Origin of the sequence: Azohydromonas aeria, from assembly GCF_009760915.1 — a bacterium.
GTDB lineage: Bacteria > Pseudomonadota > Gammaproteobacteria > Burkholderiales > Burkholderiaceae_C > Azohydromonas > Azohydromonas aeria.
Map to the genome: position 1 here is coordinate 1 of NZ_VIDQ01000031.1, position 56062 is coordinate 56062.

Here is a 56062-nt window from a genome sequence, read left to right on the forward strand (position 1 = left end):
CGTGTTGCCGCCGCCCAGGTAGCCCTTCTCCAGCACGGCGATGCGGCCGACCTTGTGGTTCTTGGCGAGGTAGTAGGCCGTGGCCAGGCCGTGGCCGCCGCCGCCGATGATCACCACGTCATAGCTGGACTGCAGCGGGTTGCGCTTCCAAGCCGGTTCCCACGTCTTGTGGTGCTTCAGGCCGTGCTTGAGAAGGCTCCACCACGAGTAGGACTGGCCTTGCATTTGATGACTCCTGGAGAGGTCCGAATGGGAGTCATTCTTCGGGGGCGGGGCCCGTGGCGATTGTTGACGAGCGACTTGTACTTGTCGGGTTGCGACAAGGGCGGCGTGTCGCTTTCAGGCAAGAAGGCAGGTCTTGCCGATGGCGCTCGTTAAGGGCCGCGAAGGGTGGCGGCGTCGTGGGAAGGCGCGAGCATTGCGGGGATGGCGCCGCACGCGATGCGACGCGCGTCAAGGCGTGGACACCTCATGTTGATTGCTTCCGCCGGTGAAACAACGGACGGCCGGCCGCAGCCGGTAGGACGCCCGCTTGCGGGCCGAACCACGCCACGGCGGCAAATAATTCAGCCCACAAGTGGGCCGCCTGCCAACGCGCTTGGCGATTTTCCCTTGGTCCTGGAATGAATCCGGAATCAAACCGCCGAAATCAGCAGCGAAGCGATGACCCGGGCCTCCGCGTTCATCTGCGCCTGGAATTTCCCGTAATTCGAGAAGTGAAGATGCAGATAAACCGATCTGCCGTTTCGGAAATGCAGTACCGGAAGGGTACCCGCGGGTTTGGGCCGCAAAGTCAACCACGGAAACCGGCCGCTGGCCTGCATGAGGCGAACCACGCCCGCAGAGAGGAAGGTGTGCCGCGCCTGGCCGTCCAGAATGGCCCGGTTGATCCGCTCCAGATGGGCCGGGTTCAGATCATCGACGGTCAACTGGCTCCGGCCCACGGTCGGCACGTGCAGCAGTTCGATGAACGAAACCCTGTGGGCTTGCTCCGGGCCGAACCCGATGCGCGAAAAATTCTGGTGGTAGCGTCTGCCGTCACCGCCATACCCCGGCAGCAGGAACGGGTGGTGCACGCCATGCTGGCGCCAGAACGCCACGCCGTCGCGGTGATACTCGACCACGCTGTCAAAAATCGGGCTCCGCTCGATGTCGGGTGCGTAGTTGGCGTCCAGCCCGACGAACAGAAAATCGGCTGCTTCCGGTGCGGCACCCTGGAAGGGATGGTGCGAGAACAGGGTTTGGAGCTGGGGGCTGGGGTGGGAAACATACATATACTCAAATTCAATCCGGCAGACTTGCTGCAATCCAGGCTCGCTTTTCCTTGGCTGCGACCGTATACCTTTCAAAACAAGAAGGGCGTGATGTAAATCACGCCCTTGGGCCACGCCGCTGCGGCGTCCGGGGATTTTCTCCGTCTGATCAGCCGGCCTCGGCAGCCTCCAGCCCCGCCAGCGCCTCCTCCGCTTCGGCCACGACCTTCCCCCGCCGCAAGGAGCTCGCCGGATACCCGAACACCTCCTTGAAGCGCCGCGAAAAGCTCGCGCAGTCCCCGAACCCGCATTCCAGCGCGATCTGCGACAGCTGCAGCCGCGTGTGCTGCGTGAGCCAGTGCGCATGCCGCAGCCGCAGCCGCACCGAGAACTCGTGCGGCCCCATGCCGATGGCCGCCCGGAAGCGCCGCTCCAGGTGGCGCAGGCTCATGTTGACGCTGCGCGCCACCTCCGGCAGTGGCACCGGGCTGGAGAGGCTCTGCTCCATCAGCCAGATCGCCTGGCGCACGCGCGGGTCGTCGGTGCGCTCCGCGAAGCTGGGCTGCGGCTGGGGCGTGCGCGCCGGCAGCGCGCCCTCCTCCAGCAGGATGCGCAGCGCCTTGGACGCCGCCGCCCGGCCGCAATGCCGCTCGATCAGCCACGCCGCCAGGTGCACGACGCTGGTGCCGCCGGCGCAGGTCAGCCGGTCGCGGTCCACCACGAACATCTCGTGCGACTCGGCCTGCAGCCCGGGAAAGTCGCGCACGAAATCCTGGTGGTGGAACCAGCTGACGCACACGCGCCGGTCCTGCAGCAGCCCGGCGCGCGCCAGTACGAAGGAGCCCGTGCACAAGCCCACCAGCGGCACCGCGCGCGAGGCCGCCAGCCGCAGGAACTCCACGGTGGCGCGCGACGGCCGGCGCGTGCCCTGCAGCAGCCCGCCCACGACCACGACGTAGTCGAACTCCGCCGGGTCGCCGAAGCGCGCCGTGGGCATCAGCTCCACGCCGTTGCTGGCCGCCACCGGCCGCAGCTCCTCGGCCAGCACGCGCCAGCGGCAGTGGATCGGCCGGCTGCGGTCGCCCTCGTCGGCCGCCAGCCGCAGCGCGTCCACGAAGCCGGAGAAGGCCACCATGGTGAAGCCGGGCATGAGCACGAAGCCCACGCTCAAGGCCGACCGTGCGGCCGTGCCGGGCGCGGAGGCCGCACTGGACGCGGCGCCGGCGCCCGCAGCCTCAGCACTCGACGATGTTGACCGCCAGTCCTCCACGGGCCGTTTCCTTGTACTTGGTGAGCATGTCGGCACCGGTCTCGCGCATGGTCTTGATGACCTTGTCGAGGCTGACGTGGTGCGTGCCGTCGCCGCGCAGCGCCATGCGCGCGGCGTTGATGGCCTTGACCGAGGCAATCGCGTTGCGCTCGATGCACGGGATCTGCACCAGCCCGCCGACCGGGTCGCAGGTCAGCCCCAGGTGGTGCTCCATGCCGATCTCCGCGGCGTTCTCGACCTGCGCAGGCGTGCCGCCCATCACCGCGCACAGCGCGCCGGCGGCCATCGAGCAGGCCACGCCGACCTCGCCCTGGCAGCCGACTTCCGCCCCGGAGATGCTGGCGTTTTCCTTGTAGAGGATGCCGATGGCGCCGGCCGTGAGCAGGAAGTCCACCACGCCGGCGTCGCTGGCGCCGGGCACGAAGCGCGCGTAGTAGTGCAGCACCGCCGGCACGATGCCGGCCGCGCCGTTGGTCGGCGCCGTGACCACGCGGCCGCCCGCCGCGTTCTCCTCGTTGACCGCCAGCGCGTAGAGGTTGACCCAGTCCATGACCAGCAGCGGATCGCCCACAGCGGCCTCGGCGCGCGCCAGCAGGTGCTGGTGCAGCGCCCGCGCGCGGCGCCTGACCTTGAAGCCGCCGGGCAGGATGCCCTCGGTGGCGCAGCCGCGCGTGACGCAGGCCTGCATCACGGACCAGATGCGCAGCAGCCCGGCGTCGATCTCCGCGTCGCTGCGCCAGTGGCGCTCGTTGCGGCGCACCAGCTCGGCGATGCTGCAGCGCAGGTCGCGCGTAAGCATCAGCACGTCCGCGCCGGTGCGGAAGGGATAAGGCAACGCCGGCGCGTCGGGGCGCAGCACGGGCGCGAGGCTGCCGTCCCCGGCCGCTTCCTGGCCCACCACGAAACCGCCGCCCACCGAGTAGTACTCGCGCCGGTCCAGCTCCACGCCGGCGGCGTTGAAGGCGGTGCACTGCATGGCGTTGGCGTGGAAGGGCAGCGTCTTGCGGCGGTGGAACAGCAGGTCGCGCCGCTCGTCGAAGGCCACCTCGTGGCGGCCGTCCAGGCACAGCCGGCCGCTGGTGCGCACCTGCTCCAGCAGCGCCGGCACGGCATCGACGTCCACCGTGTCGGGCTCGTGCCCCTGCAGCCCCAGCAGCACGGCCTTGTCGCTCCCGTGGCCGCGGCCGGTGGCGCCCAGCGAGCCGAAGAGCTGCACCTCCACGCGCGCGCAGCGCTCCAGCACGCCCAGGGTGTCCAGCCGCTGCACGAACAGCCGGGCCGCCTTCATGGGCCCGACGGTGTGCGAGCTCGACGGCCCGATGCCGATCTTGAACAGGTCGAAGACGCTGATGCTCATCGGGACACCTTCGCGCCGACGGCACTGCGGCAGGCCACGGCGGGCGCGTGGCGCCACCGTTGCGGGGAATCAGAGGTCATGGGCCACCTTGGTGAGAACGGGAGGACCGGGCCGCGGCGGCACCGGTCCTTCGGCTCTCCACTGTCGGCAACGCGGGCCGGCGCGACTTGTCCGGTTTCGACATGCGCTTGCCTGTCCGCGCCCGCGGGCCCTGGGCCAGGCATCTTGCGCCGCGCCGGCCGGCCGGCCAGTCCACGGCAAGGGTCGTGGGTGCGGTGTCAACGGCCGACACGGCAGCTCACCTCATCACCTTCACCCTACAACAACATACGCGATTCATCGAAACACCTCACGTCGCCACATCGCGGCACGCTGCGCCAACGGCAACGCTGGAAGCGCCCTTCTTCCTCTCTAAAACGTACCCTTGACCACGCTTGACCAGAGCCGTGCCACCAAGAGAACGCAAGCGGGGACGCCGCAGAGGCCGGCATCGTTCCACGGTGCCTCGCGTATGTTGTCGCGGAACTCTTCCGCGCGAAGCGCGGCGGCGGCCTCGATGACGCCGGGCGTCAGCCTGGCTCCGCGGCGCAGTTCCTGCCCTGGGACAGCATGCGCTCGGCGGCATACAGCAGCTCCGCGCGAGGCGTGTCGCGGCTGCCGCACAAGCCGATGCCCAAGCCCACCTGCATGCCCAGCACGGCGCAGGTCTGCGTGAACACGCTGCGGATGCGCGCGGCGGTCCGCGACGGGTCCGGCTCGCGCGGGCGAGTCAGCACCAGGGCGAAGCTGTCGCCCTCCAGCCGCGCCGCCACGTCCTCCACGCGCGCCACCGCGCCCAGCGTGGACGCCAGCGCCTGCAGCACCCGGTCACCCGCTTCCCGCCCGTGCACGTCCCGGAGGGCGGCGATGCCGTCCACTTCCAGCACCAGCACGGCCAGCTCCTCGCCATGGCGCTCGGCGCGCGCAAGCTCTTGCTGGTAGCGGGCCAGGAAGGCGCCGCGGTTGAGCAGCCCGGTCAACGCGTCCGTGGTGACGGCCTCGCGCAGCAGGGCCATGGCGCGGGCGTCCTGCGCATGCCGCGCCTCGGCCTCGGTCACGCGCGCCACCAGGCTCAGCTGCGACGCCATGGCCTGCCCGATCAGCTCCACCATCCGCAGCACGCCGGCGCCGACGGGCCGGCGGTGGCGGCTGGCGCCGCACAGCGAGCCCACGAGGCGGCCCTGCAGCGTCACGGGCACGGCGAAGAAGGTCTGCATCTCCAGCTGCGCCGCGCCCAGGCTGCCGGGAAAGTCGGCGGCCACGTCGGCGCTGCATGGCTTGCCGCTGAGGAAGGCCAGGCGGCACATCGAGTCCTGCCATGGCACGCGCGCGCCTTCGGCCACTTCGAGCTCGGCGGTGTTGAGCGCGAAGACGACGTCCTGCTGCTGGCCGTCCAGGTCGATGAGCGTGAGAAAGGTCGTCTCCGCGCCGGTGAGCTCCTGCATCAATTGCAGCAGCGGCCGGACGACGCGGTCGGCCCGGGGGTCGAGTTGCGTGACCTGGTGCGTATTCATGCTCGGCCCGATTGTCCCAGGCCGGCACTTGATCCACGTCATGAACGCTTCGCGATGGCGTGTAGGGAAATCTTGATTTCCGCCGTGGTACCGGCCGTTCCGTGAGATTCGTGGCAGTCCCGGGCCTCACGCGGGCAGCAGGCCGGCGAGCGGGTGGTCGTGGCCTGGCATGGCCACCGGCGTGCGGCGCTGGGCCTGGTGCAGCGAGCGCCTCACCGCGTCCAGCGCTTGCGCGGCATCGACCTGCTCGACGTTGACCAGCACGCCCAGGCTGAGCGTGACCGTGCCCGCGGCACGGCACGGCGTGGCCGACGTCGCCAGCAGCAGCTTGCGCGCCACGACCGCCGCGCCAGCCGGGAGCGTGTCCGGCAGCAGCACCATGAACTCATCGCCATCGTGGCGGCTGACGTGGTCGGTGCAGCGGCAGGCGTTGGCCAGCCGCGCCGCCACGGCCTGCACCACCGCGTCGCCCTCGGCCGGGCCGAGCGTGTCGTGCAGGTGCCGGAAGCGGTCGATGCTGGCCAGGATCAGCGAAAAGGTCGCGCCGGTGCGGCGGTGGCGCAGGATCTCGGCCTGCAGCCGCTCCTCGGCACTGCGCCGGTTGGGCAGCCCAGTGAGGCTGTCCCGGGTTTCCAGCGCCTCGATGCGCACCTGCGCCTGCGCCAGCGCCGCCGTCTGCAGCGCCAGCCGCTGCTGCAGCAGGGCATGTGCGTCGAACCGGGCATGCGCCGCGCGCTGCAGCGCCTCGTCGATCTCGCGCAACCCCGGCGCGGCCTGCGCGGGCACCACGCGCTGCGGCAGGTCGCCCTGCTCCACGCGCCGGACCTGCTCGGCCAGGGCGTGCAGCAGCCGCCCCGTGCGCCGGGACGCGGCCCGGGCCCATGCGGCCAGCGCCAGCACCGCCAGCAGCGCCACACCCGAGATGACGAGGCTGCCGCTCATGCGATGGCCTGCGCCAGGGCATCGGTGCGCACCCGCGCCAGCCAGCCGCAGGCGGCCAGGGCCCGCAGCGTCGGGTGCGCGAGGTCGTCAGCATGCACCACCAGCCGCGTGTCCGGCGCGCAGCGCCGCACGGTGATGAGCATCTGGTCCGGCTGCTGCATGGCGCGCTCGCCGTCCACGACCACCATCTCGTAGTGGCCGCTGCACAGGTCGAAGGCGGCCTGCGACAGCTCGGCGCGCACTTCCCAGCGCAGGTCCGGACGGTGCCTCTCCAGCAAGGGCAGCACCTGCGCGACCGAGGCCGGGCCGGCGACCAGCATGGCGGGAAACGAGGACGGGGACGAGGGCATGGCGGCAGCTTTCGCAGGCGGCTTGGAACCGTGCCGCCCATGGCTGCGCAGTGTGGAGTTGCACCGTGTCGCGGTCTGTCCGGCCGTCACCCGACGCTTGTAGGGGGCGTCTTGCGCGGTGCTGTGGGGAAATCTTGATCCCCGGGGCCCGCGGGGCCGATCCGTGAAATCGTTGGCAGGCGCGCCGCTCCCGATCCCGCTCCTGCTGCCGTGCCGGCGCTCCCCTACTCGTCGGCGTGGACGTCGAGCAGCCCGGTGCGCACGGCCAGACGCACCAGCGCCGTCACGTCGCCCACGCCCAGCTTGGCCATGAGGCGGCTGCGGTAGGTGTCCACCGTCTTGGACGACAGGTTGAGCTCGATGCCGATCTCGACACTGGTGCGGCCCCGCACCACCAGGCGCATGACCTTGAGCTCGCGCGGCGAGAGCTGGGACAGCGGGTCGTCACCCTTGGGCACCTCCATGGCCTGCAGCATGAGCTCGCCCACGCCCGGGCCGACGTGGCGCTGCCCGCGGGCCACGGCGCGCACCGCCTGCAGCAGCTCCGTGGCCGGCGAGCCCTTGAGCACGTAGCCCATGGCGCCCAGCTGCAGCGCCTCGGTGGCGTTGTGCGGCAGCGAGGACATGGTCAGCACCAGCGTGCGCACGCTTGAGCGCGCCTGTTTGAGTTGCTTGAGCAACTCCATGCCCGACTGTCCCTGCAGGTTCAGGTCCAGCAGCAGCACGTCGGGCCGCAGCTGCGCGATCTCGCGCAGCGCCTGCTGCGGGTCGTCGCTCTCGCCCACGACCTCGAAACCGGCGGTTTCCAGCAGAGCGCGCACGCCGTCGCGCAGGATGGCGTGGTCCTCAACCAGGTAGATGCGCGTCATCGACCTCGCTCTCCCATTCCAGTGTCACGGCGGTTCCCCCCGCGGGTTGCCGCCTGATCGAAAAGGCGGCGCCGATGGCCAGCGCCCGCTCGCGCATGCCCACCACGCCCAGGTGCCCCGGGCAGTGCAGGTCGTCCGGCACGCCGCGGCCGTTGTCGCGCAGGCGCAGTCGCAGCCAGTGCGCGTCGCCCTCGACCACGCAGTCGATGCGGCTGGCGCCGGCATGCAGCACCGCGTTGGCCAGCGCCTCGCGCGCCACCATGAAGAAGGCGTACTCCACCGCGTCCGGCCAGCGCAGCTGCAGCAGCCCGGGTGCGGCCGCCATCGTGAAGGTGATGGCGTGGCCCTCCTCGCGCCGCAGCTGCAGCTTGTGGTTGAGCGCGGCCACCAGGCCCTGCTCGCGCAGCATGGGCGGGCGCAGCTCCACCAGCGCGGTGCGCACCTCGGCCACCGCCTGGTGGCTGAGCTTGCGCAGCACCAGCACGTGGCGCTGCTGCTCCTCGCTCAGCGTCTGCATCGCGTTGGAGCCTTCCAGGATGTCCAGGCGCAGCCGCAGCGCCCCCAGCGTCTGCCCCAGCCCGTCGTGCAGCAGCTGCGCCAGGCGCTGCGTCGTCTCGCGCTCCTGCTCCATGAGCCGCTGCGTGAGGCGACCCAGCTCCTGTTGCGACTGCAGCAGCGCCATCTCGGCAAGCTTGCGCTGCGTGACGTCGCGCGCCACGCCCAGCAACCCGGTGATGCGCCCTTGCGCGTCGCGCATGGGCAGCTTGATGCTGTCGAAGTGGCGCGGTTGCCCGGTGCTGGCATCGGTCAGCGTCTCGTCGACCGCGATGCGCTCGCCGCCTCCCAGGATGCGGCGGTCCTGCGCCTTGACGACCTGCGCGAAGGCGGCCGGCAGCAGGTCGTGGTCGTACATGCCCGGCAGCGCCTCGCGTGGACGCCCAAGCACCCGGGCCGCGGCCGAATTGACCAGCGTGAAACGCCCTTCCAGGTCCTTGGTCCAGATCGGGTCGGGAATGCTCTCGATGATGTCTTCGAGCACGCCCGCGGTGTGCCGGGCCTGGGCCTCGCTTTGCGCCAGGGCCGCTTCCGCGCGCGCGCGCTCCACCGCCGACCACAGCCGCTCGCAGGTGTGCTGCAACACCGTCACGTCCTCGTCGCTCCAGGCGCGCGGCCTGGGGTGGTGGACGAAGATCATCGCCACCATGCGCCCGCCGCGGATGAGCGCCATGTCGAGGATGCTGCGCGTGTGGATGCCCGCGTAGGCGGCCAGCACTTCGGGCGCGTTGGTGCGCGCGTCGAGCTCGACGTCGGGGATGACGATGGTCTTGCCGGCCTTCATGTCGCGGACGAAGGCGGGGCCGAAGTCGTCCATGCGCCAGGTGCCCACCACCGACGGGATCGAGCCGTCGTTCCAGTCGCGGTGCACCGTCACGTGGGTCTGCGCCTCGTTGATCTCGCCGAAGCCGACCTGCGCCACGTCCAGGTGCCGGCCCAGCGCCATGGTGGCGGCGTTCATCATCGCCACCGGGTCGGACAGGTTGTGCACCCACTCGCTCAGGCGCAGCTGGAACTGCGTGAGCCGCTGCTGCGCCGCCAGCGCGGCCTCCGCGGCCTTGCGCTGCGAGATGTCGTTGATGACTGAAACGAAATGGTCCGGCGTGCCGTCCGCGCGCCGCACCAGGCCCACGGTGAGATGCGCCCACACGGTGGCGCCATCGGCGCGCACGTAGCGCTTCTCGGCGGCGTAGTGCGCGATGCGCCCATCGAGCAGCGCCGACACGTTGGCCACGTCCGTGCCCAGGTCCTCGGGATGCGTGATGCGCTGGAAGCCGCCTTGCCGCAGCGCGGCGCGGCCATGGCCGACGATGGCGCAGAAGCGCTCGTTGGCGTCCAGGAAGCTGCCGTCCAGCGCGACGTGCGCGATGCCCACGGCGGCCTGCTCGAAGCTGTCCCGGAACCAGCCCGGGCTGCCGGCATCGCCGGCGCCGGCCGCGGGCGCGGGCGCGGGCGCGGGCGCGGGCGCGGGCGCCTGGCCCAGGAGGATCCAGCGCACGACGGCGCCGTCCTGCCGCACGGGCACGGCCTGCCAGGCGGTCGCGGCCTGCCCGGCACCATCGCCCGGCAGGGCGGCCTCCAGCGTGAACGCGCTCTCCCGGGCCACGCCCGTGATCCAGGCGGCAATGGCCCGCGGCTGCCCGTCGGCGCACACGCACGCCAGCCAGTTCGAGCCCTCCAGCGCAGGCGCCTGCGTGCCGGCCGCCCGCGCGAAGCGCGGGTTGGCATGCAGCACGCGGCCGCGCGCGTCCACCACGCACAGCGGCACGGCAAGCGCCTGGGACAGCGCCAGGACATCGGGCCCGGGCCCCGGGTACGGAACCGGCCCGGCGTCGGAAAAGAGCTTGGGAAACGAAGTCATCGACGGGCATGCCGCACGAAGCGGCATCAACAGTGACACACCGGCCAGGCCACGCTTGCGCGGACCGACGCAGGCGGTACCCCGCCAGCATGCATGACGAGCGGCACCGGCGAGGTCCGGATCAGGCGGACGGGAACCGCCGTTCTCGCATCAGGCGGCCGTGGCGTGACGGATTTGACGCTCCCCGGTGCGCCGCGCCGCGATGCCCCACGGGACGTTGTGCCCGGTATCGAACGTTGCGCGCCGTGAAGCGCGCCACGATGGTCAATCCAGCCCCGATGCCTGCGCACCCGGTTGAGGCCGAGGCACGTCGAGGGTGATGCCGTAGAGCGCCAGCAGCCCCAGCACGTGCCCGACCGCGACGCCCGGCTCGCCCGACTCGATGCGGCCGATGGTCTGCACGTGCACGCCCAGCCGGGCCGCGGCGGCGGCCTGCCCTTCGCCCGCGGCAAGGCGCGCCTGCCGGGCGGCCGCGCCCATGTCGCGGATGGTTTCAAGCGCCCGCGGGGCGATGTCGGTGGAGGTGCGCTTGCCTTGTGCCATGGGTGCGCATTGTCGCCGCGCGGCTTCAGGGGCCGGCGGGTTGCGCCCGCAGCAGCCCCGCCTCGCGCGCGATGTGGAACAGCCCCTGCTCGGTGCTGTGCTCCAGCACCGGAGCGTCCAGCCCCTGCGCATGGGCCAGCGCCAGCCGGTAGCGGCGGCACAGCGCGGCGTCGCCGATGAGTCCCGGCGTCCAGTCCGACGGCTTGAAGTCCTCGCCGGCCAGCACGGCCGCGAGCCCCATCAGCTCATGCCCGATGAGCAGCCCCGACAGGTAGTCGGCCTGCTGCGCCGGCGCCAGCTGTCCCGTGAGGCCGAGCGTGCGCGTGCTGAAGATCGTGGCCAGCAGCCCGGCCTGCCCATGGCGGCGCGCCGTGTCCACGCCGCGCAGGAAGGCCTCGTCCTGCGGCTGCGCGCCGGTCTGCATGGTGCGGCCCAGGATCGTGTGCTCGCACAGCGCGGCGAAGACCTCGCCGGTCATGAAGGTCAGGAAGCGCTCGACGCGGCCCTCCACCACGAACACCCATTTCGCATGCGTGCCGGGCAGGCCCAGCAGCACCCGCGGCGCGCGCCGCAGGCTTGCGTGCGCAACCAGGGCGCCGAGCACCTGCGTCTCCTCGCCGCGCATCACGTTGGGCAGCGCGCCCTGCTCGATGAGCCCGGGCATGATGTGCACCACGCTGCCGCGCGCGCTGCGCACCGGCACCAGCGCGCGCGCCAGCGGGCCCGGGTCCGCGGGCAGCGCCACGTAGGGCGCTTCCTTCCAGCCCTGCACGCTGCCGACCATGCCGGCGGCGATCACCGGCACCTCGCGCGCGTCGAGCCAGTCGGCGCACAGCTTCTGGAAGGCGTCGTCGCAGCCGCCCAGGTCGGCCGGCCGCGGCAGCCGCATGATGCCCAGCGGGGATGCGCGCGTGTCGAGCACGGCGCCCTGCGCGTCGAACAGCCAGGCGCGCAGCGAGGTGGTGCCCCAGTCCAGGCCGATCAGCGCGGTCCGCGCGGTGGTGGCGGTGTCCATGGCGAGGGCTTCCCGGTTCGGCCGCGCTGCTCAGTTCTTCAGGTTGAGCCTGGCCATGAGCGGCTTGAAGTAGGCGTTGTCGCGCTCGATCGAGCCGCGGAACGACTGGTCGTCGCCGTAGGAGTAGCCCAGGTTGAGCCGGTCCATGGCCTCGCGCAGCTGCGGCTCCTGGGCGATCCGGGCGGTGGCGGCGCGCAGCGTGGCCAGCACGTCGGGCGGCGTGTTCCTCGGCGCCGCGATGCCGCGCCAGGTGCCGATGACGAGGTCGATGCCGCGCTCGCGCAGCGTGGGCACCTTCTCGAAGCCCTTGACGCGCTGCTCGGCCATCACCGCCAGCGTCTTGAGCTTGCCGCCCTGCACGTAGGTGCTGACCTCGGCCGGGCTGACGGCCACGGCCTCGATGTGCCCGCCCATGAGCGCCTGCACCGCCGGGCCCGCGCCCTGGAACGGGATGTGGCTGAACTTCACGCCGGTCTTGTCCTCCAGCGCCGCGGCGGCCAGGTGCCAGATCGAGCCGTTGCCCGAGTTGCCCACGCGCATGCGCTCGGGCTCCTTCTTCGTCGCGGCCAGGAACTCCTCCACCGAGTTCCACGGCGCGTCGGCGCGCACGGTGATGGCGGCCTGGTCGGCGTTGAGCCGCGCAATCGGCTGCAGGTCCTCGTGGCTGAACCTGGCCAGCCCCAGGTGCGGCAGCGTCACCAGCTCGACGGTGATGACGGCCAGCTTGTAGCCGTCGGGCTTGGCATTGATGACCTCGCCCCAGCCGATGGCGCCGCTGGCGCCGGGCCGGTTCACCACCACCATGCTCTGCGGCAGGTGCTTGCGCGACGCGTCGGCAAAGGCGCGCGCCAGCGCGTCGGTGCCGCCGCCGGGCTGGAAGGGCACGACCAGCTCGATGGCGTGCGCGGGATAGGCCTGCGCCAGCGCGGGGCCGGCGGCCGGCGCCAGGGCAGCCGCGGCCAGGACGGGCGCGGCGGCCAGCAGCCGGCGGCGAACGACGTTCATGGGTCTCGTCTCCTGCAAATGAGGCATGGAGACGATTCTGGAACCGGTTTCAGAGCCGGGCAACCGGGTTACTGCGGGGTGCGGGAAACCGGTCGGAAGGGCAACGAAAAGGCGCCGGTGAACGGCGCCTGGAGGCACGACGGAGGGCCGTGCCCGACGTGCGGCCCTGCACCGCACGCCTGCGAAGGGCCCGGCCGGGACTTATTCCAGGCTGGGCAGCGGCGCGTCGCCGCCGGTGCTCAGCAGCCCGGTGCGGCTGTAGATGCCGAGCTTGCCGCGCGTGTCGGTGATGTCGAGGTTGCGCATGGTCAGCTGGCCGATGCGGTCGCGCGGCGAGAACACCGACTCGCCCTTCTCCATGGTCAGGCGCTCGGGGTGGTAGGTCAGGTTCGGCGACTCGGTGTTGAGGATCGAGTAGTCGTTGCCGCGGCGCAGCTCCAGCGTGACCTCGCCCGTGACGGCGCGCGCCACCCAGCGCTGCGCGGTCTCGCGCAGCATGATGGCCTGCGGGTCGAACCAGCGGCCCTGGTACAGCAGCCGCCCCAGGCGGCGGCCGTTGTCGCGGTACTGCTCGATGGTGTCCTCGTTGTGGATGCCGGTGACGAGGCGCTCGTAGGCGATGAACAGCAGCGCCAGGCCCGGGGCCTCGTAGATGCCGCGGCTCTTGGCCTCGATGATGCGGTTCTCGATCTGGTCGCTCATGCCCAGGCCGTGGCGCCCGCCGATGCGGTTGGCTTCCAGGATCAGCTCGACGGGGTTGTCGAAGGTCTGGCCGTTCAGGGCCACCGGCTGGCCTTCCTCGAAGCGCACGCGCACTTCCTCGGCCTTGACGGGGACGTCTTCCTTCCAGAAGGCCACGCCCATGATCGGGTTGACGATGCGGATGCCGGAGTTCAGGTGCTCCAGGTCCTTGGCCTCGTGCGTGGCGCCGAGCATGTTGGAGTCGGTCGAGTAGGCCTTCTCGGCGGACATCTTGTAGCCGAAGCCCGCGGCCGTCATGAACGCCGACATCTCGGCTCGGCCGCCGAGCTCGTCGATGAAGGCCTGGTCGAGCCAGGGCTTGTAGATGCGCAGGCTCGGGTTGGTCAGCAGCCCGTAGCGGTAGAAGCGCTCGATGTCGTTGCCCTTGAAGGTCGAGCCGTCGCCCCAGATGTGGACGTCGTCCTCCTTCATCGCCGCCACCAGCATCGTGCCGGTCACGGCGCGGCCCAGCGGCGTGGTGTTGAAATAGGTCACGCCGGCGGTGGAGATGTGGAAGGCGCCGCACTGCAGGGCGGCGATGCCCTCGTGCGCGAGCTGCAGCCGGCAGTCGATCAGGCGGGCCGCTTCCGCGCCGTACTCCATCGCCTTGCGCGGGATGGCGTCGTAGTCGGGCTCGTCGGGCTGGCCCAGGTTGGCGGTGTAGGCGTAGGGAACGGCGCCCTTCTTGCGCATCCAGTGCAGCGCGGCGCTGGTGTCAAGGCCGCCGGAGAAGGCGATGCCGACCTTCTGGCCCAGGGGCAGGTGTTCGAGGATGGTGCTCATGTCTTGCGTTCTCAGCCGAAGTGGCAGATGTAGTGGTAGGCCTCGGTCACGCGGATCTCGAAGCTGGTGTTGCCCGGCACGCTGAAGCTCTCGCCGGCGCCGCTGCGCTGCCATTCGTCGCTGCCGGCGAGCTTGTATTCGCAGCCGCCCGCGACGCATTCCATGATCTCCGGCGCGCCGGTGTTGAAGGTCAGCGTCGCCGGCAGGATCACCCCCACCGACTTCTTCGTGCCGTCGGCCAGCGTGATGCCGTGGCTCACGCACTTGCCGTCGAAATAGACGTTGGCACGGGTGGTGACGGACACGCCGTCGATCTTTTCGGTGGTCATGGTGGGTTGCGCAGGGCGAAAAGCCCGAATTTTACCGGCCCGCCCCAGGCCCGCCCCGGGCACTGCCGCCACGGTCGCCAGCACCGGGGCGGCACCCTTTCCTTCAGCGCGCCTGCACCTCGCGCTGCTTCATGGCGAGGTATTCGCCCTGCTCGGTCTCGCGCAGCTGCGCCGGGTAGCGCTCCAGCGCGGCATGGAAGCCGCGCAGCCGCGTCTCCAGCGGCGCGCCGGCGGTGGCCAGGAAGGTGTCGATGGCCAGGAAGTAGCGCATGGTGTTGCGCTCGGCCACGCCCTGCATGCCGCGCACGTACTGCGGCCGGCCCTGCTCGTCGCGCCCGGTGATGGTGAAGCCGACCTTGTCCTTGCCGGCGCTGGCGAGGTAGGCGCTGGTGGCCAGCCGCGCCGCCAGCCCGGTCTCGTAGGCATAGGACAGGTGCATGAAGGTGCGCTGCGGCCCCACCGGCACGGCCTGGAAGCGCAGCTGGTAGTTCTGCGTGCCCACCGGCCCCTGGGCAGCCGACAGCGCCACCGACAGCCACCCCGGCTGCGGCGGCGCCGCGCTGAAGTTGAAGGCCAGGGCCTGCGCCTGCTCCACCGGGTCGGTGTAGCGCCGCGCGATGCCCACCTCCAGCTGCTGCCGCTCCCCGCTGCCCGACGGCGCGCAGCGCTTGACGTTGGTCTGCAGCATCAGGATGTCGCACCAGTGCCGCGGCTCGCGCAGCGCCTCGGCCACGGCCTCGAAGGGTTTATCAAGCACCGCCCAGACCTGCCCCAGCGGCGCGCTGGCCGAGTCGTTGGACTCGACCAGCAGCGGCCGCCCGAACGGGCTCTGCGCCAGCCGCGGGCGCAGCTCGGCGTGGCGCGACTGCAGCGCCTCGGCGCCCAGGGTGGCATCGGCCGCGCGGGCCGGCGGCGGGGCCAGCGCGGCCAGGCCGGCCAGCAGCGCGGCGGGAACGACGGTGGAGGATTTGAAAGCTCGCATCCCCGCGCGCCAGCAACCGCCGTTCCGGCCACGCGCCCCGGCGCGGTCAGCGCCGCGTGACTACGATCTCCAGGTACTCGCTGGGCGCCACCAGCGTGCCGTCCTCGGCGCGGTTGAAGCTGCCGGCCAGGTCCAGGATGTCGTTGGCCAGCGCGGTCTGCCCGGCCTCGTCGAGCGCGGCGAAGGCCTTGAGCACCGGGCCGTAGTAGGTGCGGAACACCTGCAGCAGGTGCTCCGGCGAGCGGTAGCGGAACGCGAAATGGCGCGTGGCCACCTCAATGCCGGCGGCCCCGGGGCCGAGCAGCGCGTCGATGCGCTCGCGCGTGCCCCACAGCGCCGGCGAGCTCACGCCGGCCGGGGGCGGCACGTGGCGGCCGATGGTCTTGAACAGCTGCCCGATGAAACCCTGCGGCGTCCAGTTGGCCATGCCGATGCGCCCGCCCGGGCGGCACACGCGCAGCATCTCGGCGGCGACCCGCGGCGCGTCGGGCGCGAACATCGCGCCGAAGGTGGAGAGCACGGCGTCGAAGGCGCCGTCGTCGAAGGGCAGTGCCTCGGCGTCGGCCTCGCGGAAATCCATGTCCAGGCGCTCGGCCTCGGCACGCTCCCGGCCGCGCTCCAGCAGCGCGCCCACGTAGTCGGTGGAGGTCACCGCGCACCAGCGGCGCGCCGCGGCCAGCGAGGCGTTGCCGTTGCCGGCGGCCACGTCGAGCACGCGCTGCCCGGCGCGCAGGTCCATGGCCTCGCACAGGCTCTCGCCGACGATCTGCAGCGTGGTGCCGACCACGCAGTAGTCGCCCGAGGACCAGGCGGCGCGCTGGCGGGCCTTGACCGCGGCGAGGTCCGGGGCGGCGGCAGACGGCGGTGTCATGGGGGCGGACAATGCGTTCATCACGGGTTCTCCTGGGTGAGGCATGACGGGCGGCGAAGCTGTCGCCGTGCAGGCACTGTCCCGCCCCGGCGTGGAAGCCAGCGTGGAGGCGCGCGTGGGAAATGCCGTGGGAATTGATGCAATCGCGGACGCAGGCGCGGACGCCGGCGATGCCGGCGGCGCGGGCCTGGCGCTGCGCCTGCTCGGCGCGCCGGCGCTGCTGCGCGGCGGCGTGCCGGTGGCGCTGCCGCGCTCGCGCAAGGTGCGCGCGCTGCTGGCGTATCTCGCGCTGGCGCCGCGCGCGGTGGCGCGCGAGCACCTGTGCGAGCTGCTCTGGGATCTGCCCAGCGACCCGCGCGGCGAGCTGCGCTGGTGCCTGAGCAAGCTGCGCGCGCTGCTCGACGCACCCGGCTGCGTGCGCGTGAAGGCCGATGCCGGCGCGCTGCGGCTGGACCTCGCCGGCGTGGACGTCGATGCGCTGCGGCTGCAGGCGGCCGTGCAGTCGAGCGCGGGCCTGGCGGCGCTGGACACGGACGCGCTGCGCGCGCTGGCCGCGCTGTCCGAGGGCGAATTCCTGCAGGGCCTGGACATCGAGCGCAGCGCGCCCTGGAGCGCCTGGCTGCTTGGGCGGCGGCGCCACTTCCGCGCCGCGCGCGCGGCGGTGCTGGAGCAGCTGGCGAGCCGGCTGGAACCCGGCGCCGACGAAGGGCTGGCCTGCCTGGAGCAGTGGCTGCGGCTGGCGCCCTTCGACCGCCGCGCGCACGCCGCGCTGCTCGACGCGCTGGCGCGCCGCGGCGCGCTGCGCGAGGGCGACGAGCACCTGGCCGCCACGGCGCGGCTGTTCGAGTCGGAAGGGCAGGACTGGGCGCCGCTGGGCCGCGCCTGGGCGGCGGCCAAGGCCTGTCAGGCGGCGCCGGCCGTCGCCCTCGAAGCCGTGCCGACGCCCGCGCCCGCGCCGGTCCGTGCGGCCCGCCGCGCCTCCATTGCCGTGATGCCCTTTGCCGACGCTTCCCGCGCCGGCGCCGTGCGCGGCGGGCTGGCCGACGCGCTGGCCTACGACCTGACCACGCGGCTGGCACGGCTGCGCAGCATGTTCGTCATCGCCCAGGGCACGGTGTTCGCGCTGGACGGCAAGCGCATCGGCGCCGAGGAGGCCGGGCGCACGCTGGACGTGGACTACGTCGTCAGCGGCACGCTGCGGCGCGAGGCCGCACGGCTGCACCTGGGCGTGCAGCTGGCCGAGACGCGCAGCGCGCGCATCGTCTGGGCCGACACCCTCAGCTGCCGCAACGCCGCGGCGCTGGAGGTGCTGGAGGCCGTGGGCGACCGCATCGTGTCGTCACTGGCCAGCCAGGTCGAGGTGGCCGAGCGCAACCGGGCCCTGCTCAAGCCGCCGGGCTCGCTCGACGCCTGGGAGGCGCTGCACCGCGGGCTGTGGCACATGTACCGCTTCGACCGCGCCCACAACGAGCAGGCGCACCACTTCTTCGACACCGCGACGCGGCTGGACCCGGGCTTCGCGCGGCCCTGGGCCGGGCTGTCGTTCACGCATTTCCAGAACGCCTTCCTGGGCTGGGGCGAGCGCGCGCGCGAGATGGAACGCGCCTACGCCACGGCCACGCAGGCGATGCTGGTGGACGACCTGGACCCGGCCGCGCACTGGGCGCTGGGCCGGGCGCTGTGGCTGCGCGGGCAACTCGACGGCGCGCTGGCCGAATTGCGCGCCTGCACCCAGCTCAGCCCCAACTTCGCGCTGGGCCACTACACGCGCGCCTTCGTGCAGGCGCAGTCCGGCGACGCGCTCGACGCCATCCGCGCCGCCGACCACTCGCGCGAGCTCAGCCCCTTCGACCCGCTGCTGTTCGGCATGCTGGCCTCGCGCGCCCTGGCACTGCTGCGCCTTGGGCGCCATGACGAGGCCGCCGAGTGGGCACTGAAGGCCGCGGCGCGGCCCAACGCGCACGTGCACATCCAGGCCATCGCCGCGTACTGCCTGGCGCTGGCCGGGCGCCTGGAGCCCGCCCGCGCCCTGGCCGCGTCGATCCGGCAGCAGGCGCCGGGCTATGCCGTCGCCGACTTTCTGGCCGCCTTCCGCCTGGCCGAGGACGCGGCCGCGGCCGTGCACGGCGCGGCCAGGACGATCGGGCTGGCCTGACGCGAGAGCCGGCAGCGGCACCCGGCAGCTGGCATAACCTCGGGCCGCCGGTGCGGGCGCACCCGGCCCGGCCGCATCCCACATCCCGACATTTGCAGACATCCCCGAAGGAGACGACGACATGTTCAAGGCCATCCTGGTCGAGAAGGACGACGCGGGCTATCGCGCCTCGGTGCGCGAGCTCGACGACGCGGCGCTGCCCGACGGCGACGTGACCGTGCGCGTCGCGTACTCGACGCTCAACTACAAGGACGGGCTCGCCATCACCGGCAAGTCCCCGGTGGTTCGTAAATTCCCGCTGGTGCCGGGCATCGACCTGGCCGGCACGGTCGAGGCCAGCACGCACCCGGGCTGGAAGCCCGGCGACGCCGTGGTGCTCAACGGCTGGGGCGTGGGCGAGACGCATCCGGGCGGGCTGGCGCAGCGCGCGCGGCTCAAGGGCGACTGGCTGGTGCCGCTGCCCCCGGCCTTCACGCCGGCGCAGGCCATGGCCATCGGCACGGCCGGCTATACGGCGATGCTGTGCGTGCTGGCGCTGGAGCGCCACGGCGTGACGCCGCAGCAGGGCCCGATCGTCGTCACGGGCGCGGCCGGCGGCGTGGGCAGCGTGGCGGTGGCGGTGCTGGCGAAGCTGGGCTACCAGGTCGCCGCCGTCACCGGCCGGCCGCAGGAGGCCGACTACCTGCGCCAGCTGGGCGCCGCCGAGGTGCTGGAGCGCGCCGAGTTCAGCGCGCCGGGCCGGCCGCTGGCCAGGGAGCGCTGGGCCGGCGCGGTGGACAGCGTGGGCAGCCACACGCTGGCCAACGTCTGCGCGCAGATGAAGTACCGCGGCGTCGTGGCCGCCTGCGGCCTGGCCGGCGGCATGGACCTGCCCGCCACGGTGGCGCCCTTCATCCTGCGCGGCGTGACGCTGGCGGGCATCGACAGCGTGATGTGTCCGCTGCCGGAGCGGCTGCTGGCCTGGCAGCGCCTGGGCATCGACCTGGAGCCGCAGCGGCTGGCGCTGATCGGCGCGCGCGAGATCGGGCTGGACGAGGCGCTGGCCACCGCGCCGGCGCTGCTGGACGGCCAGGTGCGCGGCCGCGTGGTGGTGGACGTGAACCGCTGACGGCACACATTGCCACGCCGGGGAAGAACGCTCCGCGGCCCACCGCACCGACGGCGGTGGCGCCCTGCGCGCAACCTGGGGAAAAGAAGCGGCAACACGGACCTGGAACAAAGCGTGCTGCGTACCTTGCAAGCCTGACGTTCACCCCAAAACCTCTTCCCCATGAAACCCGACCTGATCGTGATTGCCCATGCCGGCGCGGCGCGGTTGCTGCGCCGCGACCCGGCCACCGCCGCGCTCGAGGCGCTGGACGAGGTGCGCCGGCCCACCTCCGTGCTGGAGCGCGTGCGCGTGGTGCCCGACGTCGGCCGCCCGCTGGACCCGCGACGGCGGCGGTTGCGCGAGTTCGCCACCGTGCTGGCGCGGCGCATCGAGGCCGAGATGGCCTCGGGCCGCTTCGAGCGCGTGGCGCTGTTCGCCGCCTGCCCGTTCCTGGGCGAGCTCATGCGCCAGCTCGCGCGCCAGACCAAGCAGGCCCTACGCGCCGTGATCGATGCCGACATCTCCGAGCTGCCCTGGGACGACACCGCCCACCGCGTCGAGCGCGACCTGCAGGCCGCCGACGCCGAGGAGGCCGCGCGGCGGCACCGGGCGGCGGCGTGAATTTCCCGGGATGACTGCCTTGATCTGATTTCCTGAGCGCGCCGGAGCCGGAGGCGCTGGCTCCGGGCTTCGCGGTAGCGGCAAGGTCCTTGACCTGTCCGGGGAAACGCCAGCTCTCCGCATCCCGTCAGTCGCAGCGCCTCGCACCCCGATCCGTCATTCCGGCTTTCGCCGGAATGACGAGGCGACAAGACGGCCTGAGGGGGCCCTGCGGGCGCTGGCCCGTGTCGGGGCAGAAAATTCCCGTTTGAAGCTCGGCAGAGAAAAACTTCACGCGTGGCAACGACTTGGCCACGCGGCTGACAGCATCGCGAAAGCCGGCCACGTTCCACTGAAGGCGGGCCCGCTATTTTCCCAGTGAATCACTGGGAATTGAACCGGGCTGTCGTTCGAAGGTATGGCCAATTGCAGGGTTATTCATTGCTGCGGTGCAGCAATGGGCACTACGATTGCCCTGTCCCGTCATCGAAATCATTTCCCGGAGTTTGCCGCTCCGGGCTGAACGGTATTTTGTCATTTTAAATTCGGCATGCAGACCATTCCAGTCCGGTGCTCCTGGAATTGGTCATCCATGCTTCAAAGGAATATGTGGCATGGAATCGATGAAGCCGAAAACCAGATCGAATAACGAACTCGGAAAACCTTTGCGGGCCACCGGGCGGTCGCCCTGGCGCCGGGCCGCGGCGGCGCTGGCGCTGGCCGGCGCAGGGCTGGCGGGCAGCGGCGCGGCGCATGCGGATTTCGACCGGCGCGCGCTGATCGAGCTGGGCCAAAGCGTGCTGCGCGTCGAGGCGCAGGGATCGAAGGGGCCGATGCAGCTGGGCTCGGGCGTGGTCATCGCGCGCGAGCGCGTCGTCACGAACTGCCACGTCACGCGCAACGCCGAGTCGATCACGCTGGTGCAGGCCGGCTCGCGCTGGACGGTGCAGGCGCAGTCGGTGGATGCCGAACACGACCTGTGCCTGCTGCAGGTGCCGGGGCTGCCGCACGCGCCGGTGGCGGTGGGGCGCGCCGCCTCGCTGCGCGAGGGCCACGAGCTGGCGGCGCTGGGCTACACCGGCGGGCCGGCGCTGCGCATCAGCGGCGGCGTCGTGGTGGCGCTGCACCACTGGGACAACCAGCTCGTCATCCAGTGCAGCAACGGCTTCACTTCCGGCGCCAGCGGCGGCGGGCTGTTCGACCGCGAGGGCCGGCTCGTGGGCATCCTGACCTTCCGCTCCGCCGGCGCGGGGGCCAATTACTATGCCGTGCCGGCCGAGTGGCTGCCGGCCAGGCCCGAGGCGCCGCCGCGCGTGGCCGAGGTGCGGCCGCACGAGGGCCAGGGCTTCTGGCAGCGGCCGCTGGGTGCGCTGCCCGCCTTCCTGCAGGCCGCCACGCTGGAGCGCGCCGGGCAGTGGGACGCGCTGCTGCAGCTGGCCGAGCGCTGGGAGCAGCAGGACCGCGCCGATGCCGAGCCGCTGTACCTGGCCGCGCTGGCCCACGAGCGCCTGGGCCGCGACGCGGCCGCGGCGCAGGCCTGGCGGCGCAGCCTTGACCTCAACCCGGGCTACGGCCGCAGCTGGGCCGCGCTGGCGCGGCTCTACCACCGCGGCGGCCAGGAGGCGCAGGCACGGCAGGCCATCGAGGCGCTGGCCGCGCTGAACCCGGCGCTGGCGCAGGACGTGGCCGAGCGGCTGCGCAGCGAGGAGCCGCCCGCGGCCGCGGCCGTCGAGGAACCGGCCCGGCTGGCGCGGCGCCAGTGAGAGGCCGTTGAGCCGGTCGTGAAGGCACCGTAACAGCCCGGCCGGGCTGCGGTGCCGGCTGTTAACGTGCGGAGGTCGTCGCGCGCGAAGTACCCGAAGTACCCCCTCCTTGACCATCCGCACCCGCCTCCTGCTGATCGTGCTGGCCGTCTGGCTGCCCGCCGTCATCAGCTTCGCGCTCTTGGCGCGTTTCACGTACCTGCGCGAGGTGGGCGACGCACGCGAGCACGTGCAGCAGATGGCCGAGAACGTGGCCCTGGCGCTGGAGCAGGCGCTGGAGCGGCGTGCCGAGACGGCGCGGCTGCTGGCGGCCTCGCTGGCGCTGCGCGACGCGGACCTGCACCGCTTCCACGCCGAGGCCAGGGCCGCCGTGCGCGACAGCGGCGACTGGGTGTTCCTGGCGGACCGCGGGCACCAGCTGCTCAACACGCTGCGCGAGGACCCGCTGCCCACGCCGCTGCCGCGCGCCCAGGGCGCGCCCTTCGTCGAGACCGGGCCCGCGCTGTACTACAGCGACCACGGCCCGCTGCTGCGCAAGCCGGTGCTGGCGCTGTTCGCGCCGGAAAGGCATGTCGCGCCACCGCGCTGGAACGTGGGCGTGAGCTTTCCGTTCTCGGTGCTGCAGGAGCTGGTGCAGGCGCGTGCGTACCCGGAAGGCAGCGTGGCCGCGGTGATCAACCGCGACCAGGTGGTGCTCGCGCGCAGCCGCGATCCGGAGAAATGGGTGGGCGTGCGCGCCACGGGCGACCTGCAGCGCCGCGCGGTGGCCAACGACACCGGCTTTGCCGAGTCCGTCACGCTCGACGGCGTGCCCTCGCTGACGTACCTGGGCCCCGCGGACCGCTGGGGCTGCCGCGTCGTCATCGCCCTGCCCCAGGCCACGCTCACGGCCGCGGCCAAGCGGCTGACGCTGCAGGCCTTCGCGGCCGCGGGCGTGCTGCTGGTGCTGGGCCTGCTCGCGGCGCTGGCCGCGGCGCGGCGCATCAGCGCCCCGATGCACGCGCTGCACCGCGCCGCGCTGGGGCTCGGCCGCGACGAGGTGCCGCCGCGGCTGGACACCGGCGTGCGCGAGGCCGACGCGGTGAGCGCCGCGCTGCACGAGGCCGGCACCCGCATCGGGCAAGCCACGCGCACGCTCGAATGCCGCGTCGCGGAGGCGGTGCAGCAGGCCCGCGAGGCGCAGGAGAAGCTGCTGACGGCGCAGAAGCACGAGGCGCTGGGCCGGCTCACGGGCGGGCTGGCGCACGACTTCAACAACCTGCTGCAGACCATCAGCACCGCGCACCACGTGCTCGACCGCGTCATCGGCGACGGCAGCAGTGCGGGTGGCGGGGGCGCACCGCGGCGCGTGCTCGACGGCGCCATGCGCGCCACGGCGCGCGCGGCCGACCTGATCCGGCAGATGCTGGCCTTCGGCCGCGAGCAGCCGCTGGCGGCGCGCGCGGTGTCGCTGGGCGACCTGGTGCTGCACAGCCAGGAGCTCACCGGCCCGGCGCTGGGCCGGCGCATCGGGCTGGCGGCGGACATCGCGCCGGCGCTGCCGCCGCTGTTCGTGGACCCGGCGCAACTGGAGCTGGCGCTGCTGAACCTGGTCTTCAATGCCCGCGACGCGCTGCCCGACGGCGGGCAGGTGCGCATCGAGGGCCGCCTGGCGCGCGGGGACGAGGCGGCGGGCCTGGGGCCGGGCGCGAGTGCCGGCACGGGCGCGGGCATACGCCGCTTCGCCTGCGTGGCAGTGGCCGACGACGGCCCCGGCATGGACGCGGCCACCGTGGCGCGCGCCTTCGAGCCCTACTTCACAACCAAGCCGGTGGGCGCCGGCAGCGGCCTGGGGCTGGCGCAGGTGCTGGCTTTCGCGCGGCAATCCGGCGGCGACGCGCGCATCGACAGCGCCCCCGGCCGGGGCACGCGCGTGACGATGCTCCTGCCGGTCTGCGAGGACGCCGCCGCGGGCACCGGCGCCAGCGGTGGCGCCGGGGCGCCGTCCGCTGCGGGCCCGGCAGCGGACGCCGCGACGCCGCTGCGGGTGCTGATGGTGGAGGACGACGTGCTGGTGGCCTCGGTGGTGAAGCCGGCGCTGGAGGGACTGGGCCACCGCGTGACGCTGTGCGTCTCGGCCGACGCGGCGATGGCGGTGCTGGCGCGGGGCGAGGCCTTCGACGTGCTGTTCACCGACGTGGTCATGCCCGGCACGATGAACGGCATGGACCTGGTGGCCTGGTGCGCGCAACACTGCCCGGCGCTGCCGGCCGTGATCGCCACCGGCTTCATGCCGCACCGCACCGCGCCGGGCGGCGCGCGGCTGCTGCGCAAGCCCTACGCGCTGGGCGATCTGGCGCGGGCGCTGCGCGAGGCGCGGGCGGCGGGCGCGGTGGCTGCCGCCCCCGCGGACGGCGTGGCGCGCGACGCCGCGTCCTGAGCGCCGGCAGTGCCCGGGGCCCCGCCCCTGGCTGGCGTGCATTGATCACGTCGCCCCCGCGGCGGGCTTCACTCCGGCGCGGCAATGCCGAAGAGGGGTGCTGGAACCCTCACCGCGCCTCGACTTGCTCTCCATGACCTTCCCGCCCCGCCGTCCCTGGACTTGCGGAAATCCGCACGCCGCGAGACCCGCCGCCCGGCGCCGTCCGCGGGGCCGGCCGTGATTGGCGCGGCCGCCATGCCGCTGCGGCGGCTGCGCCGCTGGCCGGGCTCGCTGCGCGCGCGGCTGACGCTGGCCGGCGTGGTGCTGATCGCGCTGGTGGTGGGCGCCACCACGCTGCTGCTGGTGCAGCGCGCCGAGCGCGCCACGCTGGCCGAGCAGCGCGAGCGCGAGCTGGGCGAGACGGCACGCACCGCCGCCGCGCTCACCAGCCGGGTGCTGGAGCTGCAGAACGCGCTGCGCGCCGTGGCGCAGCAGATCGAGGAGCCGCTGCTGCGTGACCCGCCGGCGCTGGAGCGCTTCGTGACCGGGCAGGTGGTGCTGCGGCGCATGTTCGGCAACGTCAGCGTCGCCACGCGCGACGGGCAGCTGCGCGTCTACACCGAGCGCGACGGCGTGCGCCCGGCCAACATCAACGTCGGCGACCGCGAGTACTTCCGCGAGGCGATGCAGGAGAACGCGCCCGTGATCTCCGAGGCCATGACCAGCCGCGTCGTGCCCGAGCCGGTGATCGTGCTGGCGCAACCGCTGGCCGGGGCGCACGGCCCGTACGGGGCGCTGCTGGGCGGGCTGCGCCTGGGCAGCGGCGACCTCATGGCGCAGGTGCTGCAGTACCGTGCCGGCGACGAGCCCGACGCGCTGCTGGTGGTCACGGACGAGGGCGGGCGCATCCTGGCGCACCCGGACGCGGCCCGCGCGCTGCAGCCGCTGTCCAGCGAGCCGCGCCTGGCGCAGGCCTGGACCGACTGGGTGCGCGCGGGCCGGCCGCTGGAGCCCGCGGGCCTGCCGGCGCAGCAGGACGGCGAGGTGGTGACGGTGGCCGCCGTCTCCGGCCCGCAGTGGCTGGTGTGGCGCGTCCTGCCCGAAAGCCAGCTGCTGGCGCCGCTGCACGACGCGCGGCGCCAGGCGCTGGGCTGGGCCGCGCTGATGGCGCTGGGCGCCAGCGCCGTGCTGCTGGCGCTGCTGGGCTGGCTGCTGCGCCCGATGCGCGCGCTGGAGCGGCGCGCGCAGCACCTGTTCGACCCGGCCTTCGACCCGCACGCGGACTGGCCCGAGGCCGGCGGCGAGATCGGGCACCTGGCGCAGGTGCTGCGCCATGCGAGCGCCGAGCGCGCGCAGCTGGAGGTGTTCAACACCGAGCTGCTGCAGCGGCTGGAATCGGTGATGGCGGCCGCGCCCGTGGGCATCGCCTTCACGCGGCACGAGCGCTTCGAGCTGGTCAATGCCGAGCTGTGCCGGCTGCTGGGCCGGCGCCACGAGGAGCTGGCGGGGCAGCCGATGGAGCTGCTGGGGCTAGAGGCGCAGGCGCAGAAGACGCTGCTGCGCCAGGCGCGCTACGCCTTCCTGGGCCACCAGCCCTACAGCGGCGAGTGGCCGCTGCAGCGCGCCGACGGCAGCACCTTCTGGGCACAGCTGCGGGTGCAGCCCGCGCGCGCCGGCGACGCGGTGCAGGGCCTGATCTGGAGCGTGCTCGACATCAGCGCGCAGGTGGCCGCGCGCGCGCAGCTGCAGTGGAGCGCGCACCACGACGCACTCACCGGGCTGGCCAACCGCGCCGCCTTCGAGCAGCAGCTGCAGAAGGTGTTCGACGCGCGCCCGCAGTCCATTCCCGCGGTGCTGGTGGCCATCGACCTGGACCATTTCAAGCCCATCAACGACGGCGCCGGCCATGCCGCGGGCGACGCCATGCTCAAGGCCGTGGCCGCGGCCATCCGCGGCTGCGTGCGCAACGGCGACTTGGTGGCGCGGCTGGGCGGCGACGAGTTCGTGCTGCTGCTGGAGCGCTGCTCGGCCGAGCGCGCGCTGCCCATTGCCGACGCGGTGTGCGCAGCCGTGGCCGGCATCGAGCTGGAGTGGGAGGACCGCGTGCTGCGCGTGGGCGCCTCCGCCGGCGTGGCGGCGCTGCAGGCCGACATGACCGAAGTGGCGCACTGGCTCAAGGCGGCGGACCGTGCCTGCTACGACGCCAAGGCCGCCGGGCGCGGCCAGGCACGCGCGGCCCCCGCCGGGCCGGCCGACCCCACCGGGCCGCGGCTGCGGGTGGTGTAAGCGAAGGCCGGCAGCATGGCGGCATGACGACGAATCGACCCTCTTCCCCGGCCGCCTGCACCGTGGCGGCCCTGTTTGCCGGCGGCATCCGGCACCTGGCGCCCGAAGGGCAGCGCAGCGGCATCTTCAAGCGGCGTCTGGGCGCGCCGGCGCGGGTGGGCGTGGGCGGCATCGAGGGCGACGAGCATGCCGACACGCGGGTGCACGGCGGGCCGCAGAAGGCGCTGCACCAGTACCCGCTGGAAGGCTACGCGCGGCTGGCGCGGCGCTATCCCGGCATCGCGGCGGAACTCGTGCCGGGCAGCCTGGGCGAGAACGTCTCCACCGCGGCGGGCATGACCGAGGAGAGCGTGCACGTCGGCGACGTGTGGCGCCTCGGCGGCGTGGTGGCGCAGGTGTCGCAGCCGCGCAGCCCCTGCTGGAAGATCGACCACCGCTTCGGCATCGAGCGGATGTCGGTGTTCGTGGCGCAGGAGCGCGTCACCGGCTGGTACTACCGCGTGATCGAGGGTGGGCTCATCGCCGAGGGCGACGCCGTGGAGCTGCTGGAGCGGCACACCGAGCGCTTCTCGATTGCCGAGTTCTGGCGCGTGCAGCAGCTGCACCGCCCCGAGGCCGACGACCTGGCCGCGCTGGCCGCCGTGCCGGGGCTGGCGCCGGAGTGGCAGCGGCGCCTCGCGCAGCGGGCGCAGTGGTTGCGGGAGCAGCGGCCGGCGTGACGCACTCTCCGGACAGCTGTCATTCCGACTTGCAAGAGCCAGTTGAGCTATTCCGTTCGCCCTGAGGTATCGAAGGGTGAACGGCCCGCACCGTGTGCGGGCATCCGAGCCTGTCGGATTCGGCCTTCGATACCTCAGTCCAAACGGCTCAATAAGCCAACAGTTCCCGGCCTGCGTACCAGCCTGACGGCTTCACCCTTCGATACCTCAGGGCGAACGGGTCATTTCTCGGGCAACCCGGAGTCGGAATCAGCGCAGGAAGAACCCCGTCGGGAACGGGTCCGACTCTTCCAGCACCCACTGGTTGAAGCCGCTGACGTGGGCCGTGCCGGTGACTTCCGTGACGGCGCCGTCGAGGTCGCCCACGCGCACGGCCTGGGTGACGCGCACGCTGAAGGCGCTGCCGACGATGCTGCCGTTCACCAGCGGCTCGTTCAGCCCCAGGCGCCCGCGCAGGAAGAGCTGCGCGGCGCGCCCGGAGGAGCCGGTGCCGGTGGGCGAGCGGTCCACCTCGCGGTCGGCAAAGATGCAGACGTTCGATTGGTCCACCCCGTCGCGATTGGGTGCGCCGTCGATGATGGTGCCGTAGAGCTGGTCCAGGCCCGGCTCCAGCGGATGCCGAACCTGCACCTTCGCCTTCACGGCGGCCTTGGCCTCGGCGCCGAGCTGGATGAGCTGGCGCACCTGCTCGGGCCGGATCTCCAGCCCGGCCTGGCGGCCATCGACGTAGTAGTAGAACGCGCCGCCGAAGACGACGTCGCCGACCAGGCGCCCGAAGCCGGGCGTGTCCACCTCCAGGTCGCGCAGGAGGATGAAGGACGGGACGTTGCGGAACGTGACCGCGCCGGCGCGGGTGCCGTCCCACTCGACGTGGGCCTCGATGAAGCCGGCCGGGGTGTCAAAGCCGATGCGCGTGACGGGGCTGCTGCGCTCGACGTGGCCCAGCTTCACCAGCACCTTGCCCAGGGCGATGATCCCGTGGCCGCACATGTCGCTGTAGCCCTCGTTGTGGATGAAGACCACGCCGAAGTCGGCTGCGGGCGTGACGGGCGGCAGCAGGTACGCGCCGTACATGTCGGCGTGGCCGCGCGGCTCGTTCATCAGGAAGCGGCGCAGGTCGTCGCGGTGCAACTGCAGCCAGGCGCGCTTGTGCAGGATGGTGGCGCCGGGGACCGCGGGCAACCCGGAAGCCAGGATGCGCAGCGGCTCGCCGCCGGTGTGGGCGTCGATGGTGTGGAGGGTGCGGGAGAGGTTGAGCATGGGGGGTCGGCCTCGGTGCTGGGTGGTCTTGCCCGGGGTTCGGGGCCCGGGTGCGCGGCGATGCGGAGAGGGTGCCAGACCCCGGGCGGGGCAGCCTGCGCTCCTCTTGAGGACGCGGGGGACGGGACGCGGGCCCGCCTGGGCACATCGCTTGCGCTTCGCCAGCGGCCGATGTAAACCCCCCCACGCTGTCTGAAGGAGACCCTCCATGAGCGAAGCTACCGGCGGCATCGTCCGCGAGCAAGGCGAGTTCGATCAACAGCCACGCGACGCAGAGGGGACACGCGCCAGGCGCAAGGTGTGGATGCCGCGCGTGATCGGGCTGGTCGCGGCGCTGCTCGTGTACGCGCTGCTGGGCACCTCGGAGCTGTCGCGCGACGCGCGCGTCGTCGCGGCGGTCGCCACGCTGATGGCCATCTGGTGGATGACCGAGGCCATCCCGCTGTCGGTCACCTCGCTGCTGCCGATCATCCTGTTCCCGCTGCTGACCGCGCGCACGGTGGCCGAGAGCACCGCCCCTTACGCGAACCCGATCGTCTTCCTGTTCCTCGGCGGCTTCCTGATCGCGATCGCGATGCAGAAGGTCAACCTGCACCGGCGCATCGCGCTGCTGACCCTGCACGCCGTGGGCACCCATCCGCGCCAGATCGTGCTGGGCATGATGATCTCCACGGCGTTCCTGTCGATGTGGGTGTCCAACACCGCCACGACGCTGATGATGCTGCCGATCGCGCTGAGCGTGCTGACCCTGGTGGCCGAGAACAGCGACCGCGCCAAGGGCACCGCGATCGACGTGCGCTCCGGCCTGGCGGCCGGGCACAAGGTCAGCGACCTGATCCACGACAAGGAGGTGCGCACCTTCGGCGTCGGCCTGGTGCTGGCGATCGCGTGGTCGGCGTCGATCGGCGGCCTGGGCACGCTGCTGGGCAGCCCGCCCAACGCCATCGTTGCCGGCTACATCAGCAAGGAGCTGGGCAAGCAGGTGGGCTTCGCGCAGTGGATGATGCTGGGCGTGCCGATCGTCGTGGCCTTCATCGCGCTGGCCTGGCTGCTGATCACGCGCGTGCTGTTCCGCTTCAAGCTCGACGACGTGCCGGGCGGCAAGCAGATGATCGAGGACGAGCTCGCGCAGCTCGGCCCGATGAGCCGCGGCGAGAAGAGCGTGCGCCTGGTCTTCATCCTGGCCGCGCTGTGCTGGATCGTGCCGAGCCTGCTGAGCAACGTGGGCGACCTGGCCACGACCCTGCCCTGGCTGCGGCTGTTCAACGACACGGTCGTGGCCTTGACCGCCGGGCTGCTGCTGTTCCTGCTGCCGGGCGGCAAGCCGGGCAGCGCGGTGCTCGACTGGAAGGATGCCGAGGAAGGCCTGCCCTGGGGCGTGCTGCTGCTGTTTGGCGGCGGGCTGTCGCTGGCGGCGTCGGTGGCGGCCAGCGGCCTCGACAAGTGGTTCGGGCAGCAGGTGCTGGGCCTCGGGGTGCTGCCGATCGTGGCGCTCATCGCCGCCGTCACGCTGATCGTGCTGTTCCTCACCGAGATCACGAGCAACACGGCGACCGCTGCCACCTTCATCCCGATCCTGGGCGGCGTGGCGCTGGGCATCGGCACCGACCCGATGACGCTGCTGATCCCGGCAGCGCTGGCCGCGACCTGCGCGTTCATGCTGCCCGTGGGCACGCCGCCGAACGCGATCGTCTTCGGCACGGGGGCGGTGAGCATCGCCGAAATGGCGCGCGACGGTTTCCTGCTCAACGTGTTGGGCGTCGTGCTGATCACGATGTTCACCGTGCTGATCGGGCCCTGGGCGCTGGGACTCGTCATCCGTTGAGCTTGTCCCGCCCGGGGCGCTGCAGCAGCGCCCCGGGTGCGAAGCGCTCGACGGCGACCACCTCTCAAGTCGCATGGGACAGTCGCAGCAGCGTCACGCTGTTCCTCGCCTGGCGCTGCTCCTGAGAAAGCTGAAGCACCAGTACCTCGGTGCGCTGGGCGGTCGGCCTCGCCAGTGCGCACAGGCAGGTCGGCAGCGGGCGCAAGCTGCGCGACGGCGTGGGAAGGGGCAGTTCGTGCGAAATCGGTCTCGGGACTGGCCCCGGCTGTTCGGACAACGGACTGCGCGCCTAGCAATCCACGCGTCCAGCCGCAAGTTTTTTGTGTTGCACCGCACCAAATTACTCGGACTTGGCTGCCATCCACCCTGCTGCACGGTCTATGCTGCACTGCAGCAAAAGCGTTTCGCGCTGTCCCCCTCAGACCATTTCACAGGAGAGATGACATGCAGACCACCGAGCAGTTCGCCGCCGCCCAGAAAGCCCAGGTCGCCACCGCCTTCACGCTGGCCGCGGCCGTGCTGGAGGGCCTGGAGAAGGCCGCCGGCCTGCAGCTGCAGACCGCCAAGTCGGCCCTGAGCCAGGCCGCGGGCCACGCCCAGGCCGTGCTCGACGCCAAGGACCCGCAGGCGCTGTTCTCGCTCAACGCCGCGCTGCTGCAGCCGGGCACTGAGCAGGCCACCGCCTACGCCCGCCAGGCCGGCGACATCGCCACGGCCACCGGCGCGGAAGTCGGCAAGATCGTCGAGGCCCAGGTGGCCGAGCTGCAGAAGAACTTCCTGGCCGCCGTGGACGCCGCGCTGCAGAACGCGCCGGCCGGCAGCGAGGAGGCCGTCGCGCTGATCAAGTCCACCATGGCCGCCGCGGGCAACGCCTACGAGAGCGTGCAGAAGGTGGCCAAGCAGGCCGCCGAGGCCGCCGCGGCCAACTTCGATGCCGTGACCGTGACGCCCAAGGCCGCGCCGGCCGAAGCGGCCTGAGCCGTCTGAAGGGCCTGTAAGAACAGCCCGGGCCGCGCAAGCGGCCCGGGCTTTCCTTTTGGTCAGGCGCAGCGGCAGCCCGCTTCGGGCATGGCGTCCTGCGCCGCGTCGCCGGCCTGCACCTCGTGCGCGGCGGCCAGCGCGGCCAGCCGCGCGGCCACCGCGTAGGGATAGAAGCGGTCTTTGGATGCGGCCGCATCCACAGCGGCTTCGGCCAGCGGCACGAAGCGCGCGCCGGGCGCGTTGAGGTTCTGGTCAGTGCCGCGTTCCGGGTGCACGCGGTGGAAGGCGCCGGCCACCTGGCAGTCGAGCATGTACACCACCGTCTCGGCCGTGCCACCATCCACGCGCTCCAGCGTGGGCACGCCTTCCTGCACGATCACGCCGGTGGTCTGCTGCCCGTCCTTGATGATGTGCATCTTGTTGCGGGCGCGACGGCCCAGCTGCGACAGCTCGGCCGCGTCGCGCACGGTCATGATGCCCATGCCGTAGGTGCCGTTGTCGGCCTTCACCACCACGAACGGCTTGTCCCCGATGCCGTGCTCGGCGTAGTGCTGGCCGATGCGCTTGAGCAGCGCATCCACTTCGTGCTGCAGCCGCTGCAGCCCGATGCCTTCCGCGAAGTCCAGCCCGCCGCAGTGCGTCGAGAGCGGGTGCAGCAGCCACGGGTCGATGCCCAGCAGCCGCGCCAGCCGCGTCGCCACGGCCTCGTGGTGGCGGAAGTGCGTGCTCTTGCGCCGCACGTGCCAGCCCGCGTGCAGCGGCGGCAGCAGCCGCTGGCCCTGCAGCTCCTGCAGGGGCGCGGGCACGCCGGCGCTCAGGTCGTTGTTGAGCAGCACCAGCGCCGGGTCGAAGCCGTCCAAGCCGATGCGCGCGCCGCGCCGGCGCAGCGGCTCCAGCAGCAGCGTCGCGCCGTCGGGCAGCGCCAGCTCGGTGGGCGAGAGCACCTCGGGCAGCAGCGAGCCCACGCGCACCTGCAGCCCCGCGCCCTGCAGCAGCTGCTGCAGCCGCGCGACGTTGGCCAGGTAGAACAGGTTGCGGGTGTGGTTCTCGGGGATCAGCAGCAGCGTGGGCTCGGCAGGCTGCAGCCGCTGCAGCGCCGCGCGCGCGGCCTCGGTGGCGCGTGCCAGCATCGCCGGCGCGAGGTTGTTCCAGCCGCCGGGATACAGGTTGGTGTCCACCGGCGCCAGCTTGAAGCCGGCGTGGCGCACGTCCACCGACGAGTAGAACGGGGCGGGACAGGCGGACCATTCGCGCTCGAACCAGCGCTCGATGGCCGGGGCGGCGTCGAGGATCGTTCGTTCGAGGGCGCCGGTCGGGCCGGGCACGGCGGTGACGAGGGATGGGACCATGGGACTCCTGGGCTGCTGCCGGTTGCGGGCGCGGCCGGCGGGCTGCGCCCCGTCAGGGGGGTGCGACTATAGCCGCGCCCTCAAGTCCCGCGCAGGGCACGCTCATGCGCGGCCACCGCCGCGGCGATGTGGTCGAAGGCCAGGCGCACGCGCGCCGGCACCGGGCCGCGCTGCGGCCGGTACACGAACACGTCCCACGGCGGCGGCGCGGCTTCGGGCAGCAGCTCCACCAGCCGCCCCGCGCGCAGCAGCGGCACGGCCAGGTAGTCTGGCAGCTGCCCGAAGGCGAGGCCCGCGGCGATGGCGCCGACCTCGGCGTCGGGGTCGTCGGTGACGAAGGTGCGGCCTTCGGGCGTGAAGCTGCGCCCGCCGGCGAACTGCCAGGGCCACACCCGCCCGGTGTTGGGGTCGAGCAGCGCCGTCACCGGCAGCGCGGCCAGGTCGTCCACGCGCCGCGGCGCGCCCAGCCGCGCCACCAGCGCGGGCGCCGCCACCAGCGAGAAGGCGACCTGCCCCGCCTTGCGCGCCACCAGCCGGCTGTCGCGCAGGAAACCGATGCGCACGCCCACGTCGATCTGCTCGTCCACCACGTCGGCGAACACGTCGGACAGGCGCAGGTCCAGCGTGATGGCCGGCTGCGCCGCGGCCAGCTGCGTGAGCGCCGGCACCAGGCAGACCCGCCCGAGGATGCGCGGCCCGGTGATGCGCACCCGGCCCGCGAGCTGCGCCCGCGGCTCGGCCGCCGGCGCGCTGAACAGCGATTCGGCCTCGGCCAGCAGCGTGCGCGCGCGCGCCGCCAGCTGCTCGCCGAAAGCGGTGATGCGCACCTGGCGCGTGCTGCGGTGGAACAGCAGCTCGCCGAAGTGCGCCTCCAGCTCCTTGACGGCGCGCGTCACCGTCTGCGGCGAGGCGCCCAGGCGCTGCGCCGCCTCGCGAAAGCTCGCGCATTCCGCCGCGGTCAGGAAGATGCGCAGCAGCTCCAGGTGGTTGAGCACGTTCCTTGTCACCCACGCCATGGTGCGCGGACCATTGTTCCAGTCGATGGAATTCTAAAGTCGCGTTTCTTCCATTTACAGCCACGCCGCGGCTTTCCACAATCGCCTGCCCGGCCCGCCCCGCGCGGCGGGCGCGACCCCGATACCGAAGGAGAACACCCCATGAAGACCCGCGCAGCGGTGGCCTGGAAGGCCGGCGAACCCCTGACCATCGAGACCGTGGACCTGGAAGGGCCCCGCGCCGGCGAGGTGCTGGTCGAGGTCAAGGCCACCGGCATCTGCCACACCGACTGGTACACCCTCTCCGGCGCCGACCCGGAAGGGCTGTTTCCCGCCATCCTCGGCCACGAGGGCGCGGGCGTGGTGCTGGAAGTCGGCGCGGGCGTGAAGGGCCTGCAGGCCGGCGACCACGTCATCCCGCTCTACACGCCCGAATGCCGGCAGTGCAAGTTCTGCCTGTCGCGCAAGACCAACCTGTGCCAGGCCATCCGCGCCACGCAGGGCAAGGGCCTGATGCCCGACGGCAGCAGCCGCTTCAGCCTCGACGGCAAGCCGATCCTGCACTACATGGGCACCTCGACCTTCGCGAATCACATCGTCGTGCCCGAGATCGCGCTGGCCAGGATCCGCCCCGACGCGCCCTTCGACAAGGTCTGCTACATCGGCTGCGGCGTGACCACGGGCATCGGCGCCGTGCTCTTCAACGCCAAGGTCGAGGCCGGTGCCAACGTGGTCGTGTTCGGGCTGGGCGGCATCGGGCTGAACGTGATCCAGGGCGCGCGCATGGTCGGTGCCGACCGGATCATCGGCGTGGACCTGAACCCGGCGCGCGAGGAGATGGCGCGCAAGTTCGGCATGACGCACTTCGTCAATCCGAAGGAGGTGGGCAACGTGGTGGACGCCATCGTCCAGCTCACCGACGGCGGCGCCGACTACAGCTTCGAGTGCATCGGCAACACCACCACGATGCGCCAGGCGCTGGAGTGCACGCACAAGGGCTGGGGCCGCAGCATCATCATCGGCGTGGCGGAAGCCGGGGCGGAGATCTCGACGCGGCCGTTCCAGCTCGTCACCGGACGCAAGTGGGAAGGCTCGGCCTTCGGCGGCGCGCGTGGGCGCACCGACGTGCCGAAGATCGTGGACTGGTACATGGAAGGCAAGATCGACATCGACAGCCTCATCACCCACAAGCTGCCGCTGGAGCGCATCAACGACGGCTTCGACCTGATGAAGCGCGGCGAGTCGATCCGCTCGGTGGTGGAGTTCTGATGAACGCCATGCAGACGCTCTCCGAACACGGCTGCTTCGGCGGCACGCAAGGGTTCTACCAGCACGATTCCGGCGTCATCGGGCTGCCGATGAAGTTTGGCGTGTACGTGCCGCCGCAGGCGAAGGCCGGCCCGGTGCCGGTGCTCTACTACCTGGCGGGCCTGACCTGCACCGAGGAGACCTTTGCCATCAAGGCCGGCGCGCAGCGCGTGGCCGCGGAGCTCGGCCTGATGCTGGTGACGCCCGACACCAGCCCGCGCGGCACCGGCATCGAGGGCGCCGACGCGGCCTGGGACTTCGGCCACGGCGCCGGCTTCTACCTCGACGCCACGCAGGCTCCCTGGTCAGCGCACTTCCGCATGGAGAGCTGGGTGACGCAGGAGCTGCGCGCGCTGGTGGTGGCCAACTTTCCCGCGGACGACGGCCGCACCGGCATCTTCGGCCACTCGATGGGCGGGCACGGCGCGCTGACGCTGGCGCTGCGCCACCCCGGGCGCTACCGCAGCGTCTCGGCCTTCGCGCCGATCGCCGCGCCCTCGCGCTGCCCCTGGGGCGAGAAGGCCTTCACCGGCTACCTGGGCGGCAACCGCAAGGACTGGGCGGCGCACGACGCCACGGAGTTGATTGCGTCGGGTGCCAAGCTGCCGCCGCTGCTCATCGACCAGGGACTGGCCGACAAGTTCCTGGCCGAGCAGTTGCATCCGCACCTGTTCGAGCAGGCCTGCGCCGAGGCCGGGCAGCCGCTGAACATCCGCCGCCACGAGGGTTACGACCACGGCTACTACTTCATCGCCAGCTTCGTGGAGGACCACCTGCGCCACCACGCGGCGACGCTGGGGGCGTAAATGCAACGGTCAGCGTGAGCCGGCAGGAGTCGCTCACGTTCCCGATGCGCCGGCCATGCCGTGCGTGCTGTTCGACGGCGTCGCCATGTCGGGGCTCCCGGGCAATCCTGCTGCCGGGAGAGTATCCGGCGCCCGGCGTCAGGCCAGCGGCAGCCGCCACAGCACGGTCGTGCCGGTGCCGGGCTGGGAGTCGATGGCGAAGCTGCCGCCCAGCGCCTCGATGCGCTCCTGCATGCCCAGCAGTCCCCAGCGGCTGCGCCCGGCCGCGCCGGCCGTGGCCTCGGCGGCGTCGAAGCCCACGCCGTCATCCTCGACGCTGCCGGCCAGCAGGCCGCGGCGGCGCTGCAGGCTGACGCTGACCTGCGAGGCCTGCGCGTACTTGGCCACGTTGTTGAGCGCCTCCTGCACCACGCGGAACACGGCCGCCTCCACCGTCGCGCTCAGCCGCCCCTGCTCCAGCCCGTGCAGCTCCAGGTCCACCGCCACGCCCGTGAGCTGCGACCAGGTCTGCGCGTAGGCGGCCACGCCCTCGCCCAGGCCGCAGTCCTCCAGCGCGGTGGGGCGCAGCGTGAAGACGATGCGGTCGAGCTCGCGGTCAAGGTGCTGCATCAGGCCATGCAGCTGCTCCACGCGCTGCCGCCAGGCCGGCGCGTCCTGGCCCTGGCCGTCGTGCCCGGCCCCGGCCGCGCCGGCCTGGCGCAGCGTGCTCACGGCCAGGGCCACCGACGACAGCACCTGGCCCAGCCCGTCGTGCAGCTCGCGCGCGATGCGCCGGCGCTCCTCGTCCTGCAGCCCTTCGAGGTGCTGCAGCAACTGGCGCAGCGCATGGGTGCGCTCGGCCACGCGCTGCTCCAGCAGCGCGCGCGCCTGGCGCGGCTCGGTGACGTCGCGCATGACGCCGACCATGCGCCGTGCCCGGCCGGCGTCGTCGTGAAAGAAGAAGCCCCGCGCCGAGAGCCAGCGCACCGCGCCATCGGGATGCACGGTGCGGAACTCGTGCTGGTAGGGCGCGTGCCGGTGCCGCGCCGCGTCCAGCGCGGCGGTGGTCGCGGCGCGGTCGTCCGGATGCACCCGCGCCACCCAGGCCGCGTAGCTGGGCTCGACCTCGCCCGGCACGTAGCCCTGCATGCGGTAGTGCTCCTCGGACCACACCACGCGGTCCGTGTCCAGGTCCCAGTCCCAGGAGGCAAGCTCGCCCACGTCCAGCGCCAGGCGCAGCCGCTGCTCGCTCGCGCGCAGCGCGGCCTCGGCGCCGGCGCGCTCCACCGCCGCCCAGGTGCGTTCGGCCGTCTCCTCCACCAGCGCGGTCTCCGAGCCGCTCCAGGCGCGCGGGGCGGCGGCGTGCACCACCAGCACGGCCACCAGCCGCCCCTCCTTGACCAGCGGTACGCCGATCATGGCCAGCACCTGCACGGCCACGTGGGCGTCGCATTCGGCCGCCGAGAAGCGCGCGTCGCCACACGCATCGTCGATCACCACCCGGCACCCGGCACGGTAGTCGCGCATGATCCAGGCGCCGTAGGTGCTCGCGGCGTAGCGCCCTTCCGGCAGCGGCGCCACGCCATGCTCGTAGCCCTTGGTGACGAGCCAGTCGTCGCCATGCACCTCGGCGTAGAGCACGCGGCCCGCGCCCAGGTGCTCGCCCAGCCGGCGCGTGGCTTCGAGCTTGATGGCCTGCGCGTCCTGCAGCGGCCGCAGCGCGTCGCTCAGGCGCAGCAGGAAGGCCTGGCGCGCCTCGCGCTCGCGCAGCGCGGCCTCCGCGCGCAGCCGCCGCGTCGTCTCGATGATGGTGATGAACACGCCCGCGACGCGGCCGCCTTCGTCGCGCACCGGGCTGTAGGACAGCGACAGCCAGACGTCCTCGATCGCGCCGAAGCGTGCCAGCGGGTAGAGCGCGTCCTCGAACTGCACCGACTCGCCGCGCCAGACGCGCTCGTAGATCGGCGCGTTGATGTGCCAGACCTCGGGCCAGCACTCGCGCGTGGGCTGGCCCAGCCCGCCCGGGTGCTTGGCGCCCATGAGGTCGCGGTAGGCATCGTTGTAGACCTGCACCAGCGCCGGCCCCCACAGCACGATGGTGGCGAAGGGATGCGCCAGCACCAGCTGCACCGTGGTGCGCAGCAGCGCCGGCCACTGCGCCACCGGCCCCAGCGGCGTGGCGGCCCAGTCGTGGCTGCGCACGCGCTGCGCCATCTCGCCGGCGGCGAAAGGCCAGCCCGGGGCCGTCGTGTCAGCAGCGCTGCCCTGTTCCATGGCGGCAAGGGTAGTGCCCCCCAGCGGACAGATCGTTTCGCCCGGTGGTTTTCCCGGGCCGGCGAGGGGCATGGGCACCCGCCTTCCGGACCGATGCCCGGCCCGGGGCGACGGCGCTCAGCCGCGCTTCTTGCGTGCCTGGGGCAGCGGCTGCGTGCCCTTGATGAAGTCGGAGAAGGACACGTCGGCCGAGTCCTGGCCCGAGGCCTTGAGCTTGTTGGCGATCTTGGGCGGCTCGGGCTTGGCATCCGGATCGGTCTTGGCCGGCGGCGCCGAGGCACGCGTGGGCAGCGGCTGCTCGCGGTCGAGCTGCTTCCAGCTCTCGAAGCCGCTCTTCTGGGCCAGCTGGTCAAACGCGGCGGCCAGCGAGGACGGCGCCGGGGCGGCCTTGGCGGCCGGCTTGGCCGCGGGCGCGGGCGCCGCGGCGGAGGGAGAGGTCTGCTTCATGAACGGGTGGACATGCGGTCCAGGGGCAAAGGGTGGATTGTCGCCCGTTGTGCCCGCCCGATGCGCGGGCGCGGCTTGCACGGCATGGGCACTGCTGCCCGGTACGCCCGGCCGGGCGCCACGGCGGCCCGGCCGGGCCGGGGCTTCAGGGCCGGCTGCCCGACGACGATCGGCCCGAGCGGCTCCTGCGGTGCAGCGGCAGCACGATGTTCACCAGCGTGCCCTGGCCCTCGGCGGATTCGAAGCTCAGCTGTCCGCCCAGCAGCAGCATGAGCTCGCGCGCCAGCCACAGCCCCAGGCCGGTGCCCTGGCCCGAGGGCGTCAGCGGCGTGTCCTGGTCCAGGCGGCGGCTGAGCACCTGGCGCTGCCGTGCGGCGGGCATGCCCACGCCGCTGTCCTGCACCTGGATGCGCAGGGCGCCCTCGTCGCCCGTGGCGACCACGCGCACGCTGCCGCTGTCGGTGTACTTGATGGCGTTGTGCAGGACCTGGCCGAGCACCTGCAGCACCCGCTTCGCATCGGTCTTCAGGCGCTGGGGCGCTTCGGGCTGGACCTGCAGCGTCAGGCCGATCCCGCGCGCCTGCGCCTGCGGCAAGTGCGTGCGCACCGCCTCGTCGAGCAGCGGCCCGACCGCGGTGGACTCGATGTCCAGGCGCAGGTAGCCGCCCTCGATGCGCGCCAGTTCCAGCAGCGTGGTGACCGTGCTGTCGAGCCGCAGCACGTCGCGCGCCACGCGCTCGGCAAAGGCCGTGGGCCCGCCGCCGGACGCCGGGGTTTCGGCGGACAGCTCCAGCAGGTTCTTGATCGGGGTGCGCAGTTCCTGCGCCGCGCCGGCCAGGAACTGGGTCTTGGTGCGGTTGGCCTCCTCGGCGCGCCGCTCGCTGGCGCGCAGCCGCGAGGCCAGCCGGTGGTGCTGGCGCAGCAGGTTCAGCATCAGGCCCAGCAGCGCCAGCACCAGCCCCGTGCCCGCCGTGGCGATGCCCAGGTGCTTGCTCCACTGCAGGAGCAGACCGCGATCGACCGCCCGGGTGCGCACGCCGGCCAGCGCCAGCAGCCGGTGGTTGTCCAGGGTGCGGAAGGCATACAGCGTTTCCGGACCGTTGTCGGGCGCGCGCGTGATCAGGATGCCCCGGCCGCGGCGCATGGCCTCGGCGAACAGCGGGCTGCTGGAGAGGTCCAGGCCCGCCTCCCGGTTGCCGCCCACGCCGCGCACCCGCGTGATGCCGTCGAAGCCCACCAGCGCCACGTCGGTCTCCGGGCCCAGGCCGCTGTCGCGGCGAAGGTTCAGGAACTGCTCGATGTCCAGCCCCAGCGCCACCACGCCGCCGAAGTGGCCGTTGGCACGGCTGATGCGCCGGCTGACCTGGATGGAGGTCTTGCCCGAGCCCTTGATCGTCACCGGCTTGCCGATGAAGAGCCGGTCGGCGGTGTCCTGCGCATGCACGACGAAGTAATCGTTCCCGCTCAGGTCCACGCGCTTGACGGGCTGCACGGCGGCGTTGAGCTGGCCGTCGGCGCCGATGACGGAGAACTGCGTGAACTCGGGCTGCGCCACGTCGCCGCGCCGCAGCCAGGCCTCGATGTCCAGCGACGCCCCTTCCTGTGCCGTCTCGCGGCGCAGGAAGCGCAAGGCCTGGTCGGCGTTGGCCAGGGTCTGCGTGGCGTGCTCGGCCATTTCGCGCGCCAGGTTCTCCATCGCGGCCTCCTGGCTGCGCGTGGCGTCGGCGGCCTGGCGCCCACCGGCGAGCACGGCCCACGACCACAGCAGCGCCAGGATGACCAGCGCCCCCAGCCACAGCACCATGTACGCGGTGCCGTCGGGCCTGTAGGCCTGCAGGATGCGTCGCCACAGCGGCGCCGAGGCGGCCGGCGGCGTGAACCTGGCGTATCCGCTGTACCGGCTCAGCGCGGGGAACATGGCACTCACGGCTGCCCTCTTGTCCAGCCGCCCTGCCTACGGCTGCCCAACGGCAGCCACGATCCGGCGTGTGGGACGACACGGACCCCGAGCCACCAGTGTTTGCGCATCAACGAACTGGACACTTTTCAGCTTCTTCTTGCTTGGTCAGAACAGGCCCGCACCGGGGCAGCCTGGCATGCCCGGTCCGGCTGCACCCGGAGGAACAACTCACGGTGATGACAGCGTCAGGTGGCGCGGACCGCCGGCGCCGGCGGTGGCACCGCGGGCCACCCGTATCCGGGGCAGGCGCGCCATGGCTGGTCCGGTTCGATGACCGGCATCCAGCCTTCCGAAGGCAGAAATAAAATGTTAGGAGCGCTTAACACTGTTATTACCAAATGTTACCCGCTGTTCACCGCGCCGCATGTGTTTGTGAACCTCGATGGTCTGAAGGCATAACTAATTCACGGATTGCGCAGGATCGCCACCAGATTCCGTGAAATCGACCTGGCGGCTCCCGGCCGTGCCCGCTGAAGGGCACACGACACCTTCCCGGTGTGCCGGCGCCGGCGCACGCCCACCCGGACGTCGCCGTCGACAGCGGGCTCGGCCTGCTCTTCGGCGCCTGGCATCGGCACGCTTGCCCTTGGCCTCGTGGACCTCACTTGCGCTGCGACAAGGCCCGCGGGCCCGCGTGGGACGCCGCCGGTGCCGATCGTGCCGGCGGCCGCCTCACGCGCCGCGGTGCGCGCCTGCCGCCGTGGCCATGGCCCGGCCCGTCGAGGCGGGGCCCGCGGCGCCGGCGTGCGGCAGGCGCAGCCGCGCCCGGGCCCCGACGTTGTGCGCCGCATTGCCCAGGTGGTGCAGGGTGGCCAGCGCGCCGCGGTACAGCGCCCTGCGCTCGCCCAGGGCCGGCGCTGCCGGCTCGCGCAGCCGGCGCGCGATGGCATCGACCTGGAGCCGGTCGGCCAGCTCGTTGAGGCCGCACCGCTGCCACAGCCAGCCCGCCACCAGGCAGGCATCCCGCGGCTGGGCCACCAGTTCCGGCTGCTGCTCGTAGGGGCGCCCCAGCGCGTGGCCCGCATCGCGGTACGCCGCGCGGCCGAGCAGCCGGATCAGGCCGCGACCCCGGTAGCGCCAGCCGTCGCCGCTGGCGGCGTCGCCGTTACCGTAGCGGCCGGCATAGACGGTGTTGGCCAGCAGTTGCGGCGCGCCGATCAGCTGGTCGGCCTCGTCCACGTCCGGCACCTGCTCGGGCCACATCGCGTGGATGCGCTCCGGGCTACGGTAGAGCAGGCCCTGCTCCATGGCGACGAAGCCGCGGCTGTCGCAGGCGCATTGCGCCACGAAGGCAGCCAGGCGGGCCGGGGTGTGGATGCCGAAGCGCTTGCAGGCATGCCTGAGCAGCGGCGCGAAGGTGGTGGCGATGCGGGGCCTGATGCCCGACGCCTTGAGCATGATGTTGAGGATCGAGTGCGAGGCCATGAGACGTGGCAGCCGGGCTGCAAGGTCGTGGGGGTGGGCGGCGGTACGAGGCGAGGGTCGGCCGGCGCGCGGCACGCGTGCCGCGCGGCCGGTTCCCAGCCCGCCGGGTGGCTGAAAAGGCAACCCTTTCCTGCTCCGGCCCGCTGGGGGAACCGGGAGACGGGCGCGTCAATGGCGATGGCGGCTTACGGCCTGGTGACGCCGCCGGGCACGGTGCTGCCCGTGCGCTGCATGCCCGCTGCGGCCACGGCGGCCGGGGCCAGGTCCCGGCCGCCGGGCCGGCGGTAGGTGCGCATGAGCGTGCGGCCGTCGCTGGCACGGCAGCGGCCGTGGCCGGGCACCAGGCCGTAGTCCGACAGCAGCTCGAACACCCTCACGGCTTCGATCAGGCGCGTGGTCTCGACGACGTGCACGAGGTCGCCATAGCCGTCCTCGATGCCGATGAGGATGGGGCGGGCCCCGGGATCAGCCGGCGGCTGGCGTTCCTGCAGCGCCAGCAACCGCCGCCTCAGATCAATGCAGTCCGGCCAGGTGACCGTGCACCGTGACAGCTCGGGGACTCGGGACGAAGACTTGAATTTTTCGATACTGCTCATGCCGGGACCGTTGCAATCCCAGGGCCTGCCACCGCTGCCAGGCTCCCGGGGCGTTCCCATGCGGCCCCCGGGAGCCCTCCAGCACCAGCCCGGGTCCGCGCCTGTGGCTCCTTGCGGCCGTGTCCGGTTCAAGGCGCCGCGGCCCGCGCGGCATGTGGGCCGCGGGCGCGGAGCCGCCAGGGACGCCCGGGCCGGTCCCGGGCGGCGCTGCCGCGCCTCCTTGTTCGCGCAACGGCGTCGAACCCGAACAATCCCACCCGTGAGCATGGCCGGCCGCCGCCCCGGCCGCGGCACGCGCGGCCCATGCCGGGCCGCCGTCAAGGCCGCCTGAGTCCCGCCGTCAAGACTTCATCGATGCCCAAGCTTCCCCTGCCCGATTGCCGCTGGATGCGCCCGTGCGTGCAGGCTGCCGTGAGCTGCATCTCCGACGCGCGGCCGCCCATGCCGGGCCCGTCCTTGCCCGGCAACGAGACCGCGCGCCTGCGCGCGCTGCACGGCCTGGGCGTGCTCGACACGCCGGCCGAGGACCGCTACGACGCGCTGGTGCAGTACACGGCCGATGCCCTGGACATGCCCATGGCGGCGGTGTCGCTGGTCGATGCCGAGCGCCAGTGGTTCAAGGCCCGCGTCGGGCTGGAGCCGCAGCAGACGCCTCGCGACATCTCGTTCTGCGCCCACGCCATCCTGGGCCACGGCGTGCTGGTGGTGGAGGACGCGCTGCGCGATTCGCGCTTCGCGCACAACCCGCTGGTGGCCGGGCCGCCCCACATCCGCTTCTACGCCGGCGCGCCGCTGCGCAGCGCCGACGGCCTGCACCTGGGCGCCCTGTGCGTGATGGCGCCCCGGCCCCGGCGCCTGAGCGCGACGCAGCTCACCACGCTGCGCGCGCTGGCCGACGTGGCCGTGTGGGAACTGGTGCGGTCGCAATGGCGCTCGATGTCGCCGCGCCGCGCCGCTGCCGGCTGCGGCCTGCGCTGACCATTCCAGTGGCGGCCCCGGCCTCGGCCCGCATGTCGACGCTCGCGAGCACCGTAGTGCCCTGGCCCGGCGCGGACTCGATCTCCAGGGTGCCGCCCAGGGCCTCGATGCGCTCGCGCATGCCGACCAGCCCCAGCCGCCCCAACGGCCGGTCCGTAACGGCAAAGCCCACCCCGTCGTCCTCGATGCTCAACATGAGCTGCCGGCCCTGCCGGGACAGCACGATGCCGACGTGGCGGGCCCCGGCATGCTTGGCAATGTTCGTCAGCGACTCCTGGACGATCCGGTAGAGGCTCGCCACCACGGCCGTGGACGGCTCCGTCTTCTTCAGGCCCCTGGCCAGCAAGTCCACGGGAATGCCGAACAGGCCAGACCAGAGCGAGGCGTGCTGCGATACCGCCTCGACCAGCCCCTGCTCCCCCAGCGCCGGCGGATGCAGCGCGAAGACGGCCCGGTCCAGTTCCGCGTCCGCTGCCGCGACCTGGGATTCCAGCATCGCAAGGCGCTTCTTCAAGGTGCCGGGCGCAGAGCCCGACCGCAGTTCGGCGCTCGTCAGCCGCATGGCCGCCAGCTGCTGCCCGATCGTGTCGTGCAGCTCCCGGGCAATGCGCCGCCGCTCCTCCTCGACGAGGGCCCGCGCCTCGGCCGCTTGCCGCGGCTCGCCGACGGGCTGCTGCCCTCCCGGCATCCTTACTGCGCCGTTGGCCGTCTTCACACCTTCCACGAGGAAGGCCATTTCACGCATCTTGGAAGTGAGGCACGCGGCGCGGCGCACCAGCGCCAGGCTCTGCGTCATCGTCTCCAGCAGGCTGCGGGACAGGTCGAGGGCATCGGCCGCACCGCCCTGGCGCCGCAGCACGATGCCTTGCTGCTGGCTCACCAGCATCCGGGCGCGCTGCAACCGGGCTTGCGCTTCTTCGACTGAATCCATGCCGTGCTCTCTCCAGGCATAACGACGGGATCACCCGGGCGCCTCCCGGGCAAGCGGTAGGTGCATTCTCAAGGCTGGCGCGCGCCTCCACGCCGGCCTGGACGTCCATGCCTGGGGCGCCGGAATGAACAAGGCGTCGTACCGGTCTGGCAGAGGCATTCCACTGCCGCAGGGGCCAGGTCCAGGAGGTGGAGCAGTCGCAGGCATCAGGCGGTGGATTCAGCAGGGCCCAGGAATGGTTCCGTGATGCCGCCCCTGGCCCCTGGCCTCAGAATCGATGATTGATAAGCGCAAATATCAACACTACAAGAAATCGCATGTTTTCTCCAGTTCGAACGGCATTTCGCTTGCAAGCTGGGGCCTCCTGAGCGGTACGCATTCCGGGCCTTGCCCAATGCGCCCAGGAACCGGCGAGGCAGCGGTGTTCCCGGCACGGCGGAACAGGCCAGCTTCAAGGACTGCAATGAAGGCGTTGGCTCCGTCAGCATCGCGTCGGCGAAAGCAGCGTGGACGTGGGGGACGGTCCCCCACTGCGGCCGTTCTCCGCCGGGCCATTGCCGGATCGGCTGCCAGGAGGGCGGACCCCTGTCATCAAGCGCCATGTCCGGGCCGGTGTCGCAGCCGGCCCATCAGCGCCGCATGGCTTGTGCAGCCGGTGCATGGCTGCAAACGGCGTGGGCACGTGAGCCGCAATGGCATGCGCGTCGGACGGACAGCCACGCCGGTGCCACGGAGTGCCCGCAACCGATGCCTCGCTCAGCAACGCCCTGGCCTGGAGCGCCGGGAGCACCGCAGGAAGCCGGAGAAGTCCACGCATCCGGACAGGCGCCCCGTCAAGGCAGGTGGGGGACGGTCCCCCACCCCCCTCGTGCTGGCGGGCTTTGGAAGCGGCTTCCAATGCCGTCCGAGCGAGGGGAACTCGTTATCGCAGGAATTTGATCAAGGCGCAGTCTGAGCCGCTGGAGCGTTGCGTGATGCCGGGTGGGGGACCGTCCCCCGCCCAAGAGGCCGGCAGCGCGCCTGTCGGCCCAGACCTGCTCCCGCTATCAACGCAGCAACTTGCGCAGTCCGGCAGCCAGCGCGTCCCACTTTTCCGGCGCAAGTTGCGCGCCGTCGAGTGACAGCGTCATGCGGCCCTCTTCGCTGCGCACCTCCAGCGACCGGCCCTGTCCCAGGTCGAAGCGCCGGGCCAGCGCCGCGCGGGCGCCGGCCGCGGCCTCCCGGCCAGCCGTCGCGGCCGGGGTGGGGGACGGTCCCCCACCCCGGCGCAGCAGGGCTTCAAAGATGCGCTTGGGCGGCAGGTCGCGCAGCAGCGGATCGGCAGCGACGCGCAGCACCGCCGCCCGGTCCTGCTCCAGCGCCTGGGTCAGCAGCGCAGCCCAGCGGAACTGGATGTCGTTGGGCGAGGCAAAGGCATTGACCACTTCACGCGGCAGCGCCGCGATGCGCAGCGCCTTGGAGATGTCGCTGTGGTCGCGGCCGACGTGGGCGGCCAGCTGGCGCAGCGAAGGGAACAGGCCGTCGTCCAGGGCCCGGCGGTACATCGTCCCCTGCTCCCAGGCCGACAGGTTCTGGCGCAGCCGGTTCTCGCGCTCCATGAAGCCGAACAGCGCCTGGTCATCCACTTCCTTGACCACCGCCTGCACCGGCAGGCCCAGTTCCAGGCAGGCGCGGTGGCGGCGGTGGCCGAACACCAGCTCGAAGCGCTCGCCGCCCTCCTTCGGTTGCGGCAGCGGCCGCACCATCACCGGCTGGACGTTGCCGCCGGCATCCCGGATCTCGGCCTTGAGCTCCTGGTAGGCCTTGCCGGCGTAGGACGCTTCGTGCCGGTTCGCCCAGCGGCTGGGCGCGATGCTGCGCGCGTCGAGCTGCACGGCGCCGCGCTGCTCGCCCACGCGCCGCACTTCCTCCTCCAGCTCGGCGATGCGTTCCTGCAGCGCATTGCCGGTGAAGATCTGCAGCGCGTTGTAGCCCGGACCGGTACGGGGCTTGACCGGCGTGGCGCCAGCCGCGGGTGCGGCGGTCGCGGCGGCGTCCGGGGACACCGCCGGCGGCGCAACCACGGTCGGCGCTGCCGGAGCCGGCACGGGGGCCGGCGCCGTGGCAGCCGCCGGCTCGCCCAGCAGCCCGGCCAGCGCCGCGGCCGGCCCGGTCGTGCGGCGCGGGACGTTGCTCCAGTCGATGTCGTGGCCCTTCTTGCGGGTTGCCATCACGCGCCTCCGCCCTGCCCGACCTGCTTGTTCCAGAACATCTGCGTCTGGTCCTCGATCAGCTCGACCAGCCGGTCGTAAGCGTCGGTGGCGCGCTTGAAGGTCCGCGCCGACCCGCTCTCGACCTGGTCGTAGACCGTGCCGAACTCGGCGCTGGACGCGTTGGCCGCCGCCGTCTTCGGGATCTCCACGCTGACCAGCTTGTCGCCGTAGGCCGAGGCCATCCACTTCTTGACCAGCAGGCTGGTCTGGTCGGCGGACTCGACCTTGGTTGGCAACACGTCCACGAACGCGAAGGACTTGTGACCGCCGCGCTGCGTGATGAGCTGGTTGGTGAGGTCGCCGAACAGGTCCCAGAACTGCGCCGAGGATGCGAAGTCCAGGGGGTTCGGCGGCAGCGGCATGATGATGCCGTTGGCCGCCATCAGCGCGTTGATGGTGGTGTAGGACAGGGCCGGCGGCGTGTCGATGATGATGAAGTCGTACTGCTCGCGCACGGCGTCCAGGCCATAGTCCAGCACGCTCCAGAACTCGAAGCCCGGCTCCTGCGTCTGGCGCGCGGGCAGCGCGAATTCGGCGCCGAACAGCACCGGCGCGGCCGCGACCAAGTCGATGCCGTCCCAGTAGGTGCCGCGGATGGCGTAGCCAATGTCGCACTGGCGCCCGGAGAACAGCGGCATCACGGTGTCGTCGAGCTCGACCTCGGAGTCGGGCAGGATGCCCATCAGCGTGGTCAGGCTGCCTTGCGGGTCGCAGTCGATGAGCAGCACGCGGTGGCCCCGCATGCTCAGGCCCTGTGCCAGCGTGGCGGCGGTGGTGGTCTTGCTGACACCCCCCTTGAAGTTGCCGATGGCGATGGTGATGGCCGTGGCGCCCGCGGGACGCAGCTCCTGGCGGCGCATTTCGCGCACCCAGACCCGCGCCTCAGCCAGCGTGAACTCGCGCCGGGCGCCGCTGGGCGTGAGCTTGCCGCTGGGCAGCTCGCCGCGGCGCAGCCGGTAGTCCACCTGCGGTTTCTCCAGCCCGGTGAGCTCCATGAGCTTGGCGGTCGAGAACACCGGCGGCTTCTTGCGCTGGGTCGGCGCCAGCATCGTTTCGCGGGCATAAGCCACCACGTCCTTCACGCGCTCGGCCTGTTCCAGGATGGACGGCAGCGTGATCTCATCGGTGGCCACGATCGAAGCAGCTTCCAAATTTCTTCTCCTTCAGCGCAGTCGCAGCGCGTGTCATGGGATTCTAGAGCGGGATGCAGAATTCGCAGCAGCGCGCGAATTCTGCATCTACGTCGCTGAAAACGCCGGACGCCAGAGCGCTTGACAGTCCTCGATCAGTGCAGCGGTGCTTGTAGAAGTCTTCAACTCCTTCAATACCTTTAGGCCTGTGGACAACGTACGTTTTCCCTTGTCCATCAGGCACTTGGAAACCCCGCTCGTCCGGGGAATCCAGTCCGGGCGTCCGCCCTTTTGCGTCTGACCGTCCGGCGCTTTCAGTCCGCCCGTCCGGACTTTGCAGTCCGGCCTTCCAGTGGCATGGCCCAACTGTGGACAACTGCAAAACGGCCGGATTTCAGCAGCGGCGGGGCATCGATGTCCGGCTTTTTCAGTCTGGGCGATGCCCGAACTGGCTTCACCGTGTCCGCGTTTTTGAGTCCGCAGGCTCTTCGGTTGGCAGCCGGATGTCCGGGTTTTTCAGCCAGCCACGCAGAGGACGCCATGGGCGCGGTTGGCGGCAACGTCAGGCATCCATGTCCAACGGTGGTCGGACATATACTGCCGCCCCATGTCCCGCCGCCCGCCTTCGCCGCCCGCGCAGTACCCGAAAGCCGGCACCAGCACCTTCAACAAGCCGGTGTCGGCGCTGGCCATCGTGCCGGCGAACCGGGCGCTGACCGTGACGGCGCGCAAGGTCTACAACGTGATGGGCCGCCTGGCCCAGGCCACTGGCGACACGCGGGAGGAGGGCTACGCGGCGCCGCTGCACGCCATCCTGCAGCAGGCCGGCACCGACAGCTCCGCCACCGCGTCGGCCAAGCGCTATCTCAAGGAGATGATGACCACCATCATCGAGTGGCGGCAGCTCTCGCCCGGCGACGTCATGCCCGGCGAGGGCGAGGGCGACGGCCAGGGCGAGCGCGAACAGGTCTTCACGCTGCTGTCGCAGGCGGACTTCTACAAGGTGGGCCGCGAGAACTGGGTGCGCTGGTGGTATCCGCCGGCCATCAAGCGCCAGATGCTCGACCCCGAGCGCTGGGCCCAGGTCAACCTGGAGACCGTGGCACGGCTGGGCACCTACTGCGCCGTGGCGCTGTACGAGATCTGCGCGCGCTACCAGGGCGTGGGCCGCACCATGCGCCAGGACTGGACTTGGTGGCTGCCGGTGCTGCGCGGCACCGAGCAGTCCAAGCTGCGCGAGTGGCGCAAGTTCAAGAACGAGTTCCTCGCGCCCGCGGTGCGCAACATCAACGAGCTCTCCGAGATCGAGGTCGAGCTGGTCGAGCACCGCAAGAACGGCAAGTTCAGCGGCGAGGTGCAGTTCCTGGTGCGGCGCAAGGAGCAGCCCGCGCTGCCCGCCGCCGAAACGCAGCCGGTGGACGCCAGCGCCGCCAGCCGCGCGCTGGCACTCGACATCCGCGAGCACGACTTCGACGCGCTGGCCGAGCGCTACGGGCCCGACGCGGTGGCGCGCGCGCTGGAAACGCTGGCGCAGCACCTGGCCTCGGCACGCACGCCGATCGTGAACCGGCTGTCGCACCTGAAATGGATCCTGGGCGGCGTGCCGGAGCGCCGTCCCGCGCCGGTGGCGGCGTTGGCGCCGGCGCCGGCGCCGCAGACGCCGTCCGCTGCGTCGGCCGCGTCGGCCCAGGCCCAGGCCGGTGTCGAAACCGCGCTGTCCCAGGAGCGCCTCGCCGCGGCCGAGCAGGCCTTCGCGGCGCTGCCGCGCGAGGAGCAGTTCCGCTGGCTGCAGCGGCTGCGCGAGGATCTGCATGCGCGCGGCGTGCAGCTCACGCCGCTGCTGCGCTCGCGGCTGGACGCGGGCCAGTGGCAGGCGCCGGCAGTGCGCTCCTGGCTGCTGCGCTTCTACGCCGACCAAGGCCCGCCGGCCTGAGGACGCCGCCGCGCGGCACAAGGGCGTGGCCCGGCGCGGCACACTGCCCGCCATGGACAGCCCTCAAGCCCCCGCAGAAGTCCGGCCGCCCGTGCCGCCATTCACCGCCGAATCCGCCGCGCGCAAGGTGCGCCTGGCCGAGGACGCCTGGAACAGCCGCGACCCCGACCGCGTGGTGCAGGTCTACACGGCCGACACGCGCTGGCGCAACCGCGCCGAGTTCCCGGTCGGGCGCGAGCAGGTGCGCCAGTTCCTGCAGCGCAAGTGGGCGCGCGAGCTGGACTACCGGCTGATCAAGGAGCTGTGGGCCTGCGCGGGCGACCGCATCGCCGTGCGCTTCGCCTACGAGTGGCACGACGACTCGGGCCAGTGGTTCCGCAGCTACGGCAACGAGAACTGGGAATTCACCCCGCAAGGGCTGATGTGCCGGCGCTTTGCCAGCATCAACGACCTGCCCATCCAGGAAGGCGAGCGGCTCTACCACTGGCCGCTGGGCCGCCGTCCCGACGACCATCCGGGCCTGAGCGAGCTGGGGCTGTGACGCCGCGCCGGCCGCCGGTGCCCAGCCCGGCGCGCGCAGCATCTGCTCCGCCCGTTTCGCGCGGAACTGCGCCTGTTGCGCCCACGCCGCGCCGGGCACATTCGGGAGCTGCATGAACCTCACCGCCGCATCGAACCGTCTTCTCGCCGCCGTGCTGGCTGCCGCCGGCCTGGCCCTGGGACTCGCGCCCGGCGCCGTGGCCGAGGCGGCCGCCGCGCCGGTGCCCGACACCATGGCGCAGCGCCTGCAGGCCTGCACCGTCTGCCACGGCAAGGAGGGCCGTGCCACCAACGAGGGCTACTTCCCGCGCATCGCCGGCAAGCCCGCCGGCTACCTCTACAACCAGCTCGTGAACTTTCGCGAGGCGCGGCGCCACAACGCCACGATGAACTACCTGGTCGAGCACCTGTCGGACGGGTACCTGCGCGAGATCGCCGGGCACTTCGCCGCGCTCGATCTGCCCTACCCGCCGCCGCAGACCACCAACACGCCGCTGGCGCTGCTGGCGCAGGGCGAGGCGCTGGTGCGCCAGGGCGATGCGCGGCGCGGCATCCCGGCCTGCATGGCCTGCCACGGCCGCGCCATGACCGGCGTGGAGCCGGCGATCCCCGGGCTGCTCGGCCTGCCGCGCGACTACCTCACCGGCCAGCTCGGTGCCTGGCAGACCGGCCAGCGCCGCGCCGCAGCGCCCGACTGCATGGCCGACATCGCCCGGCGCCTGAGCGCGCAGGACGTCAACGCCGTCGCCGCCTGGCTGTCGGCGCAGCCGCTGGGCGGCGGCGGCAAGCCCGCGCGCGAGGTCGCGCTGCCCTTGCCGCTGGAATGCGGCAGCGGACTGCAATGAGGGCCGCGATGCGCCGGGGAGGGCGCGCGGCATTGATCGGCGCGGCGCTGCTGGCGGCGCTGGCCGCGCTGGTGGCCTGGCTCAACGTGCGCGGCGAGGAGCCGCTGCCGCCGGCCGGGGAGGGCGCCGCGGCCGCCGGTGCCGACCCGGCCGCCATCGTGCGCGGTGCCTACCTGGCGCGCGCGGGCAACTGCGCCGGCTGCCACACCGCGCCGGGCGGGGCCGAGTACGCGGGCGGGCGCGGCATCGACACGCCCTTCGGCACCGTCTACGCCTCCAACCTCACGCCCGACGCCGACACGGGCCTGGGCGCCTGGAGCGCCGCGGAGTTCCGGCGCGCGCTGCGCCACGGCCGCTCCCGCGACGGGCGGCTGCTCTACCCGGCCTTTCCCTATCCCAGCTACACGCGGCTCACGCGCGAAGACGCCGACGCACTGTTCGCCTTTCTGCAAGCGCGAGAGCCGGTGCGGCAGGCGAATCGCGCGCACGAGCTGCGCTTCCCGTACCGGCTGCAGGTATCACTGGCGGTCTGGCGGGCGCTGTATTTCCGCGCCGAAAGCTTCGAGCCCGACGCCCGCCGGCCGGCCGAGTGGAACCGCGGCCGCTACCTGGTGCAGGGCCTGGGCCACTGCGAGGCCTGCCACGCGCCGCGCAACTGGCTCGGCGCCACCGAGGCCGGCGGCGCGCTGGGCGGCGCCCTGGTGCCGATGCAGAACTGGTACGCCCCCGCGCTGGCTGCGCCGCGCGAGCCCGGCGCGGCCGACTGGAGCGCCGACGACCTGGTCGCGCTGCTAGGCACCGGGCTGTCGCGGCGCGGCGCGGCGATGGGGCCGATGGCCGAGGTCGTGTCGCGCAGCACCCAGCACCTCAGCGACGCGGACCTGCGTGCCATGGCGGCCTACCTGCAGTCGCTGCCGCGGCCCGAAGGGCGGCAGGAACCGGCCGAGCCGGCCAGCGCGCAGCGGCTCCAGCTGGGCGGTCGCATCTACAAGGACCAGTGCGCCGCGTGCCACGGCGAGCAGGGAGAGGGGGTGGCCGGGATCTATCCGGCGCTGGCCGGCAACCGCGCGGCGACCATGGCGTCGCCGGTGAACCTGGTGAAGGCGATCCTGCACGGCGGCTTCCCGCCGGCGACGCAGGGCAATCCGCGCCCGTTCGGCATGCCGCCCTTCAAGCAGACGCTGTCCGAGGCCGAGGTGGCGGCGGTGGCGACCTGGGTGCGGCAGTCCTGGGGACATCGCGCCGCGGAGGTGTCGGAGCTGGACGTGTTGCGTTCGCGCTGAAAACGGCGTGCGCCGCGCGCGTCACCGCTGTTTCATTCGTTGACCGATTCAGAAGTCCTTGGGGCTCATTCGGCCCAGTGCATGTGGCGGTTCGCCAACACCGGGGTGCGCTGGCCGCGCACCATGGCGCGCAGCGCGGCCATGACCTCGGCGGCCGAGGCGGGCTGGTGGTCGATCAGCGCCGCGCGCGACTGCACGATGCACTGCACCGCCTGGCGCTCTTCCGGGGACGCGAGGCGACAGGCTTCCGCCAGCGCATCCCCGTCGAAATCGGCTTCTGACAGCTCCACCGCCCGCGCGATCAGCGCCATGGCTTTGAGGGTATGCATCGTGGTCCTTCCTGCTCTAGCTCGGCCCGAGTTTATTGTGCGGTGCAGCATGAGCAAGCGGTTGTGGTTTCCACCGAGACGGGGCAGGGGACCTTGATCTTGCGGCTGGTGCGAGGAAGGGCAGTTGTGCTAGCGCCAGCCGCTCGGATGCCGCCAGCGCGCTACCGGCACCGGCACCGGCACCGGCGCCGCATCAGCGGCTGAACAACGACAGGTCGATGGCGCGGCCCAGGGCCTCGTGGCCGGCGTCGCTGGGGTGCAGCCCGTCGCCGCTGTCGTGGTCGGGCCGCAGGCGCCGTGGCCGGGCGGGGCCGCGCACGGCGGCATCGAAATCGACCACCGCATCGAACTCGGCGGCGTTGCGCAGCCAGCGGTTGAAGGCCAGGCGTTGCGCCTCCATCGCGTCCGACGGGCTGCCGAAGGGCAGCAGCGTGGCGCCGTAGACCTTCAGGCCGCGCGCATGGGCCTGGACGATCAGGGCCCGGCAGGCGTCGATCAGCACCTCGGCCGGGACGCCGCGGCGGATGTCGTTGATGCCGATGAGCAGCAGCACGTAGCGCACGCCGGGCTGGCGCAGCACGTCGCGCTCGAAGCGCTGCGGCACGGTCGGCCCCCGGCCCGGCGCCACCAGCGTGTTGCCGCCGATGCCCTGGTTGAGCACGGCCACGGCTTGCCCGGCGACCACGAGGCGGCGCGCCAGCACGTCGGTCCAGCGCCGGTTGCGGTTCACGGACGAGCTGGCGCCGTTGGTGATGGAGTCGCCCAGCGCCACCACGGCCGCCGGCCGGGGGCTCTCCACGTCAACGCCGACGATGAAGAGCCAGGGCGAGGAGCAGTTGCGGAACGAGGCGCCGCCGTTGCAGAGGTTGGAGAACACCCCCGGCACGCTGGCCGCGGCGGCGAAGTTGCCGGGCGTGGAGACGAAGTTGGTCTGCAGCGAGCCCAGGTGCCGGGTCACCGACGCCGTGAACTGCGGCAGGTACAGGCTCACGGACAGGTTGCCCTGGGCGGGCACCTGCAGCCGGACCGGGTCGCTGACGGCGGTGGTGCCGGGCGCCAGCGTGATGCCGGCCTGGCCCTGGAAGGTGAGCGGGCGGTTCGACCCGGGCACGTTGTCCGGCCCCACCGCCTGCCGCGCCACCTGCGCCTCGCCGATGACCAGCGGCGCCGTGCCGTAGGCATTGCTCAGGCGCACGCGCAGCCGGCTGCCGCCTTGGCTGACGTGCACGACCTGGCGCAGCGTCTGGTTCTCGAAGCGGGGAAAGGCGGCTTCGAACCAGGAACTGGGTGGCTGCGGTGCCGCGCTCCAGGTGGCCATCCAGCCGGGCGGCGGCACCGCGTCAGGCGCTGCGCCCGGCTGCGCCGCCACCACGCGCGCCGGTGCCAGCAGCGAAGCGACGAGTGCCGCGCCAAGCAGGCGGCGGCGCGCGGGGGCGTGCCTCACTCCAGCTGGATCTCGCTCTTGAAATCGACCTTCACGCCCAGCGTCGGCAGCTCCAGCGTCATGACCACGGGCAGGGTCTCGTTGCCTTTGAGCGCCTGGGCAGCCATCGCCTCGCCGACGATGCGCTCGATCTCGCGCTGCGAGCTGACGCCGACGAGTTTCAGGAACTTGCGGATGCTGGTGTTGAAGGTGTCGTCGTTCACGGCGGTGCGGTCCAGGCAGCGGAATCGTTTCACTCTGCGCCGGCAACCCTGGCCGGGCTGCGACGGTTTGGTGACTTGCGTATCCGGGTCCATCCAGCGGCCAGGCCTGCCCACGAGGCGGCGATGCAAGAGCGTCCATCGCCGGCACCTACCATCGCCGCCATAGCCCCAAGGACTCCCATGCCCAAACTCACCCTCGAAGGCCTGGAGCTGCTCGACGCCATCGACCGCCGCGGTTCCTTCAGCGCGGCCGGCGACGAGTTGCACAAGGTGCCGTCCACCATCTCCTACACGGTGGCGAAGCTGGAGGAAGAGCTGCAGGTGGCGCTGTTTCGCCGCAACGGGCCGCGCATCGAGATCACGCCCGCCGGGCGCGAGCTGCTGCGCGAGGGGCGCCTGTTGCTGCAGGCCGCCGCCGACCTGGAGTGCCGCGTCCAGCGCGTGGCCTCGGGTTGGGAAAGCACCCTGCAGATCGCCCTCGACGGCCTGCTGCCCACCGAGACGCTGGCCGGCGACGTGGCGGCCTTCCACGAGGCCGCCGACGCCACGCGGCTGCGCTTCCTGGAAGAGGCGCTCACGGGTACCTGGGAGTCGCTGCTCGACGGCCGCAGCGACCTGATCCTGGCCGTCGGCCCCGGCCCGGCCGGCGGCGGTTACCTCGCGCGCGAGCTGGCCAAGGTGGAGTTCTGGTTCTGCGTCGCGCCGTTCCACCCGCTGGCAAAGCTGGAAGAACCGCTGTCCGAGGCCCAGGTGCGCGCGCATCGCGCCGTGGCGGTGGCCGACTCGGCGCGGCGCCTGCCCGTGCGCAGCGCCGGGCTGCTCAGCGGCCAGCGCACGCTCACCGTGCCCAACCTGCGCGTGAAGGTGCGGCTGCAGTGCGAGGGCGTCGGCGTCGGGTACCTGCCTCGAATCTGCGCCCAGGGCGCGCTCGACGCCGGCGTGCTGGTGCGCAAGCGCGTGGAGCGCGAGCGCGAGCCGGAAACGCTCAGCCTGGCCTGGCGGGTCGGCACGCCGGGCCGGGCGCTGGCGTGGTGGATCGAGCGGTTCAGTGACGCGCCGGCCGTCGAGGGGCTGCTGGCCAGCGCGCGGCGCTTCTATGCGGCGGGGTTTGCGGTACCCGGCCGCTGAGCGGCTCGGGATTCGGTCTCACGCCATCCCGGCCCGGTGCTCCCGCAACGCCTGCAGCACGATGTCGCGCAGCCCGGCACCGTTGCTCTCGTCGATGTATTGAAGGATGCCCCGCCGCATGCGCGGCTCCCAGTAGCGGCGGATGTGCAGTGCCAGGTCGCGCCGGGCCTCGGCCGCATCGGGCATGGCGGCGAAGAAGTCGCCGATGCCGTTGGCCATCTGGATCAGGTGCTCGGTTTTCATGCTGCAAGCGGCTCCACGATGAGTCGGTCGGCGGCGCTGTAGGCGACCCAGTCGCGCCCGCGCGCGAAGCCGATCAGGCACAGCCCCGCCGCCTGCGCCGTGCGCACGGCCAGCGCGGTGGGGGCGGAAATGGCGGCCAGCGTGCCGACGCCGGCGCGCACCGTCTTCTGCACCATCTCGTAGCTGGCGCGGCTGGTCACGGCGAAGAAGCCGTCCGCCGCATCGAGCCCCTCGCGCGCCAGCGCGCCGATGAGCTTGTCGAGCGCGTTGTGCCGGCCCACGTCCTCGCGCAGCAGGCGCAGCTCGCCGCGCGGGCCGCACCAGG

The 56062-nt window shown here is 72.3% G+C and carries 49 protein-coding genes (1 of these 49 cut by a window edge); 17 read left to right on the plus strand and 32 right to left on the minus strand.

The annotated features are described in order from the left end of the window. From FJ694_RS18220 to FJ694_RS18295, 16 genes are all read right to left on the minus strand, one after another. Positions 1-225: FAD-dependent oxidoreductase (locus FJ694_RS18220; protein WP_157268675.1), on the minus strand; the 225-nt coding region annotated here is incomplete at its 3' end. Positions 226-635: 410 nt separating this feature from the next. After that, a complete protein-coding gene (locus tag FJ694_RS18225; RefSeq protein WP_232540098.1) occupies positions 636-1274 on the minus strand; it encodes a hypothetical protein in 639 nt (212 codons plus the stop codon). Between the two features lie 148 nt (positions 1275-1422). Further along, positions 1423-2418, minus strand: a complete 996-nt coding sequence (locus FJ694_RS18230; RefSeq protein ID WP_232540103.1) for a GlxA family transcriptional regulator — start codon at positions 2416-2418, stop codon at positions 1423-1425. A 70-nt stretch (positions 2419-2488) separates the two neighbouring features. Continuing rightward, entirely contained in the window at positions 2489-3880 is a 1392-nt protein-coding gene (locus FJ694_RS18235) for an L-serine ammonia-lyase (RefSeq protein ID WP_157268677.1), read from the minus strand. A 569-nt stretch (positions 3881-4449) separates the two neighbouring features. After that, positions 4450-5433 carry a sensor domain-containing diguanylate cyclase gene (locus tag FJ694_RS18240; RefSeq protein ID WP_198320892.1) on the minus strand — a complete coding sequence of 328 codons (984 nt, stop codon included), beginning with the start codon at positions 5431-5433 and terminating at the stop codon, positions 4450-4452. Positions 5434-5559: 126 nt separating this feature from the next. Further along, complete coding sequence (locus FJ694_RS18245) at positions 5560-6375, minus strand: GGDEF domain-containing protein (RefSeq protein ID WP_157268679.1); 816 nt, start codon at positions 6373-6375, stop codon at positions 5560-5562. After that, a complete protein-coding gene (locus tag FJ694_RS18250) occupies positions 6372-6725 on the minus strand; it encodes a hypothetical protein (protein ID WP_157268680.1) in 354 nt (117 codons plus the stop codon). The genes FJ694_RS18245 and FJ694_RS18250 overlap by 4 nt, the downstream gene beginning before the upstream one ends. A 224-nt stretch (positions 6726-6949) precedes the next feature. Then, positions 6950-7594, minus strand: a complete 645-nt coding sequence (locus FJ694_RS18255) for a response regulator (RefSeq protein ID WP_157268681.1) — start codon at positions 7592-7594, stop codon at positions 6950-6952. Beyond that, positions 7572-10010, minus strand: coding sequence for a PAS domain S-box protein (locus FJ694_RS18260; protein WP_198320893.1), 2439 nt, complete (start codon positions 10008-10010; stop codon positions 7572-7574). Before FJ694_RS18260 ends, FJ694_RS18255 begins: the two co-directional genes overlap by 23 nt. A gap of 264 nt (positions 10011-10274) precedes the next feature. Continuing rightward, entirely contained in the window at positions 10275-10553 is a 279-nt protein-coding gene (locus FJ694_RS18265; RefSeq protein WP_157268683.1) for a helix-turn-helix domain-containing protein, read from the minus strand. A gap of 25 nt (positions 10554-10578) precedes the next feature. Continuing rightward, positions 10579-11568, minus strand: coding sequence for a 2-dehydro-3-deoxygalactonokinase (locus tag FJ694_RS18270; protein ID WP_157268684.1), 990 nt, complete (start codon positions 11566-11568; stop codon positions 10579-10581). Between the two features lie 30 nt (positions 11569-11598). Next, on the minus strand, positions 11599-12573 hold the full coding sequence (locus tag FJ694_RS18275) for a tripartite tricarboxylate transporter substrate binding protein (RefSeq protein WP_157268685.1): 975 nt from the start codon (positions 12571-12573) through the stop codon (positions 11599-11601). A 201-nt stretch (positions 12574-12774) separates the two neighbouring features. After that, positions 12775-14097 carry an argininosuccinate synthase gene (argG, locus tag FJ694_RS18280; protein WP_157268686.1) on the minus strand — a complete coding sequence of 441 codons (1323 nt, stop codon included), beginning with the start codon at positions 14095-14097 and terminating at the stop codon, positions 12775-12777. Between the two features lie 11 nt (positions 14098-14108). Continuing rightward, complete coding sequence (ppnP, locus tag FJ694_RS18285) at positions 14109-14426, minus strand: pyrimidine/purine nucleoside phosphorylase (protein ID WP_157268687.1); 318 nt, start codon at positions 14424-14426, stop codon at positions 14109-14111. 103 nt (positions 14427-14529) lie between these two features. Then, positions 14530-15408: a hypothetical protein gene (locus tag FJ694_RS18290; protein ID WP_157268688.1), complete on the minus strand. Its 879-nt coding sequence runs from the start codon at positions 15406-15408 to the stop codon at positions 14530-14532. A 46-nt stretch (positions 15409-15454) separates the two neighbouring features. Further along, positions 15455-16300, minus strand: coding sequence for a class I SAM-dependent methyltransferase (locus FJ694_RS18295; RefSeq protein ID WP_198320894.1), 846 nt, complete (start codon positions 16298-16300; stop codon positions 15455-15457). A gap of 46 nt (positions 16301-16346) precedes the next feature. Here FJ694_RS18295 and FJ694_RS18300 point away from each other — a divergent pair, with 46 nt between their 5' ends. The 7 genes from FJ694_RS18300 to FJ694_RS18330 all read left to right on the plus strand — a co-directional run bounded on the left by FJ694_RS18300 (position 16347) and on the right by FJ694_RS18330 (position 27293). Next, a complete protein-coding gene (locus FJ694_RS18300) occupies positions 16347-18434 on the plus strand; it encodes a transcriptional regulator (RefSeq protein WP_232540099.1) in 2088 nt (695 codons plus the stop codon). 121 nt (positions 18435-18555) lie between these two features. After that, entirely contained in the window at positions 18556-19542 is a 987-nt protein-coding gene (gene acuI / locus FJ694_RS18305) for an acrylyl-CoA reductase (NADPH) (protein WP_157268689.1), read from the plus strand. A 162-nt stretch (positions 19543-19704) separates the two neighbouring features. Next, positions 19705-20145, plus strand: a complete 441-nt coding sequence (locus tag FJ694_RS18310) for a host attachment protein (RefSeq protein ID WP_157268690.1) — start codon at positions 19705-19707, stop codon at positions 20143-20145. A gap of 593 nt (positions 20146-20738) precedes the next feature. Further along, on the plus strand, positions 20739-21887 hold the full coding sequence (locus FJ694_RS18315) for a tetratricopeptide repeat-containing S1 family peptidase (RefSeq protein ID WP_157268691.1): 1149 nt from the start codon (positions 20739-20741) through the stop codon (positions 21885-21887). A gap of 109 nt (positions 21888-21996) precedes the next feature. Then, complete coding sequence (locus FJ694_RS18320) at positions 21997-24306, plus strand: ATP-binding protein (protein WP_157268692.1); 2310 nt, start codon at positions 21997-21999, stop codon at positions 24304-24306. Between the two features lie 237 nt (positions 24307-24543). Next, positions 24544-26574 (plus strand): diguanylate cyclase domain-containing protein, encoded by a 2031-nt coding sequence (locus FJ694_RS37785; RefSeq protein WP_198320895.1) that lies wholly within the window; start codon positions 24544-24546, stop codon positions 26572-26574. 23 nt (positions 26575-26597) lie between these two features. Then, positions 26598-27293, plus strand: coding sequence for an MOSC domain-containing protein (locus FJ694_RS18330; RefSeq protein WP_157268694.1), 696 nt, complete (start codon positions 26598-26600; stop codon positions 27291-27293). Positions 27294-27542: 249 nt separating this feature from the next. Here FJ694_RS18330 and lhpH read toward each other — a convergent pair whose 3' ends face one another. Then, positions 27543-28553 (minus strand): trans-3-hydroxy-L-proline dehydratase, encoded by a 1011-nt coding sequence (gene lhpH / locus FJ694_RS18335; RefSeq protein WP_157268695.1) that lies wholly within the window; start codon positions 28551-28553, stop codon positions 27543-27545. A gap of 208 nt (positions 28554-28761) precedes the next feature. Between lhpH and FJ694_RS18340 the strand changes: the two genes are divergently transcribed. Together FJ694_RS18340 and FJ694_RS18345 are read left to right on the plus strand one after the other, a co-directional pair. After that, on the plus strand, positions 28762-30378 hold the full coding sequence (locus FJ694_RS18340; RefSeq protein ID WP_157268696.1) for an SLC13 family permease: 1617 nt from the start codon (positions 28762-28764) through the stop codon (positions 30376-30378). Positions 30379-30822: 444 nt separating this feature from the next. Beyond that, complete coding sequence (locus tag FJ694_RS18345; RefSeq protein ID WP_157268697.1) at positions 30823-31356, plus strand: phasin family protein; 534 nt, start codon at positions 30823-30825, stop codon at positions 31354-31356. A gap of 62 nt (positions 31357-31418) precedes the next feature. Here FJ694_RS18345 and gshA read toward each other — a convergent pair whose 3' ends face one another. After that, positions 31419-32708 carry a glutamate--cysteine ligase gene (gshA, locus tag FJ694_RS18350; RefSeq protein ID WP_157268698.1) on the minus strand — a complete coding sequence of 430 codons (1290 nt, stop codon included), beginning with the start codon at positions 32706-32708 and terminating at the stop codon, positions 31419-31421. Positions 32709-32788: 80 nt separating this feature from the next. Next, positions 32789-33724, minus strand: a complete 936-nt coding sequence (locus FJ694_RS18355) for a LysR family transcriptional regulator (RefSeq protein WP_375140233.1) — start codon at positions 33722-33724, stop codon at positions 32789-32791. A gap of 141 nt (positions 33725-33865) precedes the next feature. Between FJ694_RS18355 and FJ694_RS18360 the strand changes: the two genes are divergently transcribed. Together FJ694_RS18360 and fghA are read left to right on the plus strand one after the other, a co-directional pair. After that, positions 33866-34972 carry an S-(hydroxymethyl)glutathione dehydrogenase/class III alcohol dehydrogenase gene (locus FJ694_RS18360; protein ID WP_157268699.1) on the plus strand — a complete coding sequence of 369 codons (1107 nt, stop codon included), beginning with the start codon at positions 33866-33868 and terminating at the stop codon, positions 34970-34972. 8 nt (positions 34973-34980) lie between these two features. Then, complete coding sequence (fghA, locus tag FJ694_RS18365) at positions 34981-35817, plus strand: S-formylglutathione hydrolase (RefSeq protein WP_198320898.1); 837 nt, start codon at positions 34981-34983, stop codon at positions 35815-35817. A 138-nt stretch (positions 35818-35955) separates the two neighbouring features. On the opposite strand, the gene FJ694_RS18370 is transcribed toward fghA, so the two are convergent. From FJ694_RS18370 to FJ694_RS18390, 5 genes are all read right to left on the minus strand, one after another. Next, positions 35956-38070, minus strand: a complete 2115-nt coding sequence (locus tag FJ694_RS18370) for a PAS domain-containing protein (protein WP_157268700.1) — start codon at positions 38068-38070, stop codon at positions 35956-35958. A gap of 117 nt (positions 38071-38187) precedes the next feature. Beyond that, entirely contained in the window at positions 38188-38517 is a 330-nt protein-coding gene (locus FJ694_RS18375) for a hypothetical protein (RefSeq protein ID WP_157268701.1), read from the minus strand. A 145-nt stretch (positions 38518-38662) separates the two neighbouring features. Continuing rightward, a complete protein-coding gene (locus FJ694_RS18380) occupies positions 38663-40435 on the minus strand; it encodes a sensor histidine kinase (protein WP_232540105.1) in 1773 nt (590 codons plus the stop codon). A gap of 714 nt (positions 40436-41149) precedes the next feature. Next, entirely contained in the window at positions 41150-41902 is a 753-nt protein-coding gene (locus FJ694_RS18385) for a glycoside hydrolase family 19 protein (RefSeq protein WP_157268703.1), read from the minus strand. Between the two features lie 185 nt (positions 41903-42087). Beyond that, positions 42088-42498 carry a hypothetical protein gene (locus tag FJ694_RS18390; RefSeq protein ID WP_157268704.1) on the minus strand — a complete coding sequence of 137 codons (411 nt, stop codon included), beginning with the start codon at positions 42496-42498 and terminating at the stop codon, positions 42088-42090. Positions 42499-42852: 354 nt separating this feature from the next. On the opposite strand from FJ694_RS18390, the gene FJ694_RS18395 reads away from it, so the two are divergent. After that, entirely contained in the window at positions 42853-43476 is a 624-nt protein-coding gene (locus tag FJ694_RS18395) for a GAF domain-containing protein (protein WP_232540100.1), read from the plus strand. Here FJ694_RS18395 and FJ694_RS18400 read toward each other — a convergent pair. From FJ694_RS18400 to FJ694_RS18410, 3 genes are all read right to left on the minus strand, one after another. Beyond that, positions 43370-44407 carry a sensor histidine kinase gene (locus FJ694_RS18400; protein WP_157268705.1) on the minus strand — a complete coding sequence of 346 codons (1038 nt, stop codon included), beginning with the start codon at positions 44405-44407 and terminating at the stop codon, positions 43370-43372. The genes FJ694_RS18395 and FJ694_RS18400 overlap by 107 nt on opposite strands. Before the next feature lie 1046 nt (positions 44408-45453). Continuing rightward, positions 45454-46617, minus strand: coding sequence for a ParB/RepB/Spo0J family partition protein (locus FJ694_RS18405; RefSeq protein WP_157268706.1), 1164 nt, complete (start codon positions 46615-46617; stop codon positions 45454-45456). Next, positions 46617-47810: a ParA family protein gene (locus FJ694_RS18410; protein WP_232540101.1), complete on the minus strand. Its 1194-nt coding sequence runs from the start codon at positions 47808-47810 to the stop codon at positions 46617-46619. Before FJ694_RS18410 ends, FJ694_RS18405 begins: the two co-directional genes overlap by 1 nt. 586 nt (positions 47811-48396) lie before the next feature. Between FJ694_RS18410 and FJ694_RS18415 the strand changes: the two genes are divergently transcribed. The 4 genes from FJ694_RS18415 to FJ694_RS18430 all read left to right on the plus strand — a co-directional run bounded on the left by FJ694_RS18415 (position 48397) and on the right by FJ694_RS18430 (position 52390). Further along, entirely contained in the window at positions 48397-49722 is a 1326-nt protein-coding gene (locus FJ694_RS18415) for a replication initiation protein (RefSeq protein WP_157268707.1), read from the plus strand. A gap of 52 nt (positions 49723-49774) precedes the next feature. Then, a complete protein-coding gene (locus FJ694_RS18420) occupies positions 49775-50263 on the plus strand; it encodes a nuclear transport factor 2 family protein (RefSeq protein ID WP_157268708.1) in 489 nt (162 codons plus the stop codon). 112 nt (positions 50264-50375) lie between these two features. Beyond that, complete coding sequence (locus FJ694_RS18425; RefSeq protein ID WP_157268709.1) at positions 50376-51107, plus strand: c-type cytochrome; 732 nt, start codon at positions 50376-50378, stop codon at positions 51105-51107. A gap of 8 nt (positions 51108-51115) precedes the next feature. Then, positions 51116-52390, plus strand: coding sequence for a c-type cytochrome (locus FJ694_RS18430; protein WP_157268710.1), 1275 nt, complete (start codon positions 51116-51118; stop codon positions 52388-52390). A gap of 65 nt (positions 52391-52455) precedes the next feature. Here FJ694_RS18430 and FJ694_RS18435 read toward each other — a convergent pair whose 3' ends face one another. From FJ694_RS18435 to FJ694_RS18445, 3 genes are all read right to left on the minus strand, one after another. Further along, a complete protein-coding gene (locus tag FJ694_RS18435) occupies positions 52456-52719 on the minus strand; it encodes a hypothetical protein (RefSeq protein ID WP_157268711.1) in 264 nt (87 codons plus the stop codon). Between the two features lie 193 nt (positions 52720-52912). Next, entirely contained in the window at positions 52913-54163 is a 1251-nt protein-coding gene (locus FJ694_RS18440; RefSeq protein WP_157268712.1) for an SGNH/GDSL hydrolase family protein, read from the minus strand. Continuing rightward, positions 54160-54366 (minus strand): DUF6494 family protein, encoded by a 207-nt coding sequence (locus tag FJ694_RS18445; protein ID WP_157268713.1) that lies wholly within the window; start codon positions 54364-54366, stop codon positions 54160-54162. The genes FJ694_RS18440 and FJ694_RS18445 overlap by 4 nt, the downstream gene beginning before the upstream one ends. A gap of 180 nt (positions 54367-54546) precedes the next feature. Here FJ694_RS18445 and FJ694_RS18450 point away from each other — a divergent pair, with 180 nt between their 5' ends. Further along, complete coding sequence (locus FJ694_RS18450) at positions 54547-55494, plus strand: LysR family transcriptional regulator (protein ID WP_157268714.1); 948 nt, start codon at positions 54547-54549, stop codon at positions 55492-55494. Between the two features lie 18 nt (positions 55495-55512). Here the strand turns inward: FJ694_RS18450 and FJ694_RS18455 are convergent, their stop codons facing one another. Both FJ694_RS18455 and fdhD read right to left on the minus strand, forming a co-directional pair. Next, positions 55513-55737, minus strand: coding sequence for a formate dehydrogenase subunit delta (locus tag FJ694_RS18455; RefSeq protein WP_157268715.1), 225 nt, complete (start codon positions 55735-55737; stop codon positions 55513-55515). Continuing rightward, a protein-coding gene (gene fdhD, locus FJ694_RS18460; RefSeq protein WP_157268716.1) for a formate dehydrogenase accessory sulfurtransferase FdhD crosses the window boundary here: on the minus strand, positions 55734-56062 show its end. Its footprint extends 511 nt past the window's final position; the window shows 329 of its 840 coding nt (coding positions 512-840); its start codon lies beyond the right edge, outside the window; its stop codon occupies positions 55734-55736. The genes FJ694_RS18455 and fdhD overlap by 4 nt, the downstream gene beginning before the upstream one ends.

Bases quoted from the DNA above. Each gene is read 5' to 3' on its own strand.
- lhpH (WP_157268695.1), bottom strand. From the start codon at position 28,553: ATGCTCAACCTCTCCCGCACCCTCCACACCATCGACGCCCACACCGGC.
- FJ694_RS18355 (WP_375140233.1), bottom strand. From the start codon at position 33,724: ATGGCGTGGGTGACAAGGAACGTGCTCAACCACCTGGAGCTGCTGCGC.
- argG (WP_157268686.1), bottom strand. From the start codon at position 14,097: ATGAGCACCATCCTCGAACACCTGCCCCTGGGCCAGAAGGTCGGCATC.
- fghA (WP_198320898.1), top strand. From the start codon at position 34,981: ATGCAGACGCTCTCCGAACACGGCTGCTTCGGCGGCACGCAAGGGTTC.
- FJ694_RS18405 (WP_157268706.1), bottom strand. From the start codon at position 46,617: ATGGCAACCCGCAAGAAGGGCCACGACATCGACTGGAGCAACGTCCCG.
- FJ694_RS18265 (WP_157268683.1), bottom strand. From the start codon at position 10,553: ATGGCACAAGGCAAGCGCACCTCCACCGACATCGCCCCGCGGGCGCTT.
- FJ694_RS18395 (WP_232540100.1), top strand. From the start codon at position 42,853: ATGCCCAAGCTTCCCCTGCCCGATTGCCGCTGGATGCGCCCGTGCGTG.
- FJ694_RS18245 (WP_157268679.1), bottom strand. From the start codon at position 6,375: ATGAGCGGCAGCCTCGTCATCTCGGGTGTGGCGCTGCTGGCGGTGCTG.
- gshA (WP_157268698.1), bottom strand. From the start codon at position 32,708: ATGGTCCCATCCCTCGTCACCGCCGTGCCCGGCCCGACCGGCGCCCTC.
- FJ694_RS18315 (WP_157268691.1), top strand. From the start codon at position 20,739: ATGGAATCGATGAAGCCGAAAACCAGATCGAATAACGAACTCGGAAAA.
- FJ694_RS18455 (WP_157268715.1), bottom strand. From the start codon at position 55,737: ATGAAAACCGAGCACCTGATCCAGATGGCCAACGGCATCGGCGACTTC.
- FJ694_RS18435 (WP_157268711.1), bottom strand. From the start codon at position 52,719: ATGCATACCCTCAAAGCCATGGCGCTGATCGCGCGGGCGGTGGAGCTG.
- FJ694_RS18250 (WP_157268680.1), bottom strand. From the start codon at position 6,725: ATGCCCTCGTCCCCGTCCTCGTTTCCCGCCATGCTGGTCGCCGGCCCG.
- FJ694_RS18310 (WP_157268690.1), top strand. From the start codon at position 19,705: ATGAAACCCGACCTGATCGTGATTGCCCATGCCGGCGCGGCGCGGTTG.
- FJ694_RS37785 (WP_198320895.1), top strand. From the start codon at position 24,544: ATGCCGCTGCGGCGGCTGCGCCGCTGGCCGGGCTCGCTGCGCGCGCGG.
- FJ694_RS18425 (WP_157268709.1), top strand. From the start codon at position 50,376: ATGAACCTCACCGCCGCATCGAACCGTCTTCTCGCCGCCGTGCTGGCT.
- FJ694_RS18450 (WP_157268714.1), top strand. From the start codon at position 54,547: ATGCCCAAACTCACCCTCGAAGGCCTGGAGCTGCTCGACGCCATCGAC.
- FJ694_RS18290 (WP_157268688.1), bottom strand. From the start codon at position 15,408: ATGCGAGCTTTCAAATCCTCCACCGTCGTTCCCGCCGCGCTGCTGGCC.
- FJ694_RS18360 (WP_157268699.1), top strand. From the start codon at position 33,866: ATGAAGACCCGCGCAGCGGTGGCCTGGAAGGCCGGCGAACCCCTGACC.
- FJ694_RS18385 (WP_157268703.1), bottom strand. From the start codon at position 41,902: ATGGCCTCGCACTCGATCCTCAACATCATGCTCAAGGCGTCGGGCATC.
- FJ694_RS18275 (WP_157268685.1), bottom strand. From the start codon at position 12,573: ATGAACGTCGTTCGCCGCCGGCTGCTGGCCGCCGCGCCCGTCCTGGCC.
- FJ694_RS18235 (WP_157268677.1), bottom strand. From the start codon at position 3,880: ATGAGCATCAGCGTCTTCGACCTGTTCAAGATCGGCATCGGGCCGTCG.
- FJ694_RS18295 (WP_198320894.1), bottom strand. From the start codon at position 16,300: ATGAACGCATTGTCCGCCCCCATGACACCGCCGTCTGCCGCCGCCCCG.
- FJ694_RS18240 (WP_198320892.1), bottom strand. From the start codon at position 5,433: ATGAATACGCACCAGGTCACGCAACTCGACCCCCGGGCCGACCGCGTC.
- FJ694_RS18330 (WP_157268694.1), top strand. From the start codon at position 26,598: ATGACGACGAATCGACCCTCTTCCCCGGCCGCCTGCACCGTGGCGGCC.
- FJ694_RS18340 (WP_157268696.1), top strand. From the start codon at position 28,762: ATGAGCGAAGCTACCGGCGGCATCGTCCGCGAGCAAGGCGAGTTCGAT.
- FJ694_RS18345 (WP_157268697.1), top strand. From the start codon at position 30,823: ATGCAGACCACCGAGCAGTTCGCCGCCGCCCAGAAAGCCCAGGTCGCC.
- FJ694_RS18430 (WP_157268710.1), top strand. From the start codon at position 51,116: ATGCGCCGGGGAGGGCGCGCGGCATTGATCGGCGCGGCGCTGCTGGCG.
- FJ694_RS18400 (WP_157268705.1), bottom strand. From the start codon at position 44,407: ATGGATTCAGTCGAAGAAGCGCAAGCCCGGTTGCAGCGCGCCCGGATG.
- ppnP (WP_157268687.1), bottom strand. From the start codon at position 14,426: ATGACCACCGAAAAGATCGACGGCGTGTCCGTCACCACCCGTGCCAAC.
- FJ694_RS18370 (WP_157268700.1), bottom strand. From the start codon at position 38,070: ATGGAACAGGGCAGCGCTGCTGACACGACGGCCCCGGGCTGGCCTTTC.
- acuI (WP_157268689.1), top strand. From the start codon at position 18,556: ATGTTCAAGGCCATCCTGGTCGAGAAGGACGACGCGGGCTATCGCGCC.
- FJ694_RS18255 (WP_157268681.1), bottom strand. From the start codon at position 7,594: ATGACGCGCATCTACCTGGTTGAGGACCACGCCATCCTGCGCGACGGC.
- FJ694_RS18415 (WP_157268707.1), top strand. From the start codon at position 48,397: ATGTCCCGCCGCCCGCCTTCGCCGCCCGCGCAGTACCCGAAAGCCGGC.
- FJ694_RS18420 (WP_157268708.1), top strand. From the start codon at position 49,775: ATGGACAGCCCTCAAGCCCCCGCAGAAGTCCGGCCGCCCGTGCCGCCA.
- FJ694_RS18375 (WP_157268701.1), bottom strand. From the start codon at position 38,517: ATGAAGCAGACCTCTCCCTCCGCCGCGGCGCCCGCGCCCGCGGCCAAG.
- FJ694_RS18390 (WP_157268704.1), bottom strand. From the start codon at position 42,498: ATGAGCAGTATCGAAAAATTCAAGTCTTCGTCCCGAGTCCCCGAGCTG.
- FJ694_RS18260 (WP_198320893.1), bottom strand. From the start codon at position 10,010: ATGACTTCGTTTCCCAAGCTCTTTTCCGACGCCGGGCCGGTTCCGTAC.
- FJ694_RS18225 (WP_232540098.1), bottom strand. From the start codon at position 1,274: ATGTATGTTTCCCACCCCAGCCCCCAGCTCCAAACCCTGTTCTCGCAC.
- FJ694_RS18380 (WP_232540105.1), bottom strand. From the start codon at position 40,435: ATGTTCCCCGCGCTGAGCCGGTACAGCGGATACGCCAGGTTCACGCCG.
- FJ694_RS18270 (WP_157268684.1), bottom strand. From the start codon at position 11,568: ATGGACACCGCCACCACCGCGCGGACCGCGCTGATCGGCCTGGACTGG.